The organism is Billgrantia kenyensis (assembly GCF_013697085.1).
Taxonomy (GTDB): domain Bacteria; phylum Pseudomonadota; class Gammaproteobacteria; order Pseudomonadales; family Halomonadaceae; genus Halomonas; species Halomonas kenyensis.
Map to the genome: position 1 here is coordinate 114,092 of NZ_JACEFT010000003.1, position 55,378 is coordinate 169,469.

The window sequence follows — 55,378 nt, forward strand, 5'->3', positions numbered from 1 at the left end:
GCGTCCAGTGCCACGCGACGCTGTGGCGTGAGCTTCTTGGAGTCGGTCAGGCCGGCAATGGGACGCAGCGGGTCGAGGATCACCGCGGCGGCCACCACCGCGCCAATCAGCGGGCCACGGCCCACCTCGTCGACACCGGCCAACAGGTGCCCCTGGTAGTCGATGACCAGCGGTGGAAAGGGGGAGTCACTCATGCTTCGCTCCTCTTCTCATGCTTGCTGCTATCCTGCGCCAGGCTGTCGCTGGCCACCGACTCGGGCAGTGGCCGACCGGCAACCACCGCCTCGATCGCCTCGACCGCCCTGGCGCTGGCATTGCGCTGCAGCCCGGCATGCATGGCGGCGAAGCGCTGCTCGAGCTCGGCTCGTGCCTGGGCGTCATCGAGCATGGGCGCGAGATGCTCGACGATCGCCTCAGGGGTGACGGCATCCTGAACCAGCTCCGGCACCATCGATTCCTGGGCGATCAGGTTGGGCAGCGAAATCCACGAGGTCTTGACCAGGCGGCTCAGCAGCCAGTGGGACAGAGGCGCCAGGCGGTAGCCTACCAGCATCGCCCGGTGGCAAAGCATCGTCTCCAGAGCGGCGGTGCCCGAGACGAGCAACACGGCGTCGCTGGCCACCATCGCCTGGCGCGCCTGCCCATCGAGCAGCGTCAACCGTTCGGCAAGCAGCGGCCGGCGCTCGAGCAGCGCTTCGAGTTCCTCGCGGCGCAGCGGGGTGGCCGCTGGAATCACCACCCTGAGGGTAGGGCGCTGGCGACACAGCGCCTCGGCGGCCTCGAGGAAGGGCTCGCCAAGAAAGCGGATCTCGTTGGCCCGGGAACCGGGCAGCACGGCCAGTACCTGCCCCTCTGCCGGAAGGCCCAGCGCCTTGCGGGCAGCAGCTCGGTCGTTGACCAGCGGCAGTTCATCGGCCAGTGGGTGACCGACGAAGGCCACCGGCAGGCGATGCTTCTCGTAGAAGGCAGCCTCGAAGGGCAGAAAGGTGAGCATGGCATCGACCGACTTGGCAATGCCCTTCACCCGCCCCTGACGCCATGCCCATACGGTCGGGCTGACATAGTGCACCGTGGTGAGGCCCGCCTCACGCAGCTGTCGCTCGAGGCCGAGGTTGAAATCCGGTGCGTCGATGCCGATCACGACGTCGGGTTTCCAGGCCAGGGCATCGGCACGCAATGCACGGCGCACCCGAATGAGCTCTGGCAGGTGCTTGAGCACTTCCACCAGGCCCATGACCGAGAGCGTTTCCAGCGGAAAACGCGTGTCGATCCCCTCGGCGATCATCCCCGGACCACCGATACCGCGAAACTCCACCTGCGGATGTCGCGCCTTGAGGGCACGCATCAGGCTGGCGCCGAGCAGGTCACCCGACATTTCGCCGGCGACGATGTAGACGCGAGCAAGCTGGCTCATATCAGTCCCGTTCCGCGGCGCCTCAGCGAACGATTCCGCGGGTCGACAGTTCGATGGAAGCGGCAAAGGCTTCTGTTTCGGCAAGCGCGTAGCGACTGCGGATTTCCGCCAGTGCCTGGGCCACGGTGAGCCCCTGGCGATAAACCAGGCGGTAGGAGTCGTTCAGGGCCCTGATCGCCTCGGCCGAAAAGCCGCGCCGCTTCAAACCCACCAGATTGAGACCATGCGGCTTGGCCGGGTTGCCGTTGATCATCAGGAAGGAGGGGGTGTCCTTGGTGATGATCGAGCCGCCTCCCGCCATGGCGTAGTCGCCGAAATGGCAGAACTGGTGGATCGCCGACAGCCCGCCGAGAATGACGAAGTTGCCCAGGGTCACATGGCCGGCGAGCGTCGCCTGGTTGGCCAGCACGCAGTCGCTACCGATAATGCAGTCATGCCCAACGTGGACATAGGCCATGAACAGGTTGCGCGAACCGATGGTGGTCTCGCCGCGATCCTGGGCGGTGCCGCGATGCAGCGTCACGCCCTCGCGAATGACGTTGTCGTCGCCCATGACCAGGCGCGTCGGCTCGCCGGCGTACTTCTTGTCCTGACAGTCTTCGCCTACAGAGGCGAACTGGAAAATGCGGGTCCTGGCCCCGAGCACGGTCGGCCCCTTGATGACCACATGCGGGCCGATGCGGCTGCCGGACCCGATCTCAACGTCTGGTCCGATAACGCTGAAGGGTCCAACTTCCACATCCTCGGCCAGACGTGCCCGAGGGTCGACGATGGCAGTGGTATGAATCAAGCAACCTTCCTCTCGGCACAGATGATATCGGCCTCACAGGCCAGCTCGCCGTCTACGGTAGCACGGCAGGCGAATTTCCAGATGCCGCGCTTTTCACGCTCTACCTTCGCTTCCAGTTTCAGGCGATCTCCCGGCACCACCGGGCGCTTGAAGCGCACGTTGTCGCTACCCACCAGATAATAGACATAGCCATCAGCCGGTAGCTTGTTGACGGTCTTGAAACCCAGGATGCCGCACACCTGGGCCAACGCTTCCAGCACCAGCACGCCGGGCATGATCGGGTGATGGGGGAAGTGGCCATTGAAGAACGGCTCGTTGATGCTGACGTTCTTGTAGGCAACGATGGATTCGCCAAGGCTCAGCTCCGTTACCCGGTCGACCAGCAAGAAGGGGTAGCGGTGCGGCAGATAATCACGAATCTCGTTGATGTCCATTACCATCGTAGCGACCTCTGAAATGAAGTAGGGAAGCCATTGCGAGCGTCCAGCAACGTCGCCCCGGCTTCCCGAAAAAACCGCCTGCATCGGGCAGGCGGGCATTATAGCGCCGCCCGAACCTGTCTCAACCCTGCTGGCTACGCTTCTCGAGGCGCGCAAGGCGACGCGCCATGTCATCGAGCTGCTTGAAGCGCACGGCGTTCTTGCGCCATTGGCCATTGCTCATGGCGCCGGTTCCCGAGGAGTAGACACCCGGCTCATGGATCGAGTTGGTCACCAGGCTCATGCCGGTGACGTGTACGCCATCGCAGATCGTCAGGTGACCCGAGAGCCCTACGCCCCCGCCCAGCATGCAGTTCTTGCCGACATGGGTCGAGCCGGCGATACCGACACAGCCGGCGAGCGCCGAATGGTCGCCAATATGCACGTTGTGGGCGATCTGTACCTGACTGTCGATCTTGACGTCATTGCCGATCACCGTGTCCTCGAGTGCGCCACGGTCGATGCTGGAACAACTACCCACCTCGACATCATCACCCAGCACTACCCCGCCGAGCTGCGCGATCTTGTGCCAGCGGCTGCCGTCATGGGCGAAGCCAAAGCCGTCCCCGCCTATCACGCAGCCGCTATGCAGGATGGCCCGCGCACCGATGATCACGCCGTGACAAACGGTAGCGTTGGGATGCAGCCGCGAGCCGCTGCCGATGCGCGCTCCCGCACCGATGACACAGCCGGCGCCGACCACGACATCGTCGCCCAGCACCACCCCGGCTTCAATCACGGCATTGGGCCCGACCTCGACCCGCTCGCCCAAGGCCACATCCTCGGCTACCACTGCCGAGGAGTGGATGCCTCCCGGCGACGCCGCCAGCATCGGATCGAACAGCTGTGACAAGTGCGCGTAACCCAGGTAGGGATTATCGAGCTCCAGGCGGGGCACCGAACAGTCGGCCGCATGCTCGGGGTGCAGCAGTACGGCACCGGCCCTCGTCTTGGCCAGGTCCTTCACATAGGAGCGGTTGGCAACGAAGGCCACCTGGTCAGGTTGGGCCTCCTTGAGAGTGGCAAGACCCCTGACTTGGCGACTGCCATCACCAACCAGGCGGGCACCGAGCCGTTCAGCCAGTTCGTCGAGGGTGAATGTCGGGGTAGCAGGGTGCGTCATGGAAACCCGTTTCAGTGACGAGCGGCAGCTTCCTGCCGCCATGGTTCAATTGAGTGAATTGAGAATCTCGAGGACTTCACCCGTCACGTTGGGCAGGTCCCGCTCGGAGTGCAGCACACCCTGGGGCTCCACCAGCACCTGGATGCCATGCCGGGAGATGACCTGCTCCACTGCCTGTTCGAGCTTGGGCTCGGCCTGCTGCAGGAATTCCTGCTCGGCGCGCATCTGCGCCTCCATGATCTGGCCGCGCAGCTGCTCGAAGCGACTGCCCTTCTGCTGGAACTCCTGAATCAGAGCCTGACGCTCGGCATCAGGCAGGTTGCCCCCCTCCTGCTGCAGCCGCTGCTGCAGCCGCGACAGCTCCTGCCCCAGCGATTCCGCCTCCTGCTGCTGTCCGGAAAGGCGGTTCTCGAGCTCTTGCATCGAGCGCTGCGCCGAATCCGAGGAAAGCAGCGCCCCGCGCCAGTCGAGGACGGCAACCTCGGCCGAGTAGGCCGGAGTGGCCAGAGCGGCGAACAGACCCAGACACAGTAAGACAGTCAACTTGCGCATGCAAAATTCCTCTTGGCGGGCCGACTCAGAATGTCTGGCCCAGCGAGAACTGGAAGAACTGGGTATCGTCGCCGCTCTTGTCGTTGAGTGGCTCGGCAATGCTGAAGGTCAGCGGTCCCACCGGGGTCAGCCAGGAGAGCCCCACACCGATGCTGTAGCGCAGTTCGCCGAGATCGACGCCTGACGAGCAGCGCGACGGACCGTCCCCTTCCATGACCGGGTAACAGTTGGTCAGGAAGGTGTTGCCGGCGTCGAGGAAGAAACCGGTCTGCAGGGTGCGCTGGTCTTCGACGAAGGGCAGCGGGAAGAGCAGCTCGGCACTGCCTTCGATCAGTACGTTGCCGCCCAGGGTACGATCTCGACCGGCCTCACGGGGCGTGGTGCGCTCACCCAGGGTATTGGCGGTGAAACCCCGCACCGAGCCGAGGCCGCCGGCGAAGAAGTTCTCGTAGAACGGATAGGGGTCGCTGCCGATGCTGTCGGCGTAGCCCAGGGTGGTGCCGAACTTGAGCGCCCAAGTCTCCTCCTCGTTGAGGGCGAAGAGCTGCTGGGCGCGAGCACGCAGCTTGTAGTAGTCGGCGTCGCTGCCCGGGGCCGCGGTCTCCAGTGCAAGGCGCTGGTAGTTGCCCGAGGTGGGCATGATGCCGCGGTTGAGATTGTTGCGCGTCCAGCTCGCCGTGAGTTTGAGACTCTGGGCATTGCTGCCCTGCTCATCGACGTAGCGCACGATCTCGGAAGCGGTATCGCGGTAGGTCTTGACAGTCAGGTCCTCGATGCTGGCGCCGAAATTGAGTCGCGACAGCTCGCTGACCGGGTAGCCGAAGTTGATCCCCGCGCCGTAGGCATCGGTGGAGTAGGTCGAGATGTCGGAATCTTCGTAGTCGGTTTCGCGATAGAAGAGATTATAGCCGCGCGAGATACCGTCCAGCGTCCAGTAGGGGTCGGTGAAGCCGAAGTTCACGCTGGTGAAGGTGTCGCTGCGCTGGGCTCCGACGTTGACGCGATTGCCGGTTCCCAGGAAGTTGTTCTGGGCCAGCGACGCGCCGTAGATCACCCCGGCACTCTGGGAGAAGCCGACACTCGCCGAGATCGAGCCGGATGGCTGCTCCTCGACGGTATAGGTCACATCCAGCTTGTCCGGCTCGCCGGCCACGGGCTGGGTCTCCACGTCCACCTGGCGGAAGAAGCCCAGGCGCTCCAGGCGCCGGCGCGACTGGCTGATCGAATCCGTCGAGGCCGGCGCGCCCTCCATCTGGATCATCTCGCGACGCAGCACCTCGTCCTGGGTGCTGGTGTTGCCGATGAAGCTGATGCGCCGCACGTAGGCCCTGCGACCGGCGTCGACATTGAAGGTGAGGTCCACCGTGCCATCGGCACGCGGCTCGGGGATGCCCTCGACCCGGGCGAAGGCGAAGCCTTCGGCACCCAGGCGTGAGCGAATCGCCTCGCTGGAAGCGGTGACGTCGCGGCGCGAGAAGATCTCGCCACTATCCAGCTGCAGCAGGTTTCTTGCCTCACGCTCGCTGATTTGCAAGTCGCCGACGAAGCCGACGTCACCCAGGCGGTACTGGCTTCCCTCATCGACGTTGATGGTGACGAAGATCTGGGACTTGTCCGGGCTGATCGAAACCTGGGTGGAGGTAATGTTGAAATTGACGTAGCCGCGGTCGAGATAGAAGGAGCGCAGGCGCTCCAGGTCGCCGGCCAGCGCCTCACGGGAGTACTCGTCGCGGGAAAACCAGCCGAAGATACGCCCGGGGCGGTCATTGAGCTCGAACACATCGCGCAGCTCGTCGTCGTCGAACTGGCGGTTTCCGACGATGTTGATCTGGCGGATCTTGGCCACCGCGCCTTCGTTGATCTCGATGTCGACCTGGACACGGCCCTCATCGATCTCGCGCACGTTGGTCTCGATACGGGCGCTGTAGCGCCCCTGGGCCTGGTAAACGCCCTCGAGCTCGCGCTGGATGTCCTCCAGAGTGGAGAGCTGCAGCACCTGGCCCTCGGCCAGACCACCTTCGCGCAAGCCTGTGCGCAGGTCCTCCTCCGAGAGCCGCCGGTTGCCGCTGATGTTCAAGCGCGAGATGGTCGGACGCTCGACCACCTGGATGACCAGCACGTCGCCATCGCGGGCAAGTTGGATGTCGTCGAACAGGCCGGTGGCGAACAGGCTCTGCGCCGCCTCGGCAAGCTCACGATCATCCACCTGATCTCGTGCGCTGATGGGGAAGGCGTTGAAGACCGAGGCGGCGGATACCCGCTGCAGCCCTTCCACGCGAATGTCCGATACTTCGAAAGATTGGGCCAGCACTGTACTGGAACTGGCCAGCAGCAGTGCCGCCAATCCAAGGTGTTTGATTTTCATGCAGTCGCTTCGCTCGCGTTGATCCGCCTGCCTGTCCAGACAGGCACCATATACATATGTGCGGGTGACTGACAAGGCGAAGCCCAGCTTCGCCGCCTTCGCCCCTTCCGGGACGCTCGCTACCAGAGCCGCATCAGGTCGAAAAATAGCGCCATCAACATCAGCATGCCGACCAATGCCAGGCCGATACGCAGCCCTATTGCCTGGGTTCGCTCGGACACCGGTCGCCCGCGAACCGCTTCGACAAAATAATAAAGCAGATGCCCGCCATCGAGCACCGGGATCGGCAGCAGATTCAACACTGCCAGACTGATCGAGAGATAGGCCAGGAAACTGACGAAACTCTCGAGCCCCGTGCGGGCCGTATCCCCCGCCAGCTGGGCGATGGTGATGGGCCCGGACAGGTTGGTCGGCGAAATCAGCCCCACCAGCATCTTGCGGATGGCGTCGACGGTGAGCAGCGTCATTTCACCGGTACGACTCATGGCCTGGCCGACGGCCGCCACGGGCCCATAGCGAATCTCGCGGCGATACTCCTCGGGCCACTCCACCGGCTCGACACCGGCCCCCACGTAGCCGATGGCGCCGCCCGTCTCGAGCTCGCGGGAGCCCGGCGCGAGCGTCAGTTGACGGCGCTCGCCGTCGCGCTCTACCTCGAGCTCCAGCGTCTCGCCGGGGCTGGCGCGCACCACGCTGACGAAGTCCATCCACTCATCGATGGGCGTGCCGTTCACCGCCAGCACCCGGTCGCCGGCCTCGAGTCCCGCCTCGGCCGCCGCCTCGCCGGGCAGGATCTGCCCCAGCACCGCCGGGAAGCGCGGCTGCCAGGGCGTGATGCCAAGCGTGGGCAGCGGCTGGGGCGGATCCTGGCGCACCAGGTAGTCCTGTACCGGCAAGCGGTACGTGCTCGGGTCGCTGGCAGCATCGTCGCGCGCCAGGAGCTCCAGTTCGCCGCTATGGCCTATATGTGCGATCAGGCGCAGGTTGATCTCGTCCCAGGAACGCACGGGGTTGCCCTGTACCGCGACGATCTCCTGACCGCCCTGCAGGCCGCTGCGGGCTGCCGGCGAGTCGGGTGCCACCTCGCCTACCACCGGGGCCACTGTCGTGGTGCCGGCGACGAACAGCGCCCAGTAGGCGACGATGGCGAGCAGGAAGTTGGCCAGCGGGCCGGCCGCGACGATGGCGATACGCTGCCACACTGTCTTGCGATTGAACGTCTCGTGGAGCTGCTCGTCGGGCACCGGTGCCTCGCGCTCGTCGAGCATCTTGACGTAGCCGCCGAGAGGAATCGCCGCCACGGCGAACTCCGTCCCGTGACGATCGACGCGGGACCAGATCGGCTTGCCGAAGCCCACCGAGAAGCGCAGCACCTTCACGCCGCAACGGCGCGCTACCCAGTAATGACCATACTCGTGGAAGGTGATCAGCACCCCCAGCACCACGATGACGGCCAGCACGTTCTGGATCAGGCCCAAGTCAGTCTCCTTGAAATGCAACCATGTCGGCTCACGAGAGCCGACTCAACGTCTATCCAACCGCGAGCGTGCTGCCTCACGTGCACGGGCATCGGCAGCGAGAAGCGTCTCCAGGTCGTCACCGACCTCGACGGGCAGGCTCTCGAGCACCTCTCCTACCAGCTCACCAATGCCGGGAAAGCTCAGCCGGCCCGCCAGGAAAGCCTCGACGGCCACCTCGTTGGCGCCATTGAGTATCGCCGGAGCCGTCCCCCCTGCCTGCATCGCCTCCCGCGCCAGGCGCAGGCAGGGAAAAGCCGACTCGTCGGGTGCTTCGAAGTCGAGCCGGGCGATCTGGAACAGGTCCAACGCCTCGACGCCGGCATCGATGCGCTCCGGCCAGGCCAACCCGTAGGCGATGGGGGTGCGCATATCGGGGTTCCCCAGCTGCGCCAGCACCGACCCGTCACTGTAGGCCGCCATGGAGTGAATCACGCTCTGCGGGTGCACCACCACCTGCACCTGCTCGGGCCTGGCGTCGAACAGCCAGCACGCCTCGATCAGCTCGAGCCCCTTGTTCATCAAGGTCGCGCTATCCACCGAAATCTTGCGCCCCATCGACCAGTTGGGGTGGGCGCAGGCCTGCTCCGGCGTCACCGTAGCCAGGCGCTCGGGCGTCCAGCCGCGGAAGGGGCCGCCGGATGCGGTCAGCAGCAGCTGGGTCACGCCATGACGGGACAAACCGCCTCGGTGCTCGGGTGGTAGACACTGGTAGATGGCATTATGTTCGGAATCGATCGGCAACAAGGTGGCACCGTGACGCGCAACGGCATCCATGAACAGCGCGCCGGACATTACCAGCGCCTCCTTGTTGGCCAGCAGCACGCGCTTGCCGGCACGCACCGCGGCCAGCGTCGGCAGCAAGCCCGCGGCGCCGACGATAGCTGCCATCACCACGTCGACCTCGGCGGCGCTGGCTGCCTCGACCAGCGCGGCTTCGCCGGCGCGCACCTCGGTGGCCAGCCCCGCATGAGAGAGGCAATCACGCAGCCACGCCGCATCACGCTCTTCGGCAAGCACCGCCACGCTGGGGTGGTGCACGAGGCACTGTGTCAGCAGTCCCTCTCGAGAGCAATGCGCGGTCAGGGCGTGCACCTGATAGCGGTCGGGATGGCGAGCGATCACGTCCAGGGTACTGGTGCCGATGGAGCCGGTCGCACCCAGCACCGTGACGCGCTGCCGCCGCAGAGGCTCGCTCATCCTAGAGGACCCCGAGGGAGAGCAGCGCGAACAGCGGCACCGCTGCGGTCAGGCTGTCGATACGGTCGAGCACGCCGCCGTGGCCCGGAAGCAGGTTGCTGGAGTCCTTGATGCCGCGAAAGCGCTTGAGCATGCTCTCGAACAGGTCGCCGAGCACCGAGACCAGGGTCACGATGGCCGTCACAACCACCAGGCCCAGGCCAGCCGCCATGCCCAGGCCCTGCCAAATGGCGAACAGCAGTGCCAGCACCAGCGTCACGCCCACACCGCCGGCCACCCCTTCCCAGGATTTCCCGGGACTGACAGCCGGCGCCAGCTTGCGCCGGCCCCAGGCACGGCCGCAGAAGTAGGCGCCGATGTCCGCCCCCCACACCAGCAGCAGCACATAGAGCAGCCAGACACCGCCGGTATCCCGCAGCACGTTGAACCCGACCCAGGCCGGCAGCAGTACCCACAGCCCCATTGCCAGACGCACGGCCGTGGATTGCCACTGTTCGCGCTGCGCCGGATAGCGGGTGACCCAGTAGCCATTGAGCGCCCAGCCGCCCACTGCCAACCACAGCGGCCAGGCCGCCACCGCGGCCCCGAGCGCCCAGAAAGCGCCCATCAGCAGCCCCAGCCCGGCCACCAGCATCAGGCGCCGGCGGCTTTCGGCAACGCCGGACAGGTTGGTCCACTCCCAGGCAGCCAATAGCACGATGATCCCGGTAAAGGCGGCGAAGGCGCCGCCCGAAAGGCCGAACAGGCCGGCCAGCATCAGCGGCGCAAGCCACGCCGCCGTTATGATCCGCTGTCTAAGCACCTTGCGTCTCGATCTGTTCGTCTGTCATTCCGAAGCGGCGCTGCCGCCGACGGAAGTCGTCCACCGCCAGGTCGAAGGCTTCACCATCGAAATCGGGCCACAGCAGCGGGGTGAAATAGAGTTCGGCATAGGCCATCTGCCACAGCAGGAAATTTGAGATGCGCTGCTCGCCGCTGGTGCGAATGCACAGGTCCACGGGAGGCTCATCGTCAAGGCAGAGCTCGGACTGAAGCCTGTACTCGTCGATCGCGCCAGGGTCGATCTCGCCGGCCACGGCCCGTTCGGCCAGGCGCCGCGCCGCCTCCGCGATGTCCCAGCGACCGCCGTAGTTGGCTGCGATCACCAGGTGCATGCGCCGGTTGTCCCGGGTCAGTGCCTCGGCCTTGTCGATGTATTTCTGGATCGAGGAGGAGAAGGCGCTGCGATCGCCGATCACCGAAAGACGGATGCCGTTGTCATGCAGCTTTCTCACCTCACGCTTCAGGGCGATCAGGAACAGCTCCATCAGGGCGCTGACCTCGGCTTCGGGGCGGCGCCAGTTTTCGCTGGAAAAGGCGAACAGGGTGAGGGTCTCGATGCCACGCTCGGCGGCGCGTCGGATGACGGCACGTACGGCCTCGACGCCGGCCCGATGCCCCCGAATGCCGGAGAGTCCACGTGCACGCGCCCAGCGATTGTTGCCATCCATGATGACCGCCACGTGGCGTGGCAGGTCGTCGCCCGGTGGCTTCGGCGGCATGTTCGATGCAGAGGTCTGCGCTGACGTCATGATGTCTCGCAATGGCGGTGGGATGACCGGGCGGGCCTTCAGGCAGGTACCGCCCGGCGCTGCTCAGACCTGCATCAGGTCGTGTTCCTTCGCTTCGAGCTGCTTGTCGATCTCGGCGATGTACTTGTCGGTCAGCTTCTGAATCGCATCCTCGGCGCGGTGCTGCTCGTCTTCGGAGATCTCCTTCTCCTTGAGCAGGGCCTTGATGTCGTTGTTGGCATCACGGCGCACGTTGCGTACCGCCACCCGGCCATTCTCGGCCTCGGCACGAGCCTGCTTGATATAGCCCTTGCGCGTCTCCTCGGTGAGCATCGGCATGGGCACGCGAATCACGTTGCCGGCGCTGGCAGGATTCAGGCCCAGGTCCGAAGTCATGATCGCCTTTTCGATCTTGGGCACCATGTTCTGCTCCCACGGCACTACCGAAAGCGTGCGGGCATCTTCGACGTTGACCGAAGCGACCTGGTTGAGGGGCACCTGGCTGCCGTAGTACTCCACGGTGACCGAATCGAGAATGCTGGAGTGAGCACGCCCGGTACGGATCTTGTTGAAGTTGGCATGAAGGGCATCAAGGCTCTTCTTCATGCGGCTCTCGGCATCTTTCTGGATGTCATTGATCACGGTATCAACCTCTGTCTATCAGCGTGCCTTCCTTGCCGCCCACTACCAGGTTCAGCAGGGCGCCCGGCTTGTTCATGTTGAAGACGCGAACCGGCATGTCATGGTCCCGCACCAGGCAAATCGCGGTCAAATCCATGATGCCGAGCTTCTGGTCCAGCGCATCATCGTAGCTGAGATGATCGTACTTGACCGCATCGGCGTGCTTCACCGGATCCTTGTCATAGACACCGTCAACCTTGGTGGCCTTGACCACCACGTCGACGTCGATCTCGATGCCGCGCAGGCAGGCCGCCGAGTCGGTGGTGAAGAAGGGATTGCCGGTGCCAGCGGAAAACAATACCACGTCACCCGAGGTGAGGTAGCGGATCGCCGTGCGGCGATCGTAGTGCTCCACCACGCCGCTCATGGGGATGGCGGACATCACCCGCGAGCGGATATTCGACCGCTCCAGGGCATCGCGCATGGCCAGGGCATTCATCACCGTGGCCAGCATACCCATGTGGTCACCGGTGACCCGGTCCATGCCCGCCTCGTTGAGCGCCGCCCCGCGGAACAGGTTGCCGCCGCCGATCACGATACCCACCTGCACGCCAATGCCTACCAGCTGGCCGATCTCGAGCGCCATGCGATCCAGCACCTGCGGGTCGATGCCGAAGTCGTGCTCGCCCATCAGGGCCTCACCGGAGAGCTTCAGCAGGATGCGCTTGTACTTGGATTTTTCGCTGCGGGACTTGTCGGAGCGGGGCTGGGCGGAGCTATCGACGTGATCGGTCGGGGGCATGGCAACTCTCCTGGACGTCAAGGGGATGAAGCAACTCTACTACGTCCGACGCGGCGGCCGGATACGAGAAGGCGTGCGCTCACGCGCACGCCACTCATCGAACTGGAACCTCTGACCTTAGCGGCGGCCAGCCTGTTCCATCACTTCCTTGGCGAAGTCGACCTCTTCCTTCTCGATGCCCTCGCCCACTTCGAAGCGGGTGAAGCCGATGACTTCACCGCCCGCAGCCTTGACGAACTCGGCGACGGACTGATTCGGGTCCTTGACGAAGGGCTGCTCGGTCAGGCTGTTTTCGGCCAGGTACTTCTTGAGACGGCCTTCGACCATCTTCTCGGCGATCTGCTCGGGCTTGCCGGCCATGTCGGGCTGGGCCAGGATGATCGCCTTTTCCTTGTCGAGCTGCTCCTGCGGCATGTCCTCGGGACGCGCCACGGCCGGGTTGATCGCGGCCACGTGCATGGCGACATCCTTGGCCACTTCGGCGTTGCCGTCCTTGAGCACGGTGAGCACGCCGATACGGCCGCCGTGAACGTACTCGCCCACCAGCGCACCTTCCGACGCCTCGACCACGGCGCAGCGGCGCACGCCGATGTTCTCGCCGATCTTCTGCACCAGCTGCTCGCGAGCGGTCTCGAGGGCACCCTCCATCACCGCGGCGACGTCTTCGCTCTTGGCGGCGAAGAAGGCGTCGGCGACCTGATCGGCGAAGGCCTTGAAGTTGTCGTCACGCGCGACGAAGTCGGTCTCGGAGTTGATCTCGACCACCACGCCATAGCTGCCGTCCCCGGCGACACGGGTCGCCACGGCGCCTTCGGCGGCGGTACGGCCAGCCTTCTTGGCGGCCTTCAGCCCGGAGCTCTTGCGCAGGTTCTCGATGGCGACATCGATATCACCACCCGCTTCGGTGAGCGCCTTCTTGCACTCCATCATGCCGAGCCCGGTACGCTCGCGCAGTTCCTTGACCTGGGAAGCGCTGATCGCTGCCATGGTATTCACCTCTTGATAGTGGAACCCGTTCAGGTTCGACCTGGGAATAAGGGCGCCGGGCCCGAAGGCCCGGAACGCTCGCCCCGCCGCGGCGGAACGGTAGCGGGCGGCCGCTGATATCGGCCACCCTCCCGGACCGGCAGCGCCGGCCCGGGCGATTCGCCGTTACTCGGCAGCGGCAGTCGCGTCGCCGCCTTCACCTTCGGTGACCTCGACGAACTCGTCGGGGCGGCCTTCTTTCGCGCGCGCGCAGGCGTCGGCGATCGCCTTGACGTAGATCTGGATGGCACGGATGGAGTCATCGTTGCCGGGAATCACGTAGTCGACGCCGTCCGGGTCGGAGTTGGTATCCACCACGCCGATGACCGGGATGCCGAGCTTGTTCGCCTCATTGATGGCGATGCGCTCGTGGTCCACGTCGATCACGAACAGGGCGTCGGGCAGGCCACCCATCTCCTTGATGCCGCCGATGGAGCGCTCGAGCTTGTCCTGCTCGCGCGTGGCCATCAGGACTTCCTTCTTGGTCAGCTTCTCGAAGGTGCCATCCTCGCGCATGGCCTCGAGGTCGCGCAGGCGCTTGATCGACTGACGAATGGTCTTGTAGTTGGTCAGCATGCCACCGAGCCAGCGATGGTTGACGAAGGGCATGCGAACGCGGTTGGCCTCTTCCTTGATGATCTTGCTCGCACTGCGCTTGGTGCCGACGAACAGGATCTTGTTGTTGGCCGCCGCCATCTTCTCGACCACGTCGATCACCTCGTTGAGGGCCGGCAGGGTGTGCTCGAGATTGATGATGTGGATCTTGTTACGCGCGCCGAAGATGAACTTGCTCATCTTCGGGTTCCAGTAACGGGTCTGGTGACCGAAGTGTGCGCCTGCCTTGAGCAGGTCACGCATATTGACATGTGCCATGGATGACTCCTGAAAATCGGGTTAGGCCTCCACGCACCCCATGGATCCGACCGCCGGGACGAGCCGCGGCAGCACCCGGGACCATGTGCCGGTACGTGTGTGTTTTCAAGGCTGTTTTGTTACGGCGAAGCCGTGAGGCACTTGGTTGCCCCATCGAGTTCGCTGCCTGCGCCAGCGCTGCCTCGCCAGCCCGCCAAGCGGCGACGATTGCAGGAAAGCGCGCGGCTTTATACCATAGTTCGCCAATGAGATGAAGTCGCCTGCTGCCATTGGCCCACGCTGCCGGCGCTGCAACCCCTCTGAACCGAGACTCCATGAACATACCCATCAAGACGCCCGACGAGATCGAGAAGATGCGTGAGGCCGGCCGCCAGGCCGCCAGCGTGTTGGAAATGATAGCACCCCATGTCAAGGCAGGAGTGTCCACCGGCGAGCTGGATCGCCTGTGCCATGACTATATCGTCAACGAACTGGGCTCCACTCCGGCACCGCTCGACTATCACGGCTTTCCCAAGTCGATCTGCACCTCGCTCAATCACGTGGTCTGTCACGGCATCCCCGACCCGGCCAAGAAGCTGAAGAAGGGCGATATCATGAACATCGACATCACCGTGAAGACCGCCGACGGCTACCACGGCGACACCAGCGTGATGTTCGTGGTGGGCGAGAACATCCAGGGCGAACGGCTGTGCCGCGTGACCCAGGAGTGCCTCTACAAGAGCATCGCCCTGGTGCGTCCGGGCGCGCGCCTTTCCGAGCTTGCCCGCGCCATCCAAGGCCACGCCGAGACCAACGGCTACTCGGTGGTGCGCGACTTCTGCGGCCACGGCATCGGCGCCACCTTCCACGAAGACCCCCAGGTGCTGCATTATGACGGCTACGCGCCCGAGGCCGACGCCATTCTGGCTGCCGGCATGTGCTTCACCATCGAGCCGATGATCAACGTGGGCGGGCACCAGACCAAGGTGCTGCGCGACGGCTGGACCGCGGTGACCCGCGACAAGAGCCTTTCGGCGCAGTGGGAACACACGCTGCTGGTCACCGACACCGGCGTCGAGGTACTCACGGCGCGCCACGAGGAAGACCTCTCCTTCCTCGACCACTGAGTCGAGACGCCATGCTGCTGCATCACTATCGCTTCGCGCCCGATGAGACGCTGTTCGACGCCGACACCTTCCGGCGCGAAATGGCCGGCACCCGCTCGCCCATCGCCCCCTTCAAGGCAGCGCTGCGCGAGATTCAGCAGCGGCTCGACGAGCGCTTCCACGCCGGGGCCGACATTCGCGACCTCATCCACGGCAGGGCCTGGTGCCTCGACCAGCTGCTGAGCGTGGCGTGGGCGCTGCATGACTGGCCCGACGACGGCGTGGCGCTGCTGGCGGTGGGCGGTTATGGCCGCGGCGAGCTGCACCCGCACTCCGACGTCGACCTGATGCTGCTGCTGGAGCAGGACGATGACACGCCCTACCGCGAGGCGCTGACCGCTTTCATCACCCTGCTGTGGGACATCGGCCTGGAGATCGGCCACAGCGTTCGCTCGCTGGCCGACTGCGAGCGCGAGGCCGCAGGCGACATCACCATCATCACCAACCTGATGGAGTCGCGTATCCTGGCCGGCCCCGAGTCGCTGCGCGAGGCGATGAAGGCCCGCATCGCCCCTGCAAGCATGTGGCCCGCCGACCGCTTCTTCGAGGCCAAGTGGCAGGAGCAGATCGCCAGGCACCATCGCTTCAACAACTCCGAGTATCATCTCGAGCCCAACATCAAGAGTTCGCCGGGCGGGCTGCGCGACATCCAGATGATCGGCTGGGTGGCCAAGCGCCACTTCGGCAGCCAGCGCTACGAGGACCTGGTGGCGAACGGTTTCATGAACGACGCCGAGCTGCGCATCCTGAGCCAGGGCCAGGCCTTCCTGTGGCAGGTGCGCTATGCGCTGCACATGCTCACCGGCCGCGCCGAGGATCGCCTGCTGTTCGACCACCAGCGCACCATCGCCGAACTGTTCGGCTTTCGCGACACCCCCGAGCGCCTGGCCGTCGAGCAGTTCATGAAGCGCTACTACCGGCATGTCACCGCCCTGGCCGGACTCAACGACATGCTGCTGCAGCACTTCGACGAGGCCATCCTGCGCGGCGGCGAGCGACTGGAGACGACCGACCTCAACGAGCGCTTCGTGATCGAGGGGGGCTATATCAAGGCCCGCACCCGGTCGGTGTTCCGCGATCACCCCTATGCACTGCTCGAGCTGTTCCTGCTGATGGCGGAACACCCCGAGATCGAGGGGGTGCGTGCCGACACCATTCGACTGATCCGTGACAACCGTCACCTGATCGACGACCTGTATCGCGACGACGTACAGCACCAGCACCTGTTCATGTCGCTGCTGCGCTCGGGTGGCAACGTGGCACGCCAGCTTCGGCGCATGAATCGCTACGGCGTTCTTGGCAAATACCTGCCGGAGTTCGGCCAGGCCGTCGGCCTGATGCAGCACGATCTGTTCCACATCTACACCGTGGATGCCCACACCCTGCGCCTGCTCAAGTTCATCCACCAGTTCCGCAAGCCCGAGGCGCGCGAGGAGTTCCCGGTAGCGGCGGCGCTGATGCCCCAACTGCCCAAGCTGGAGCTGCTGTGGATTGCCGGGCTTTACCACGACATCGGCAAGGGTCGCGGCGGCGATCACTCGGTCCTCGGTGCCCGCGACGTGGAGCGCTTCGCCGAGCGCCACGGTCTCTCCAGCCGCGACACCCGCCTGGTCAGCTGGCTGGTGGAAAATCACCTGGTGATGTCGATGGTGGCCCAGAAGCGCGACATCACCGACCCCGACGTAATCCGCGAATTTGCCGCCCAGGTGGGTGACGAAATCCGACTGGACTACCTCTACGTGCTGACCGTGGCCGACATCAACGCCACCAACCCGACGCTGTGGAACGGCTGGCGCGCCTCGCTGCTGCGCCAGCTGCACGCCGAGACCAAGCGCGCCCTGCGCCGCGGCCTGGACAACCCGCTGGATCGTGAAACCTGGGTCAGCGAGACCCGCAACGAGGCGCGTTCACTGCTCGCTACGGTAGGCGCCGATCTGGAGCGGGTCGAGCGCCTGTGGGAGCAGCTCGGCGAGGAGTACTTCCTGCAGTACGCACCCAGCGAGATCGTCTGGCAGACCCTGGGGATTCTCGACCACGGCGGCTCGCAGCTGCCGCTGATCCTGATCAGCGCCCCTACCGACGACATGTCCGACGGCGGCACCAAGGTGTTCATCCATACCCGTTCGGTGGACGATCTGTTCGCCGCCACCGCCGCCGCCATGGAGCAGCTCGGCCTGTCGATCCACGACGCCCGCATCGCCACCTCGAGCAACGACTGGACGCTCAATACCTTCATCGTGCTCGACGACCTGGGGCGGCCGATTCGCGACGCTGCGCGCATCGAGGAGATTCGCTCCCACCTGGTGGAGGAGCTCGACGACCCCGACGACTACCCGCAGATCGTCACCCGGCATACGCCGCGCCAGCTGCGCCACTTCAAGGTGCCGACCGAAGTGCTGATCGAACAGGACCCGGCCAACGAGCGCACCCTGCTGGAGCTGACCGCCCCCGACCGCCCCGGCCTGCTGGCCCGGGTTGGCCGCATCTTCATGGAGCAGGACATCTCGCTCTCGGCCGCCAAGATCGCCACCCTGGGCGAGCGGGTGGAGGACGTCTTCTTCATCACCGACAAGGCCGGCGCACCGCTGACCGACCCCGAGCGCCAGCAGCGCCTGCGCGAGCGACTGATCGAAGTCCTCGACGTGGCCGGCTGATACCTTGCCGCACTGGAGTTTGAGGCCGGCCGGGGCCTTCCCTATAATCGTCGGTCTGCCCGCAGTCACGACAACGACGCCGACCCACGGCGCCTGGACACCATGAACCCCGATCTCGACGCCCTCAAGCCCTATCCCTTCGAGCGGCTGGCCAAGCTCAAGGCCGGCGTGACGCCCCCGACAGGCCTCACTCACATTCCGCTGACCATCGGCGAGCCGCAGCACGCGCCCTTCGCCGCCGCCCTGGAAACGCTCCAGGCACACCAGCTCGAATTCGCCCGCTACCCGGCCACCGCCGGCACGCCCGAGCTGCGTGAAGCCATCGCCGGATGGGCGACTCGCCGTTTCGGCCTCGAGGGGCTCGACCCGGAGCGCCAGGTGCTGCCGGTCAACGGCACCCGCGAGGCGATCTTCGCCTTCGTCCAGGCGGCGCTGGATCGCGGTCGCCCGGCCCGGGTGGCGGTGCCCAACCCCTTTTATCAGATCTACGAAGGCGCCGCCCTGCTGGCCGGTGGTCAGCCGCTCTACCTCGACTGCCGGGTCGAGAACGGCTTTCGCCCCGACTTCGACGCCGTGCCGGCAGAGACCTGGCGCGAGGTGCAAGCCGTCTTCCTGTGTTCGCCGGGCAACCCTACCGGCGCGGTGACGCCGATTGCCGAGTTCGAGAAGCTCATCGCGCTGGCCGACGAGTTCGACTTCCTGATCGCCTCCGACGAATGCTACTCGGAGCTCTACCTTGACGAGGCAGCGCCGCCGCCAGGGCTGCTCGAGGCCTGTGCGAAGCTCGGCCGCCACGACTATCGCCGCTGCCTGGTGTTTCATTCGCTCTCCAAGCGCTCCAACCTACCCGGGCTGCGTTCGGGCTTCGTCGCCGGCGACGCCGAGGTGATCAGCGCCTTCAAGCGCTATCGCACTTACCACGGCTGTGCCATGTCGCTTCCCGTTCAGCACGCCTCGATCACCGCCTGGAACGACGAGGCCCACGTGCGCGCCAACCGCGACTCCTACCGTGAGAAGTTCGCCGCCGTGACGGAGATCCTCGGCCCGGTGCTTGATTTCCCCATGCCCGAGGCCAGCTTCTACCTGTGGCCGGCGGTGCCGGGTGGCGACGACGAAGCCTTTACCCGGGAGCTTTTCGCCGTCGAGCACGTCAGCGTTCTGCCAGGCTCCTACATGGGCCGAGTCAACGCCTCGCACGGAAACCCCGGTGCGGGGCGCCTACGCCTGGCCCTGGTGGCCGAGCTCGAATCGACCAAGGAAGCGGCACACCGAATTCGCCGTTTCATCGAAAGGAGGGCATGATGGCGACCCTGTTCGTGATAAAGAACTGCGATACCTGCCGCAAGGCACGCAAGGCCCTGGAAGCGAGGGGGCTCCCCTTTCAGGTTCACGATCTGCGCGAAGATGGCCTTTCCGCCGCCCTGCTCGAGCACATTCTCGCCCGGGTCCCGGTGCTTGAGGTGCTCAACCGCCGCAGCACCACCTGGCGCAACCTCCCCGAGGAGGACAAGCAGGAGCTCGACGCCAACAAGGCCCGCGAATTGATCATGGCCAACCCCACCCTGCTCAAGCGGCCGCTGCTCGATACGGGCGACGAGATGCGCGTCGGCTATCGCGAGGGTGACTATGACGACCTCAAAGGTTGACCCCATTACCATCTAGAGCGAGGACACTTCATGCTGAGTTTTGCCTTCGGAATCGGTACCCAGAACACCCAGGGCGACTGGCTGGAAATCTACTACCCGGCGCCGCTGCTCAAGCCGGAAGCCAGCCTGGTGGAGGCCGTTGGCAAGGTGCTCGACGTCCCCGCCGGCAACAGTGCCGTGAGCTTCCTGCCGGAGCACTGCGGCAAACTGGCCGAGGCACTGCAGTCGGCAGGCCATGTGGCCCAGGCCGAGCTGGTCGAGGCGCTGGCCGCAAGCCAGCGTCCGCTGGTCGCCACCTTCCTGGAGAGCGATGCGGCTCCGCAGAGCGCACCCGAGGTCTACCTCAAGCTGCACCTGCTGTCGCACCGCCTGGTCAAGCCCCACGGCCTCGACCTTACTGGCATGTTCGGCCTGCTGCGCAACGTGGCCTGGACCAGTGAAGGCCCGATCGACATCGAGGAGCTGCCCGCCCGCCGCCTCAAGGCGCGCCTGGAGGGCCGCACCCTGTCGGTGGACTGCGTCGACAAGTTCCCCAAGATGACCGACTACGTGGTGCCCGGCGGCGTGCGCATCGGCGATACCGCGCGGGTGCGCCTGGGCGCCTACCTGGGCGAAGGCACCACCGTGATGCACGAGGGCTTCGTCAACTTCAATGCCGGCACCGAGGGGCCGGGCATGATCGAGGGGCGCATCTCGGCGGGCGTCATGGTGGGCAAGGGCTCCGACCTGGGTGGCGGCTGCTCGACCATGGGCACCCTCTCCGGCGGCGGCAATATCGTCATCAAGGTGGGCGAGGGCTGCCTGATCGGCGCCAATGCCGGTATCGGCATTCCGCTGGGCGATCGCTGCACCGTGGAGGCCGGCCTCTATCTCACCGCCGGTGCCAAGGTCACCCTGATCGACGACCAGGGCCAGGAAGTCAGGAGCGTGGCCGCCCGCGAACTGGCTGGCCAGAGCGACCTGCTGCTGCGTCGCAACTCGCAGAACGGCCGCATCGAGTGCCTGACCAACAAGAGCGCCATCGCGCTCAACGAGGCCCTGCATGCCAACGACTGACCCCCAGGGGCTCTCGCCGACGCTACAGCTCGCCTTCGAGCTGATTCGCCGGCCCTCGGTCACCCCCGATGACCTGGGCTGCCAGGCGCTCATGATCGAGCGCCTGGAGCGGCTCGGCTTTCATGTCGAGCGCCTGCCCTTCGGCGACGTGGAGAACTTCTGGGCCACCCACGGCCACCATGGCCCGGTGCTGGCCTTCGCCGGCCACACCGACGTGGTGCCCAGCGGGCCCCATGTGCACTGGGACTACCCTCCCTTCGAGCCCTGCATCGACGACGACGGCATGCTGCGCGGGCGGGGCGCCGCCGACATGAAGGGCAGCCTGGCCGCCATGCTCACCGCGGTGGAGCGCTTCGTCAGCGCCCACCCCGACCACCATGGACGCATCGCATTTCTGATCACCTCCGACGAGGAGGGTCCGGCGGTGGACGGCACCCGGGCCGTGGTCGAGCACCTGCGCGAATGCCACGAGCGACTCGACTACTGCGTCGTCGGCGAGCCCTCCTCCACCGACGTGCTGGGTGACGTGATCAAGAACGGCCGCCGTGGATCGCTGGGCGCCGTGCTGCACGTCAAGGGCAAGCAGGGACATGTGGCCTATCCGCACCTGGCACGCAACCCGATCCACCAGGCAATGCCTGCCCTGGACGCCCTGGTCCGCGAGCACTGGGACAGCGGCAACGACTTCTTCCCCGCCACCAGCTTCCAGGTCTCCAACATCCGCGCCGGTACCGGAGCCACCAACGTGATTCCCGGCGACGTGGAGGTGGTCTTCAACTTCCGCTTCTCCACCGAGGTCACTCACGAGCAGTTGCGTGAACGTACCGAGGCCATCCTCGACGCCCACGGGCTCGAGTATCAGCTGGATTGGACCCTGTTCGGCGAGCCCTTCCTGACGTCCGAGGGAGAGCTGGTGGAAGCTGCACTCCACGGCGTGGAGGCGGTACTCGGACGCCGCCCCAGCCTCTCCACCAGCGGCGGCACCTCCGACGGGCGCTTCATTGCCACCCTGGGCAGCCAGGTAGTGGAACTGGGCCCACGCAACGCCACCATCCATCAGGCCAACGAGTGCATACGGGCCGCCGATCTCGACGACCTTAGCCGGATCTACGAAGCCATCCTGGCCAAGCTCTTCGTCAACGGTACCGCTCAGCCTTGACCGCGCCGAGAGAAAACGCCATGCCAGATCCGCACGACAGCCATATGCGCTATCCGGACATCGAGGTCTACCTGCGCCAGACCCCGTTCGAGGCCATCAACGCCTGGCTCGGGGACATGCTGGATGCCGCTCCGCTGCGGGCAGCCGGACGCAACAAGTGGCAGACCCGCGGCAGCCGAGACGGCCATGCCGTCCCGGTGCTGCTGGTGGAGAAGGCGGCGGACGGATTCGCCAGCCTGTGGTTCGACAGTGCCCACACCCCCTGGCCGCGGGACACCGACTGCGCCCGGGACGCCGCCACCCGACTCGGCTGCGAGGTACGCTGCTCGCTGGGCGGCTGGCAGCCCGGCGACGATCCCGACCGCTTCTGGCAGGTGCTGCCCGACGGCCGCGAAGGCGCCATCGACTGGCCCGACTCCGGCCAGTGAGCCGAAACGACATCGCCCCGCCGAAGCGGGGCGATGGTAACCAAGCGGTGTCCACGAGAAAGAAGCTGCCGAGCGATGGCCAGGCTAGGCGGAAGGACAGCGAGAGAGCGGAGTTTACTTTAGTAAATGAGCATCTCGCGCTGTGCTTCCAACAACGCCTGGTCGAGCGCAGGCGCTTCGTTCAAGTTATTACCGTGACGTCGTCGGCCTGCAACCCCCGCTCATTCTCGATCACGTGATAGCGCACCTTCTGCCCCTCGGCCAGGGTGCGATGCCCGCGGCCGCGAATGGCGCGAAAGTGCACGAACACGTCCTCCCCACTCTCGCGCTTGATGAAGCCGTAGCCCTTGTTGACGTTGAACCACTTGACCTCGCCGATCTCGCGGTCGTCATCCTCGACCTCGGCCAGCACGGCCAGCCGGGGGCTGAAGGCATGCAGCGTCAGGGTGGCGATGAGCAGAAGCACGAAGACAGCAGCAGCGGCGGCGAGATAGACCTCCGCCACCCCGCCGACCTCGAGCGCGGTGAACAGTTGGCGTGCGGTTTCGCCTCCGACCAGCGAGACGAACAGGGCGATCAGCAGCGGTGCCGGCAGCGCCAGCAACAGGCTGATCAGCGAACAGCGAATGATAACCTTGCGATTCATGGATCCGTATTGCTCACTTGTTATGTGGAATTGATAAAGCGAGATGTCACATGACGACGCGACCCAAGGCCCCGTCGACCAATGAAGGTGTCACGATGAACAGCGACACGCAGCGCGACGATTCTAGCATGAGCCCCGAGAACGCGCTCGCCGCCCGTCTCGAGGCGCTGGAGAGCCGGATTGCCTATCAGGAGCACTGGCTGGATACACTGGACGAGGCCGTTGCCACCCAGGAGCGGCGCCTGGCCCAGCTGGAGCGAATCAATACACTGATGCAGGAGAAGCTGAGCGACCAGCAGCGGGCGCTGCAGGAAGCGGAGATGGGGGCACCGTCAGCGCAGGATGAGGTGCCACCGCACTATTGACCCGCCTAGCCAGAGATCGACGCCACCAACACAAGCGGCGCTGGGGGCAGGCCTGAGAGGGGGTCCGATGCCATGGATGGCATCGGTAGCGCCCAGGGATGGGTTCACAGCGCCCCCGAACGGGTCTGACGCCAGGAAGCCGCTGGCTCATAGCCAAGCAGCTTCCAGGTTTGTTTACAGATCGTCTAGGTAACGCTCCGCATCCAATGCCGCCATGCAACCGGTGCCGGCGGAGGTCACCGCCTGGCGGTAGACGTGATCCATCACATCGCCGGCGGCAAACACGCCGGGAATGCTGGTGGCGGTGGCATTGCCCTCGAGGCCGGACTTCACCTTGATGTAGCCGTCGTGCATCTCCAGCTGGCCCTCGAAGATGCCGGTGTTGGGGCTGTGGCCGATGGCGATGAACACGCCGGGGGCCTCGAGCTCCTTGACGCTGTCGTCGAGGGTGGAGCGGATACGCACGCCGGTCACGCCGCTGGCGTCGCCCAGCACCTCTTCCAGCACGTGGTTCCACTCGAGCACCACGTTGCCGCTCTCGGCCTTCTCGCGCAGCTTGTCCTGCAGGATCTTCTCCGCGCGCAGGCTGTCGCGGCGGTGCACCAGGGTCACCTTGGAGGCGATGTTGGAGAGGTACAGCGCCTCTTCCACGGCGGTATTGCCGCCACCCACCACCACGACCTCCTTGTTGCGATAGAAGAAACCATCGCAGGTGGCGCAGGCCGATACCCCCTGACCCATGAACTGCTGCTCCGAGGGCAACCCCAGGTAGCGGGCGCTGGCGCCGGTGGCAATGATCAGCGCATCGCAGGTGTAGCTGCCGCTGTCGCCCTTGAGGGTAAAGGGGCGGTTGCGCAGGTCCACTTCGTGGATGTGGTCGAACAGCACCTCGGTATCGAAGCGTTCGGCGTGTCGCTTCATGCGCTCCATGAGCTCGGGGCCCTGCACGCCGGCATCGTCACCCGGCCAGTTGTCGACATCGGTGGTGGTGGTCAGCTGGCCGCCGGCCTGGATACCGGTGATCAACACCGGCTTGAGATTGGCTCGCGCCGCATAGACGGCGGCAGTATAGCCGGCCGGACCGGAGCCCAGGATGATCAAGCGTTCGTGACGCGCTTCGCTCATGAAGAGACCCTCGCTACTCGAAACGGATAATTGGACATTGCGCCTCGCTGCTTGTCGTGCAAGAAACGCCGGCACATGGATGGCCGCCATTGTATCAGCACGCGTTGGCCCCGGGGTGTGTCATGTTGCCTACAAGGACGCGCACCGACACTGCCCTTCCGGTTCGAGCTACAGCACTTCGTCGTCGCGTCCCAGCGTCAGCGCCGTCAGCTCGTCATCGAGCGGCGAAACCTCGACTCTCAGCTGAATCGGCGCACAGCAGTAGGGGCAGTCTTCCCAGGTCTGGTGGCTGCCCTGGGAGGTATCCACCAGTAGATCGAAGGGCATGCTGCAGTAGGGACAGTGAACAGAATGACTGTCGAGGCGCTCTTCATGCATCCCAGAAACTCCCCGGCGCGCATCCGTCTGGACAATGCGCCATGCAAACGACTTCCATTCAGCATAGAAACCTCGGGCAGTGCTTGAAAGGGCGACCTATCATGACCATGTGAAAAAGACGAGAGTTTGAAAAGGACCGTTCTCAACCGTGACAGGAGGCCTTCAATGAGCCGTGACGAGATGCCGGATACCCTGCAGAGCCTGGAGGCGGGCGGCACCACCTATCACTACTACAGCCTGCCGAAGGCGGCCGACGCGCTGGGCAGCATCGACCGGCTGCCCAAGACGCTGAAGATCCTGCTGGAGAACCAGCTGCGCTTCGCGTCGGAGCCCAGCGTGGCGCGCGAAGACATGCAGGCACTGGTCGACTGGCAGCAGGGCGGACGCTCCAGTCGCGAGATCGGCTATCGCCCGGCGCGGGTCTTGATGCAGGACTTTACCGGCGTACCCGGCGTGGTGGACCTGGCCTCGATGCGCGCCGCGGTCGAGAAGCTCGGCGAGGAGCCGTCGCGCATCAACCCGCTCTCCCCGGTGGACCTGGTCATCGACCACTCGGTGATGGTCGACAAGTTCGGCAACCCCACCGCCTTCAAGGACAACGTCGCCATCGAGATGGAGCGCAACCGCGAGCGCTACGAATTCCTGCGCTGGGGCCAGGACGCCTTCGACAACTTCCGCGTGGTGCCGCCCGGCACCGGCATCTGCCACCAGGTCAACCTGGAGTACCTGGGCCGTACGGTGTGGACCAAGCAGGAGGACGGCAAGACCTTCGCCTACCCTGACACCCTGGTGGGCACCGACTCTCACACCACCATGATCAACGGCCTCGGCGTGCTGGGCTGGGGCGTGGGTGGCATCGAGGCCGAGGCCGCCATGCTCGGCCAGCCGGTATCGATGCTGATTCCCGAAGTGGTCGGCTTCAAGCTCACCGGCAGGCTCAAGGAAGGTATCACCGCCACCGACCTGGTGCTGACGGTGACCCAGATGCTCCGCAGCCGCGGCGTGGTGGGCAAGTTCGTCGAATTCTACGGCGACGGCCTGGCCGACCTGCCCTTGGCCGACCGCGCCACCATCGCCAACATGGCACCGGAATACGGGGCCACCTGCGGCTTCTTCCCGGTCGACGACGAGACCCTGGCCTACCTGCGCCTGACCGGCCGCGAGGATGGCCAGATCGCCCTGGTGGAAGCGTACAGCAAGGCCCAGGGGCTGTGGCGCGAGCCGGGCGACGAGCCAATCTTCAGCGACACCCTGCACCTCGACATGGGCGACGTCGAGGCCAGCCTGGCCGGCCCCAAGCGCCCCCAGGATCGCGTAGCACTGAAGGACATGAAGGCCACCTTCGAGAAGTTGATGCAGGGCGAGGAGAACGACAAGGCCCCGCCCAGCGAAGAGAAGGGCCGGCTCTTCTCCGAAGGGGGACAGACCGCCGTCGGCGTCCATGACAGCTACGAGCACCACGACAGCCAGAGCGTCGAACTGGATGGCGAGCAGTTCAGGCTCGATCCAGGTGCCGTGGTCATCGCCGCCATCACCTCCTGTACCAATACCTCCAACCCCAGCGTCATGCTGGCCGCCGGCCTGCTGGCGCGCAATGCCCATGCCAAGGGCCTTACCACCAAGCCGTGGGTCAAGACCTCACTGGCACCCGGTTCCAAGGTGGTCACCGAGTATCTCGCAGCCGGCGGCGTGCAGGGTGACCTGGACGCCCTGGGCTTTAACCTGGTGGGCTACGGCTGCACTACCTGTATCGGCAACTCCGGCCCGCTGCCACCGCCCATCGAGAAGGCGATCGAGGATGGCGACCTCACCGTGGCCTCGGTGCTCTCCGGCAACCGCAACTTCGAGGGCCGCATTCATCCGCTGGTGAAGACCAACTGGCTTGCCTCGCCGCCGCTGGTGGTGGCCTACGCCTTGGCCGGCAACGTGCGCCTGGATCTGACCCAGGACCCGCTGGGCGAGGACCGGGACGGCAACCCGGTCTACCTGCAGGATATCTGGCCCTCCCAGGCGGATATCGCCAACGCCGTGGAGAAGGTCAAGACCGAGATGTTCCGCAAGGAGTACGCCGAGGTCTTCGAGGGCGACGAGACCTGGAAGGCACTGCAGGTGCCGCAGAGCCAGGTCTACGAGTGGTCGCCCTCTTCCACCTATATCCAGCACCCGCCCTTCTTCGAGGGCATGGGCCGCGACCCGGAGCCGATCGAGGACGTCAGGGACGCCCATATCCTCGCCCTGCTGGGCGATTCGGTGACCACCGACCACATCTCGCCGGCCGGCTCGATCAAGCCCGACAGCCCTGCCGGACGCTACCTGCAGGAGCGCGGGATCAAGCCGGTGGACTTCAACTCCTACGGCTCGCGGCGCGGCAACCACGAGGTGATGATGCGCGGCACCTTCGCCAACGTGCGTATCCGCAACGAGATGCTTGATGGCGTGGTAGGCGGCGAGACCCGCCACGTGCCCTCCGGCGAGCAGATGGCGATCTACGACGCCGCCATGAAGTATCAGGAGAAAGGCACGCCGCTGGTCGTGATAGCCGGCAAGGAGTACGGCACCGGCTCGTCGCGGGACTGGGCGGCCAAGGGTACGCGGCTGCTCGGCGTGCGTGCGGTGATCGCCGAATCCTACGAGCGCATCCACCGCTCCAACCTGATCGGCATGGGCGTGGTCCCGCTGCAGTTCCCCGAGGGCGAGAGCCGCCAGACGCTCGGCATGAGCGGCGACGAGACGATCTCCATCGAGGGCCTGGCCGACCTCACCCCGGGCGGCAAGGTGACGGTCACGGTGAAGAGTGCCAAGGGCGAGAAGAAGCTCGAGGCCCTGTGTCGCATCGATACCGCCAACGAGCTGGAGTACTACCGCCACGGCGGCATCCTCCACTACGTGCTGCGGCGCATGATCGGCGCGGCGTAGGCCAGCCTCCTGCGCTCAAACGAAAGGCCCTGCCGGAATATATCCGGCAGGGCCTTTGCCATTGCAGGGGCTAGTGCTTCTGCGCTATCAGAACGAGCGGCGCCGATAGCTGCGATACTCCGGCGTCCAGCTGCTGCGCTCGATGGCCCGGCGCAGCTTGATGCCGTCGGTGCGCAGCGCCACGCCTTCCTGCTGGGCCTGGGCGGCGACATCGAAGGCGATGGACTTGGAGAGTTCGCGGATCTGCGACAGGGCCGGCAGCAATGAACCCTCGCCCTCCTTCACCAGCGGCGCCTCGCGGGCCAACGCGCGGGAGGCGGTCATCAGCATGGTATCGGTGACCCGCCGGGCGCCGCTGGCCACCACGCCCAGGCCGATACCGGGGAAGATGTAGGCGTTGTTGCACTGGGCGATGGGATAGGTCTTGCCGTCATGCTCCACCGGCGGGAACGGGCTGCCGGTTGCGACCAGCGCCTGGCCATCGGTCCACTCGATCACGTCCGCAGGCGTGGCCTCGGCGCGGGAGGTGGGGTTGGAGAGCGGCATGATCACCGGACGCTCACAGCCGGCGTGCATGGCACGGACCACGTCCTCGGAGAACAGTCCTGGCTGGCCCGAAACGCCGATCAGCACCGTGGGCTTCACGTGGCGCGCCACTTCCAGCAGCGACTGGTTCTGCCAGTCCTCGACGAGTTCCGGATCATGGGCCAGGCGGCGCTGGAAGTCGCGCAGCCATGCCTGGTCACTGGTCACCAGGCCTTCGCGGTCGACCATGTAGACCCGGCGGCGCGCCTCCTTCTCGGAGAGCCCCTCGGCCTGCATGGCTACCACCACCTGCTCGGCGATACCGCAGCCGGCAGAGCCGGCGCCGACAAAGACCACGCGCTGGTCGGCGATGGTCTCGTCGCGGGCCTGGCAGGCGGCCATCAAAGTGCCCACCGCGACCGCGGCGGTGCCCTGCACATCATCGTTGAAGCAGCACAGCTCGTCGCGATAGCGCTCCAGCAGCGGCACGGCGTTGGCCTGGGCGAAGTCCTCGAACTGCAGCAGCACGTTGGGCCAGCGCCGCTTCACAGCGGCGATGAAGTCCTCGAGGAAGGCATCGTACTCCTCCTGGGAGATACGCGGATGACGCCAGCCCATGTACATGGGGTCGTCGAGCAGGGTCTGGTTGTTGGTGCCCACGTCGAGCATGATCGGCAGCGTGTAGGCGGGGCTGATGCCGCCACAGGCGGTATACAGCGCCAGCTTGCCGATGGGGATGCCCATGCCGCCGATGCCCTGGTCGCCAAGGCCGAGGATACGCTCACCGTCAGTAACCACGATCACCTTGACCCTGTCCTTGGTGGCGCTGCGCAGGATGTCATCGATACGCTCGCGGTCCGTGTAGCTGACGAACAATCCACGGTGGCTGCGATAGATGTTGGAGAACTCCTCGCAGGCCTGCCCCACCGTGGGGGTGTAGATGATCGGCAGCATCTCCTCGAGATGCTCCATCACCATGTGATAGTAGAGCGTCTCATTGTCGTCCTGGATGGCCCGCAGGTGGATATGCCGATCAAGGTCGCTGTGGCACTGCCGGTACTGGCGGTAGGCGCGCTCCGCCTGCTCCTCGATCGACTCCACGTTCTGCGGCAGCAGGCCGATCAGGTTGAATTCGAGACGCTCCTCGCGAGTGAAGGCGCTGCCCTTGTTGAGCAGCGGCATCTCGAGCAGCGAAGGACCAGCGTAGGGAATATAAAGTGGACGTTTGCTTTCGGGCATCTCTGATCTCGATACGGTGACTGGAACCGGGCCGTAGGGAAACGCTCGACGGGCGGGTTTCCCAAAGCGCTCTGCCGGCGCTTTCCCGGCAACTCTACCACGGCTTCGCCGTCCTGGCTCACAGGCTCAGCTCGACCTGGCCCGCGCCGAGCCCCCCGGCGGGGGGCCGAAGAACAGTGGGCGCAGGCGAACCCCGGCCATGTTGCCGGCAAAGCCGGCCACCAACCATACCCAGCCGTGCAGGCTGCCCGAGGCAATGCCGCTGAAGTAGGCGCCGATGTTGCAGCCAAACGCCAGCCTCGCCCCATAGCCCAGCATCAGCCCGCCGATCACCGCTGCCATGATCGAGCCTAGCGGAATGCGCAGGGTGGGGGCGAACCGCCCAGCCAGGGTAGCGGCCATCATGGCACCGAGGATGATACCCACGTTCATCACCGAGGTGATGTCGCTCCAGATGCTGGCGCGAAGCGCCTCCGCGTTGGCCGGGCTCTGCCAATAGCTCCACTGGGTGACGTCGCCGCCGACGAACTCATAGATCTTCGCGCCCCACAGGGCGAAAGCCGAGGTGATGCCCCAGGGTCGGCCGGCCAGCGCCAGGGTAGCGAAGTTGAGCAGCGCCAGCGCCACGGCGCCCAGCAGCAGGGGCCAGGGACCGGTGAGCCAGCGGCTGTCGCGCAGGTTGAAGCGCGGTGCTTCCTCTAGCCCGCCATGGCGGCGCCTTTCCATTACCAGGGTCAGCGCTGCAATCAGCCCGAACAGCGCCAGGCTCACGCCGATGCCACCACCGGCACCGAAAACCTGCACCAGCGACACCGGCTCGAACGCCGGCAGGCTCTGCCACCAGGCGAAGTGGGCGCTGCCAATCACCGAGCCGACAATGAAGAAGATCAGGGTGATGACCATGCGGGCATTGCCACCGCCGGCGGTGAACAGGGTGCCCGAGGCGCAGCCTCCGCCGAGCTGCATGCCGATGCCGAACAGGAAGGCGCCGAACACTACCGACACGCCGATGGGCGAGACGAAGCCAGTCACGCTCTGGCCCCACAAGGTGCCCGCCCCCAGTGCGGGAAAGAACAGCAGCACGGCGATGGCCAGCATCACCATCTGAGCGCGCAGCCCGCGTCCGCGACGTTCGCTGATGAAGACCCGCCAGGCGGCGGTGAAGCCGAAGGCGGCGTGGTAGAGCGAAACCCCGAGCAAGGCGCCGACGATCATCAGCAGACCCAGGCGGGGCCCATAAGCCAGACCGATCAGCAGAGCGCCTGCCAGCAGCAGCGCCACCAGTGCCAGGGAGAACTGCCGGGGCCGTTTTGCTTCCAGTGCAGTGGCCATGTGACTCCTCCATCTTGATTCGCCCCTGCAGCTTGGCAAGTTCGGCCGCAGTCCGCCAGCGTGCACACAACACAACGGGGCGCCCTCAGGCGCCCCGTTCAGTTCCCTTCCAGGTCAAGTTTCGAAGGCTAGACGAAACGTCCCAGGCCCACGGCCTGGCGCAGTCTATCCATGAATGGCGCGGCCTCGGCGCGGGCCCGCTCGGCGCCCTTGAGCAACACGCTCTCGATGTGGCCGGGGTCCTCCATCAGCGCCTGGTAGCGCTCTCGCGGTTCGCGCAGCTGAGTGTCGAGCTGCTCGAACAGGCGGTTCTTGACCTCGCCCCAGCCGATGCCGTTGGCGTACTCGGCACGCATCGCTTCGCGCTCTTCGCGGCTGGCGAAGGCGGAGTAGATCTGGAACAGGGTGCAGCCTTGCGGATCCTTGGGCTCGCCGGGCTCCAGCGAGTTGGTCTTGATCTTGCGCACCAGCTTGAGCAGCTTCTTTTCCGAAACGAACAGCGGAATGGTGTTGTTGTAGCTCTTGGACATCTTGCGCCCGTCGAGACCGTTGAGCACCGCCACCTCGTCGTCGACCACCGCCTCGGGCAGGGTAAAGTATTCGCCCTTGAACAGGTGGTTGTAGCGTCCGCCGATGTCGCGGGCCATCTCGATGTGCTGGATCTGGTCGCGACCCACCGGCACCTTGTGGGCGTTGAACATGAGGATGTCGGCGGCCATCAGCACCGGGTAGCCGAACAGGCCCATGGTGATGCCCTTGTCGGGGTCCTGGTTGCCGGCGGCTTCGTTCTCGGCCACCGCTGCCTTGTAGGCGTGGGCGCGATTCATCAGGCCCTTGGCGCACACGCAGGAGAGCATCCAGGTGAGCTCGGGGATCTCGGGAATGTCCGACTGGCGGTAGAAGATGGCGTTATCGGTATCGAGCCCGAGCGCCAGCCAGGTGGCGGCGATCTCCAGGCGCGACTCCTGAACCCGCTTCGGATCCTGGCACTTGATCAGTGCGTGCAGGTCGGCGAGAAAGTAGTAGGACTGCACGCTCGGGTCCTGGCTCGCGGCGATGGCGGGCTTGATGGCGCCGACGTAGTTGCCGAGGTGCGGGGTACCGGTGGTAGTGATACCGGTGAGAACGCGTGTCTTCTGGGAAGCTGCACTCATGGGAAAGCGGACTCTGCTTGTCGGAAATGCCCGCTATGGTAACGCGAGGGGGCGGTCAAGGCGACCTGGCCGAGACCACCCCCGAAAAGAGATTCCTCATGGCCGTGAGACGTTGCGACGAGCGGAAGGGTCCCGGCGACAGGCGCTACGCGGAGACACTGTAAACCCATCCCTGGGCGCTACATTCTTCATCCATGAAGAATGATCTCCGCTTCGACCTGTCCCCGGACCCTAACTCGACGCCCTAGGATACCTCAGTCTTCATCGCACCAGAGTGGCGGGATCGACGCTTTCCAGGCCAAAGGCCTCGGCCACGGCGCGGTAGGCGATCTGCCCGTCGTGGACGTTGAGCCCGGGCAGGAAGTGGGCATCGTCGGCCAGCGCCCGCTTCCAGCCCTTGTCGGCCAGGGCGATGACGAACGGCAGGGTGGCGTTGGTCAGCGCCTGGGTCGAGGTACGCGCCACCGCGCCCGGCATATTGGCCACGCAGTAGTGGACGATACCGTCGACGATATAGGTCGGCTCGGCATGGGTGGTGGGCTTGCTGGTCTCGAAGCAGCCGCCCTGGTCGATGGCGACGTCCACCAGCACGCTGCCGGGTTTCATGTCGGCGAGCATGGCCCGGGTAATCAGCTTGGGCGCGGCGGCGCCGGGAATCAGCACGGCACCCACGATCAGGTCGCTCTCGCGCACCGCCTCGTCGATGGCGTCGGCAGTGGAGAATACGGTCTTCATGCGACCCTGGTAGCGTTCGTCGAGCACTTCGAGACGTGGAATCGACTTGTCCAGCACGGAGACTTCGGCACCCAGCCCCAGCGCCATGCGCGCGGCGTTCTCGCCCACCACGCCGCCGCCGATGACTGTCACCTTGCCCGGTGCCACGCCAGGCACGCCGGGCAGCAGCACGCCGGAACCGCCCTGGGCCTTCTCCAGGCTGTGAGCGCCGGCCTGAATGGCCATGCGACCCGCCACGGTGCTCATCGGCGCCAGCAGCGGCAGGCCGCCCTGCCGGTCCGTCACGGTCTCGTAGGCAATGCAGGTGACACCGCTTTTCATCAGTTCGCGGGTCAATTTCTCCTCGGCCGCCAGATGAAGATAAGTAAACAAGACCTGGCCCTTGCTCAGGTGAGGCAGCTCTTCCGGCTGCGGCTCCTTGACCTTGAGGATCAGCTCGGCCTCGCCCCATAGGGTATCGACGTTCGCTTCGAGCCGGGCGCCAGCCGCTTCGTAATCGGCATCGGAGAAACCCGCTCCCTCTCCGGCACCCACTTGAACGGTCACCGAATGGCCGCGCGTCGCCAGCTCCCGCGCCCCGGCGGGAGTCAGGGCGACGCGATACTCATGGTTCTTGATTTCCTTCGGCACGGCGATCTGCATGGGTTACCTCCTGCGGCACTCTTGTTAGGTATCGTTCTTGTCAGGGGATCGTCACGCCCATTACAGCACAGTCAGTCCATACACGAAGTACCAACGACAAAGAACGGCAAAAATTTATTCGCAAGGCAAGATCAGCAGAAAATCGTTGTTTTTTAAGAGTGTGATGACCAAAAAATCACGGCCTCACTCGGCCACGAGCGCTCCCCCGTAGATCGCCACGTACTCCTCGGGCAGGCGGCGTGGCCGCCCGCTGGAGAGCTCGATACAGGCGAAGCGGGTGCGAGCACGCAGCAGAGTGCGACCGTCGGCGGGCCGTACGAGCTGGAAGCGGCGGGTCAGGGTCAGGCGGCCGTCGCAGCCGACGATCCAGGTGGCGAGCGCCAGGCGATCGCCCTCGAAAGCAGGCGCCAGGTAGTCGAGTTCGTGGCGGTGCACGGCCATGGCCCGATCCAGCTCACGATAGCGAGCCAGATCGAGGCCGAGATGCTCCGAATGCGCCCAGCTCACCTGCTCGACCCAGCGCAGGTAGGCAGCATTGTTGGCGTGACCGTACTCGTCGATGGCCGAGGCCTGCACCTCGAGGTCGATCACGAACGGTTCGGGAAGGTCCCACTCCTGGGTCATGGTGCGCTCCCTTGCAGGTTCAGGTTTTGGTCGTGCCGCAGCGCCAGCAGGTATCGAAGACGCCCTCCAGCGCTTCGCCGCAGTTGGGACAGGTCCAGCCAGGCTCATTGCCGGAATCGGCCATGGCCTGGTGAATCAGCGCCTCGGCGCGCTCACGGTTGTGCGCCGCCACCCACACCTCGGGTTCGCACTCGCCCAGGGGCAGCTCACCCGCACCGCCGCCCAGCACCATGTTGCGCAGCTCCACGGGAATGCCCGCCGCGTCCAGCACGTTGCGCACGTGGCTGACCAGCAGCGCATTGGAGTGGGCGAAGACGCGGACATAGCCTGACATATCAGTCCCTGAAGACCCTGACGCCAAGCGCTTTCAGATAAGCAGTCTCAGGAATCGCCGGATGCACCGGATGGTCCGCCGCCTGGTGTCCCTGATAGACGATCTGACCGTGGCGGTCCTGATGGCGCACTGCACCGCGCACCACTTCCACCAGACGCTCGGGGGCCAGATGCATCGAACAGGAAGCCGAGAGCAACAGGCCGTCGCGTCCCAGCAGCCGCATCGCTTCGCGGTTGAGCCTGGCGTAGGCGCGCTCGCCGTTGGAGATGTCCTTGCGCTTCTTGATGAAGGCCGGCGGATCGAGGATCACCACGTCGAACTGCTCGCCGTCGGCCTTGAGGGCGGCCAAGGCCTCGAAGGCATCGGCCTCGCCCACCGCCACCTGTTCGTGCAGGCCGTTGAGCGCCGCGTTCTCGGCCACTCGCTCCAGGGCCTGGGCGCTGGCGTCCACGCACAGCACCTCGCGGGCACCGTGAGCCGCCGCCTGCACGCCCCAGCCGCCGATGTAGCTGAACAGGTCCAGCACCCGCTTGCCAGCCACCAGGCCATTGAGCCAGGCGCGGTTGGTGCGATGGTCGAAGAACCAGCCGGTCTTTTGGCCGTCGAGTACCGGTGCATGAAAACGCACGCCGTTCTCTTCCATCGGCACCGGGCCGTCGAGCTCACCCTTGGCAATGGTGACCTGACGCTCCAGCTGCTCCTGGCGACGCCCGGAGGAATCGTTCTTGAACACGATGACCCGCGGCGACAGCACCTTGTCCAACGCGGCCACGACCTCCTCGGCCAGGCGCTCCATGCCCAGGGTGTTGAGCTGCACCACCACCACATCGTCGAAGCGGTCCACCACCAGCCCCGGCAGCAGGTCACCCTCGCCGTGCACCAGCCGGTAGAACGGCTTGGCGTAGAGGCGTTGGCGCAGCGACAGCGCCTGGTTGAAGCGATGCACCAGCAGCGAACGGTCGAGGCGCATGCCGGGGTCGCGAGACACCACCCGGGCACAGATCAACGAGTTGGGGTTGACGTAGGCCACACCCATGGCCTTGCCGTTGGCGGCCTCGACGACCACCTGGGCCCCCGGCTCGAGCCCCTTGAGCGGCGTCGCCTCGATGTCGACCTCGTTGGAGTAGAGCCACAGGTGACCGGCCTTGAGGCGGCGGTCGGCGTTCTTCTTGAGGCGCAGGGTCTGGGTCATGGTCGGTCTCGTGGAATGGGGGTCATTTTTGACAGATAGGGCAGAACACACTGGCCCGCTGGCCCAGCGTCACCAGCCGCAGCTCGCCGTTGCAGCGACGGCAGCCCTGGCCGTGACGACCGTATACATTGAGACGCTGCTTGAAGTAGCCCGGTTCGCCGGTGCCGCTGACGAAGTCGCGCAGCGTCGTCCCGCCTTGAGTGATGGCTGCGGCCAGCACCTCGCGAACGGCTGCCGCCAGGCGCGCGTAGCGCTCGAGCGAGATGCGCCCCGCTGCCCGGCGCGGATCGATGCCGGCCAGGAACAGCGCCTCGCTGGCGTAGATGTTACCCACGCCCACCACCACGGCATTGTCCATCAGGAACGGCTTGACTGCCATGCGCCGGCCCCGGGAGAGCCGGTAGAGGCGTTCGCCGTCGAAGGCATCCGACAGTGGCTCGGGCCCCAGGTTCGCCAGCCGTGGGTCGCGCTCGGCGCTGCCCGCCAGCCAGTCGACGAAGCCGAAGCGGCGCGGATCGTGGTAACGCAGGATGGCGCCGTCGTCGAACACCAGGTCGACGTGGTCGTGCTTCTTCGGCAGCTCACCCAGGCGAGCGATGCGCAGGCTGCCCGACATGCCCAGGTGCCAGATCAGCGTGCCGGCACCCTCCTCCTCGCAGCCGCCTTCGATCGACAGCAGCAGGTACTTGGCCCGGCGCGCGATGGAGCCGATGCGCGAGCCCACCAGGCGGTCGATGAAGTCCTCGGGCACCGGTACGCGCAGGCGTGGCTGGCGCACGATCGCCTCGACGATCTCGCGCCCCTCCACGTGGGGGGCAATGCCGCGCCGGGTGGTCTCGACTTCGGGAAGCTCGGGCATGGTGAAAAATCCCGGAAATAGATACGCCTGAACCCGGTAAAAACCGGGTTCAGGAGGACAGGTCTTGCTACCTGCGGCTGGAAGCCGTCAAGTCGCCAGGGTCGCCCGCCAGCGGCGGACGCCGGGTCGGCTTACTTGATCTTGGCTTCCTTGTACATCACGTGCTTGCGGACGACCGGATCGTACTTCTTGAATTCGAGCTTGTCCGGGGTGTTCCGCTTGTTCTTGTCAGTGGTGTAGAAGTGGCCGGTACCGGCACTGGACACCAGCTTGATCTTGTCACGCATGACTGCTTACTCCCTGATTGGTCGCTTAGACGGCTTCGCCGCGCTTGCGAATGTCGCTGAGCACCGCGTCGATGCCCTTCTTGTCGATGATGCGCATGCCCTTGGAGGAGACCCGCAGCTTGACGAAGCGGTTCTCGGACTCCACCCAGAAACGGTGGCTGTGCAGGTTCGGCAAGAAACGACGACGGGTCTTGCGCTGGGAGTGTGAAACGTTGTTACCAGTTACCGGACGCTTGCCGGTAACCTGACATACTTTGGACATGGGAGCCTCCAACCGCTTGGCCAGGTGGTCAAACCTGTGTGTTCAAAACCTGTCGGGCAAACCGGGAACGACCCCGTTGTCATTTGACCCAAGGGAATTCAAAGGCTGCACTTTATAGCAGAGTGCACCCCTACAGGCAACAAGTAGCCGCATATTCTACACTGCTTGCCCCCTATCCCCGCAAGCTTTCATGAGCAGTCGCACTTCCACCACAAACAATGGGCCTTCTCCACCCAGCCAGAGAACCGAGCGAGCGAAGGCCAGGCTAGGCGAACCTTGCTGAGCAAGCGGAGTTTAGTGGGCTAAATGAGCATTGCGAAGCAAGGTTCAACGCCGCATGGCCGAGCACAGCCGGTTCCCCACCTAAATCCACCCTCTTTCGGCAAATGAGACAACCTCTCCGTCACCCACGACGAAGTGATCCAGCACGCGGATCTCGAACAGCGAGAGCGCCTCGCGCAGCCGCTCGGTGATGCGCCGGTCGGCGTCACTGGGCTCGGCCACGCCGGAGGGGTGGTTGTGGGCGAAGATGATCGCCCCGGCGCCCAGCTCCAGCGCGCGTCGCGCCACCTCACGGGGATAGACCGAGGCGCTGTCCAGGGTGCCGCGGAACAGCGACTCGAAGCGGATCACCCGGTGCTGAGTGTCAAGGAACAGCGCGGCGAACTCCTCGTGGCCCAGGTGACGCAATTGGGTGGCCAGATAGGCACGCACCAGGGTCGGGGAGGTCAGCGCATTGCCGCGAGCGAGCTGGGCCGCCAGGTGGCGCTTCGACAATTCAAGGGTGGCCTGCAACTGCACGAACTTGGCCGTGCCCAGGCCGCGCTCGGCACAGAAGCGCGCCTGATCGGCCTCGAGCAGCTGGCGCAGCCCGCCGAACGAACCCAGCAGGTCGCGGGCCAGGTCCACGGCCGAACGCCCTGACACCCCAACGCGCAGGAAGATCGCCAACAGCTCGGCGTCAGACAGCGCCTCGGCGCCCAGCGCCAGCAATTTTTCCCGCGGGCGCTCGCCCTCCGGCCAGTTGCGAATCGACATCCTGTGTCTCCTTGCCAAGCTTCCCTGGTTGGTAAAGCCCCTCATTCTAAACGAACTGCCCGGCAGGCGGCGGCTGCGCAACTTCAACGGCAGTGGTAAGGTAGGCGGTCGAGTTCCAGTTCAGGAAATGACCATGACGAGGCTGTCCGCCAGTCGGCTCGCCGGCCGACGCATCCTGCTCGGCATCAGTGCCGGCATCGCCGCCTACAAGAGCGCCCAGCTCGCCCGGCTGCTCAAGCAGGCGGGGTGCGAGGTCCGCGTGGTCATGACCGAGGGCGCCCAGGCCTTCATTACACCACTGACGCTGCAGGCACTTACCGGCGAGCCGGTGCGCACCTCACTGCTCGACCCCGAGGCCGAGGCCGGCATGGGCCACATCGAGCTGGCCCGCTGGGCCGACGTCATCCTGATCGCCCCGGCCACCGCCGACCTGATGGCGCGGCTGGCCCAAGGCATGGCCGATGACCTGCTCACCACCCTGTGCCTGGCCAGCGAAGCCGAGAAAGTCATGGCGCCGGCCATGAACCAGGCCATGTGGCGGCATGTCGCCACCCAGCGCAACGCCGCCCGCCTGGCGCAGGACGGCTGGCAACTGCTGGGGCCGGACAGCGGCGACCAGGCCTGCGGCGACGTGGGCCCGGGACGCATGCTCGAGCCCGAGACCATCATGACCCGGCTCATCCAGCCACTCGGCGAGGCGCCCCGGGACCTGCCCCCCTCGTCGGCGGATGCGCCGGCACGAGGCCTGCATGTGGTGATCACCGCCGGTCCCACCCGTGAGCCCCTCGATCCGGTGCGCTACCTCTCCAATCACAGCTCGGGAAAGATGGGCTTTGCCCTGGCGACTGCCGCCGCCGAACTCGGCGCCAAGGTCACCCTGATCAGCGGGCCGGTCAGCCTGCCGACACCCGAAGGCGCGACACGCATCGACGTCGAGACGGCACTGGAGATGCACGAGGCGAGCCGCCGGCTTGCCGAAGCGTGCGACCTTTTCATCGGCTGCGCCGCCGTGGCGGACTATCGTGCCGAGGCGCCGGCGGAGCACAAGATCAAGAAGACCGAGGGTGAGGACGACCTGACCCTGAGGCTGGTCAAGAACCCCGATATCATCGCCGATATTGCTGCCGAGCGGGACACGAGGAACGGTCGCCCCTTCGTGGTGGGCTTTGCCGCCGAAACTCGCGATCTCGAGGCCTACGCCCGCGACAAGCTCGAGCGCAAGCGCCTCGACATGATCGTCGCCAACGACGTCTCTGCCGCCGGCCTGGGCTTTGGCTCCGATGACAACGCCGCCCTGCTGATGTGGCGCGACGGCGATGGTGAAGGCGGGGAAAGCCTGCCGCCACAGCCCAAGGCCCAGCTGGCCAGGGCGATCCTCGAGCGGGCGCTCGGCTGCCTGCCGACCCGCCCGGTCCATTGACGAAACGACCCACGCAACCCGACGGAACGACCATGTCCCAGCCAGACAAGCCATCCGCACGCCCCCGCCTCGAGGTCAAGGTGCTCGACGCGCGGCTGCACGACTACATGCCCAATTACGCCACCCTGGGCTCCGCCGGCATGGACCTGCGCGCCCTGCTCGAGGCACCGCTGACTCTCGAGCCCGGCCAATGCGAGCTGATCCGCACCGGGCTTGCCATCCATATCGGCGACCCGGGGCTGGCCGGGCTGATCCTGCCGCGCTCAGGCCTCGGCCACAAGCACGGTATCGTGCTGGGCAACCTGGTAGGACTGATCGACTCCGACTACCAGGGCGAGCTGATGATCTCCACCTGGAACCGCGGCAACGCCCCTTTCGTGCTGGAGCCCTTCGAGCGACTGGCCCAGTATGTATTGGTACCGGTGGTTCAGGCCGAGCTGCAGATCGTCGATGACTTCGAGGCCAGCCTGCGCGGCGCGGGCGGCTTCGGCAGCTCGGGACGCCAATGATGAGCACCTCGACGCTGCCGCAAGACCCACGGAACGGGCCCTGCGGCAGGGTTTTCGCAACCAGGCACATGAATTCACACCTGTCTGACAAGGAACCGTTATGAGCCAAGCCACGAACAGTACCGTACCGGCCTCTATCTTCCGCGCCTACGACATTCGCGGCATCGTCGACGACACCCTCAGCGAGGAAACCGTCGAAAAGATCGGCCGCGCCATCGGCTCGGAAGCCGCGGCGCGCAACGAGTCCACCGTGGTGGTGGCCCGCGACGGCCGGCTCTCCGGCCCGCGGCTGAGCGAGGCGCTCATGCGCGGCCTGACCGCCGCCGGACGCGACGTCATCGACATCGGCATGGTGCCCACCCCCGTGCTCTACTTCGCCACTCACCTGCTCGAGGGCACCGCCTCGGGCGTGATGGTCACCGGCAGCCACAACCCGCCCGACTACAACGGCTTCAAGATCGTGCTGGGCGGCGAGACCCTCTCCGGCGAGGCGATCACGGCGCTCTACCGCCGCATCGAATCCGGCGACCTGGAGCAAGGCCAGGGCAGCGTGCGCCAGGAGGATGTACGCGATGCCTACCTCGAACGTATTGTCGGCGACGTCACGCTTGACCGCCCGATCAAGGCCGTGGTGGATTGCGGCAACGGCGTGGCCGGCGAACTGGGACCCAAGCTGATCGAGAAGCTCGGTGCCGAGACGATTCCGCTGTTTGCCGAGATCGACGGCAACTTCCCGAACCATCATCCCGATCCCGGCAAACTCGAGAACCTGCAGGACGTGATCCGCACGGTGAAGGAAACCGGCGCCGACATCGGCCTGGCCTTCGACGGTGACGGCGACCGCCTCGGCGTGGTCACGCCTAGCGGCGAGCTGATCTATCCGGACCACCTGATGATGGCGTTCGCCGAGGACATGCTGTCGCGCAACCCGGGCGCCCGGGTGATCTTCGACGTCAAGTGCACCGGCAACCTGGCCCAGGTGGTCGAGCAGGCCGGCGGCACCCCGGAGATGTGGCGTACCGGCCACTCGCTGATCAAGGCGCGCATGAAGGAAACCGGCGCCCAGCTCGCCGGCGAGATGAGCGGCCACATCTTCTTCCAGGAGCGCTGGTACGGCTTCGACGACGGCATCTATGGCGCCGCCCGGCTGCTGGAGATTCTCTCCAAGCAGGACCAGGACGCCGACACCTTCTTCGCCCGCTACCCGCAGGATATCGGCACGCCCGAGATCAACGTCCACGTCACCGACGAGAACAAGTTCGAGCTGGTCGACAAGCTGGCCCGGCAGGGCGACTTCGGCGACGATGGCGTCAAGACCACCCTCGACGGCATCCGCGTCGACTACCCGGACGGCTGGGGCCTGTGCCGCGCCTCCAACACCACGCCGGTGCTGGTCCTGCGCTTCGAGGGCAAGAGCGACGCGGCGCTCGAACGTATCCGCCACTGCTTCGCCGACGCCCTCAAGCAGGTCGACCCGGCGCTGACGCTGCCAAGCTGACGGCAGCGCCTCGTTCATTGAAGGAAGGACCATGACCGAAACGACTCGTGACCCGCGGCTGGTAGTGGAAGTGCTCTCCGAAGCACTTCCCTATATCCAGCGCTTCACCGGCAAGACCGTCGTCGTCAAGTACGGCGGCAATGCCATGACGGAAGACACCCTGATCGACTCCTTCGCGCGCAACATGGTGTTGATGAAGGAGGTGGGCATCAACCCCGTGGTGGTGCACGGCGGCGGGCCGCAGATCGGCGATCTGCTCAAGAAGCTCAGCATCGAGTCGCGTTTCGTCAACGGCATGCGGGTCACCGACTCGCAGACCATGGACGTGGTCGAGATGGTTCTCGGCGGGCTGGTCAACAAGGGGATCGTCAACCTGATCAATCAGTGCGGCGGCAAGGCGATCGGCCTTACCGGCAAGGACGGCGCCCAGATCCGTGCTCGCCAGCTCAAGGTGGAGCACCAGACCCCCGAGATGACCGCCCCCGAGATCATCGACATCGGCCACGTGGGCGAGGTGGAGCATGTCTCCACCGATCTCATCGAGATGCTCGCCGAGCGTGACTTCATTCCGGTCATAGCGCCGATCGGGGTCGACGCCGAGGGCCACAGCTACAACATCAACGCCGACCTGGTAGCAGGCAAGGTGGCCGAAGCGCTGGGGGCGGAGAAGCTGATGTTGCTGACCAACGTGGCCGGCCTGATGAACGCCGAGGGCGAGGTGCTGACCGGGCTGACCACCACCCAGGTGGACGAACTGATCAGCGACGGTACCATTCATGGTGGTATGCTACCCAAGATTCGCTGTGCCCTCGAGGCCGTCAAGGGGGGCGTGCGCAGCGCTCACATCATCGACGGGCGCGTGCCACACGCCACGCTGCTGGAGATATTCACCAACGCCGGGGTGGGCACCCTGATTACCGATGCCGCCCAACAAGGGAACGATAACGCCTGAGGGGTCTTTTCACCCGCGACATGCCGGGCGGAGGCCAAAGGCCATCCAATAACCAGAAGACATACTTCAACATGACGCAGGCAACACCGATATCAAGCCGGCGCGAGCAGATCTTGCAGGCGCTTGCCCTGATGCTGGAAGAAGACAGCGGCAAGCGCATCACCATCGCCGCACTGGCGCGCCAGGTGGGCGTTTCCGAAGCCGCGCTCTACCGCCACTTTCCGAGCAAGGCACGCATGTTCGAGGGGCTGATCTCGTTCATCGAGGAAACCCTGTTCGAACGCATCAACCGGATCCTCGAAGAGGCCCGGGAAGCCGTGCCGCGCTGCGGACAGATCCTCGTATTGCTGCTGGCCTTCGCCGAGAAGAACCCAGGCCTTTCACGCTTGCTGGAGGGGGACGTGCTGACCGGCGAGACTGCCCGTCTGCGACTGCGCATCCACCAGCTGTTCGAGCGCGTGGAAACCCAGCTCAAGCAGATCCTGCGCGAGGCGGAGCTCCATGAACGGCGTCGTACCGTGCTGCCGGTGTCGGCCACCGCCAACTTGCTGATGGCCGTAGCAGAGGGGCGCATCTCGCAGTACGTGCGCAGCGACTTCCAGCGCCGCCCCACCGAGCACTGGGACGACCAGTGGGCCTTGCTCTCGGCCCAGCTGATGCGCGCGCCGATCACCCAGAGCGCCTAGTTCCCGAGCAATACGCAAAAGCCCCGGTTCACGGAACCGGGGCTTCCTGATTGACACGCCAACAGGATCAGGCGGCCAGGGCGTCGCCCAGCTGCTGGCGAATCTTCTTCATGGCGTTCTTCTCGAGCTGGCGAATACGCTCGGCGGAGACGCCGTAGACGTCGGCCAGCTCGTGCAGGGTGGCCTTGTCTTCGGCCAGCCAGCGGCGCTGCAGAATATCGCGGGAGCGCTCGTCAAGCGCCTCCAGCGCCACCTTCAGGCGGCGGTTGGCGTCGTCCTCCCAGTCACTGTCCTCGAGCTGGGTGGCGGGATCGGCCCCGGCGTCATCCAGGTAGTGGACCGGCGCCTGGTAGACCGCATCCTCGTCATCGCTAGGCGAGGCGTCGAAACCGGCATCGTGAGCCGAGAGCCGGCCTTCCATCTCGCGCACCACCTCGGGCTTGACGTCGAGATCGCGGGCGATGGCATCGACCTCGTCGTTGTTGAGCCAGGCCAGGCGCTTCTTGGCGCTACGCAGATTGAAGAACAGCTTGCGCTGGGCCTTGGTGGTGGCGATCTTGACAATGCGCCAGTTGCGCAGCACGAACTCGTGGATCTCGGCCTTGATCCAGTGTACGGCGAAGGAGACCAGCCGAACCCCCTGGTTGGGATCGAAGCGCTTGACGGCCTTCATCAGACCGACGTTGCCTTCCTGGATCAGGTCGGCCTGGGGGAGGCCGTAGCCGGAGTAGCTGCGCGCGATGTGAACGACGAAGCGCAGATGCGACAGCACCAGGCGACGCGCCGCCTCCAGGTCGCCCTCGTCATGAAGGCGGAAGGCGAGCTCGCGCTCTTCCTCAGCGGTGAGCATGGGGATGCCGTTGACCGCCTGGATGTACCCGTTGAGGTCATGCCCCGGGGAGAGCTGACCCACCGGTAGAAGACTGGTGCTCATTGCAGGTTGTCTCCTTGAAAACCTAATATAAGTTCCAACCGCCTGGTTAGACGAACAATAGCCAAAAATGTTCCGTGGCTGGCGATAGCGTGGCAGACGCCTTGCCGGCATGCCAGCGCAGCGGCCGAACCTCCGCGCCTTATCGTGGCCGAACCTCCGCGAGGTGGCGGCTCACCGCGATCCAGGCACCCAGCCAGCCCAATAGTGTACTGCACAGAAGCAGCGTTGCCGAGCCCTCCGGGCCCAGGCTGGGCAGCGTATAGGTGGCGCCGTAGCTGGCCGCCAGCGCACTGACCGGCATTGCCAGCCACTGGTTGCCGAGCCCCAGCAGCCCCCAGGCAAGCAGGCCACCGCCGAGGCCGTACCAAGCGCCGCTATAAAGGAAGGGACGGCGTACGAAGCCGTGGGTCGCCCCAATCAGCATCACCACCTCGATCTCCTGGCGGCGGCTTTCCACCGCCAGGCGGATGGTATTGCCCACCACCAGCAGCACACCCAGCCCGAACAGCACCCCCAGCGCCAGCGCCAGGCGGCTGCCGAGCTCGGCCAGGTTCCTCAACCGCTCGAGCCAGGCCAGGTCGAGGCGCACCTCGTCGACGCCGCTCAACGCCTCGAGCTCGCTCGCCAACTCCCGCACCGCCTCGGGCGCCGGGTCGATCGGCACCACCACGATGCTGGCCGGCAGGGGATTGTCCTCGAGCCGGCCCAGGGCGTCAGCCAGGCCCAGGGCCTGCTGGAACTCGGCCATGCCCTCGGCGGCAGTGATCAGCCGGGTACGAACGATACCTTCGTGGGCAGCCACCGCCTCATCGATGCGCTCGGCCTGGGCGTCGTCGACGTGATGCTCCAGGTAGACGGTGAGCGTGGCGCTCTCCTCGAGCTCGGCATCCAGCAGGCGGGCGCTGTCCAGGGCCAGCCACAGCGCCGCCGGAAGCACCAGGGCGATGGCAATGGCCAGCATGGTGAGCAGGCTGCCGACAGGCGCGCGCAGCAGCCTTCGGGCGCTGTCGAGGCACATCGCACGATGATGCCTCAGCCAGCCGCGAACGCGGCTCGATGAGCGAGTGCGCTGGCTGCGGGCGCCACGCGGCGACGCGGAAGGCTGGCGGCTCATGCGGCGTCCTCGTCGCCCACCAGGCGCCCATCGCGCAGGCGCAGCACGCGATGACGCAGGCGCGCGATCAGCGCCAGGTCGTGGCTGGCGATCATCACCGTGGTGCCGATGCGATTGAAGTCCTCGAACAGCGCCATGATGTCGGCCGAGAGCTGCGGGTCGAGGTTGCCGGTGGGCTCGTCGGCCAGCAGCAGCGACGGCTTGTTGACCACCGCCCGGGCGATGCCCACGCGCTGCTGCTCACCGCCGGAAAGCTCGATCGGCAGCGCCTTCTCGCGATGCAGCAGGCCGACCTTGTCCAGCGCCGCCCGCACCCGGCGTGCCGCCTCGCGGGGATCGAAGCCGCGTATCTCCAGCGGCAGCGCCACGTTGTGAAAGATCGAGCGGTCGTGCAGCAGCTGATGATCCTGGAACACCACGCCGATCTGGCGCCGGTAGAACGGCACCTGGCTGGGGTGCAGGCGACCGATATCGTGCCCGGCGACCAGCACTCGCCCACGGGTCGGCCGCTCGAGCAGCATGATCAGGCGCAGCAGCGAACTCTTCCCCGCGCCGGAATGACCGGTCAGGAAGACCATTTCGCCGCGCTGAACGCGGAAGTCGATGTTGGCCAACGCTTCGAAGCGCCCGCCATAGCGCTTGCCCACATGCTCGAAGAGGATCATGACGTGGCGTCGCTACCCTCCTCGCCCTGATCGAACAGCGCGTCGACGAAGTCGCGGGCCTCGAACGGGCGCAGGTCGTCCAGCCCCTCGCCTACGCCGATGAAGCGAATCGGCGTGCCGAGCTGCTTGGCCAGGGCGAAGATGATGCCGCCCTTGGCGGTACCGTCGAGCTTGGTCAGGGTAATGCCGGTGACCGGCACCGCCTCGTTGAAAGTGCTGGCCTGGGACAGCGCGTTCTGTCCGGTGCCGGCATCGAGCACCAGCATCACCTCGTGGGGTGCCGTGTCGTCGAGCTTGCCCATCACCCGGTGCACCTTCTTGAGCTCCTCCATCAGGTGCGCCTTGTTGTGCAGGCGCCCGGCGGTGTCTGCGATCAGCACGTCGACCTTGCGCGCCTTGGCCGCCGCCACGGCGTCGTAGACCACCGAGGCGCTGTCGGCGCCGGTATGCTGGGCGATGACCGGCACGTCGTTGCGCTCGCCCCATACCTTGAGCTGCTCGACCGCAGCGGCACGGAAGGTATCGCCGGCGGCGAGCATCACGCTGCGCCCTTCACGCTGGAAGCGCTGGGCCAGCTTGCCGATGGTGGTGGTCTTGCCCACGCCGTTGACGCCCACCACCAGGATCACGAAGGGACCTGCACCCTTGGCCGGCAGGGCCAGCGGCTTGGACACGGCATCGAGCATCACTGCCAGCTCATCCTGCAGCGCGCGGTAGAGTGCCTGAGGCTCCTTGAGCTCCTTGCGCGAGACGCGCTCGGTGAGGCGGTCGATGATCTCGGTGGTGGCCTCGATGCCCACGTCGGCCATCAGCAGCTGGGTCTCGAGATCCTCGATCAGCTCGTCGTCGATCTGCTTCTTGCCCAGGAAAAGCCCGGCGACACCCTCGGCCAGGTTGGCGCGGGTCTTGCCCAGGCCCGAACGGATGCGCGCAAACCAGCCCTTCTTCTCGGCGACGGGTTTCTCCTGTAGCGGCGCACGCTCGGGTTCGGGCGCGGGTTCCGGATCGGGCGCCGGAGGCTCAGCCTCGGCTGGCCCAGACGCGGTCTCGGGCGCAAGCGCCTCCTCGCGGAGCGCGGCGTTCTCCTCTTCCTGGCCTAACGTCTCCACCGCCTCGGTCTGTTCGCGCGTCTCGTCGGCAGCGGGGCCGGCCATGGCCCGCTCCTCGGGGGCAGGGGCGTCGACGACATCCGGTTCGGCGGGGGCCGCTTCGGGGCCGGTTCGCTCCTCGTCGACAGGTCCCTCCTCAAACGGCGCAGGCGACTCGTCCCGCTCCTCGCTCGCCCGCTCTTCTTCGGACGGCGCTTCGGACTGCTCTTCGGGCTGGGTCGGCTGCTGATCTTTCAGCTCGTCCTGCTGCTGTTCCTGCTGCTTCTTGCGCTTGAAAAAACCGAACATGGGGGAATTCAGCCTCACGGGTGAATGATCGCTACATCCTAACACCGCGCATCATGACTGTGGACAAGACGGCGGGTACAATTCGCGCCCATGACACGTCGCCGCTCCTCTCCCCGTTCCCGCCCCCGTCCCGGTGCTCGCTCGCCCAAGGGCAGCGGCCGCCTGCGCATCATCGGCGGCGAGTATCGCCGCCGGCTGCTGCCGGTACTCGACAGCCCCGGCCTTCGTCCCACGCCCGACCGGGTGCGTGAGACCCTGTTCAACTGGCTGGCCGCCGCCACCCCCGGCGCCCGCGTGCTGGACCTGTTCGCCGGCACCGGTGCGCTGGGCCTGGAGGCGCTCTCGAGAGGCGCTGCCAGGGCGCTGTTCGTCGAGCGCGATCCCAAGGTCGCCGGGGCGCTGGAGGACAACCTGCACACCCTCGGTGCCGCCGACCGGGGCCAGGTCCTGACCGGCGACGTCCTCGCCCACCTCGCCGCCGGCCCGACCGGAGATTCCGCCTTCACGCTCGTCTTTCTCGACCCGCCCTTTCGCCAGGGCCTGGCGACACCCTGCTGCAAGCGCCTGGAACAGGGCTGGCTGGCGCCGGAGGCCTGGATCTATGTAGAAACCGAGACGGAGCTCGAGGTGAGCGTCCCAGACCGCTGGTCGCTGCACCGGGAAGTGCGTGCCGGCGACAGCACCGGCAGGCTCTACCGCCGCCTGCCACCGGGCATCGATTAAACCGGCGTCGCCGTTCGGCTACGCTTGCCGAGCCGAGGTTCTCGGCGGTACGCTGCGCAACGGAGTCATCGCGGGCAGGGCCCGCTATCGCAGCATGTCATCTCAGGAGAATACGATGAGCACCGATCTCTTCAACCGGCTCGAGCAGAAAGTGGCCAGTGCCGTCGAGGCCCTGGAGTTGCTGAAAATGGAGGCGGAGGAGCTGCGCGAGGAAAACAGCCGGCTGAAGCAGGAGCGCGAAGAGTGGGAGCGCCGCCTCACCGCCCTGCTGGGCAAGTTCGACGAAGTCGAGACAGAAAAAGCCGAGCCCTGACCGAGCTGCCCTCGAGGCTCTGTCACAGAGGGCGCGACATCAGGATGGCATCCTCTCTTGTCGCGTCGGTCGCCCCGGGATGCGGCGGGTAGTAGCCTCGCCGCCGTCCGTCCTCGCCGAACCCCGCCTTGCGGTAAAGGCCGATGGCCACAGCATTGCCCGCCCTCACTTCGAGCAGCAGCCGTTCGCTGCCCCAGCGCCGGCCCTGCTCGATGACCTCCTGAAGCAAGCGACCTCCCAGGCCATGCCGACGCATGCCAGGCGTCACCAGCATGGCCTGCAGCTCGGCCTCGAAGGGCAGCCTGGCAACCACCGCATGACCGATCAGTTCGCCCTCGATCGCTGCGCCCAGCACGCAGGCGGCTTCGTCTTCGAGTGCCGCGGCGAGCTGATCACGCGACCAGGGCTTCGCCTGTTGCCGCTCGAGTGCCTCCAGTCGCTGCAGATCCACGCGTTCCAGGACACGCAGGACGGGTTCAATCATCGGCCTCGGTGGCCTCCGACCAGACCCGCTGCCATTCGAGCAGGCTCGGCCACAGCTCACGCTTGGCCTGCGCGCTGCGCGCCAGCTCGGCCAGGCCTGGCCCCTGCCACCCGACTAGCCCCTGGAGCTCGAAATGTCCCTGCTGCAAATCGAGCAGGCGCTCGAGGTCGGCATCCCGGCCGAAAATCAGGATTCTCTCGGGTGCCCAGCCGCGGCGACGCGTGCCTTCGATGAAGGCGTGCAGGCCCTGGCGCGCCTCGTCCAGCGGTGCCTCGACGGGCAGGTTCTCCATGGGTGGCCAACGAAACGTTTCGAAGACCAGGGGGGACGGAATCGGGATACCGCCTGCCTGCAGCAGGTTGGACAGCAACTGTCCCTGGCTGGCGTCCGGCGCCGCTTCCCCCGGCACGATGACCAGCCAACGCCCTGCCAGACTGCCGACCTGAAGGGTAAAGCGCAGCGGCTCCTGGACCTGGCGCGGCAGTTCCTCCACCACCTCGCTGTCGGCTACCGGAGCTGCCTCGTCGTTGGCGGGCTCGATACCCAGCAGCTGCCTAGCCCTCCTGGCCGGCACCGCACGCGGCGGCTCCGCTGCCGGTTTTGGGGGCTGCTGGGCTGCCTCTTCGGCCTCGTCGAGCAGCGCATGCAGGCGCTCGGCCGGCGGCGCGGGCGCCTCCCGCTCGGGCAGCTGCCACTCGCACGCCTCGCTCGGTCGCGCATGAGGCAGCTGGTAGCGCGCCACCCAGGCGGTCAATCCCATTGCCTCCAGGTACTGCAGGCGCTGCGGCTCGGTCGTCACGCGCCGGCGCCACGACAGTCGGGAGAATCGGGACGAGCCTCGCCGCGGCTCTGCCATTCACTGGGGGTGTAGAGGTGCAGCGCCAGAGCGTGCACCGGCCCAGCCAGCTCATCGGCCAGCAGCGCATAGAGGCGCTGGTGGCGCTTTACCGGCATCAGTCCCTGGAAGTGCTCGGAGACTACCGTGACCTTGAAGTGGGTCTCGGAATTGGCAGGCACCGCGTGCCGATGGCTCTCGTTCTCCACCGCCAGGTAGGAGGGCTCGAGGGCCTGCAGTTTCTCTTCGATGGCGGCCTGAATGCTCATGAGGGCTCCTCGGTCATGCGTGGAGAGTTCATTGTACTCGCTTGGGCGGCGACTGCACCCGGGATGGCGCCTCGCCGACACTCGCCTTGCGCGCGGCGCCGGACACACGGATTCGCGCCAGGCTGAAGCCAAGCGCCAGCAGGCAGGCCAGACAGCCGACCCACAGGGTGATCTGCACCGGGGCATTGGCGGCCATGAAGGCTCCTACCAGCGCCACGCCCAGCGACTGGCCCACGGTGCGCGTGGTACTCAGCACGCCCGAGGCGCTGGTGCTGAGCTCACGCGGCGCGCTGGTCATCATCTCGCGGTTGTTGGGCGGCTGGAACAGTCCGAAGCCGATACCGCAGAGGGCCGTTCGCCACAGGCTGTCGAGGATGCCGGCATCTTCAGGCAGCAGCGCCAGCGAGGCGAGCCCCAGCATCAGCAATACCAGCCCCAAGCTGGCCATGATGCTGGGGTTGGTGCGATCGGCTAGGCGCCCGGCGATGGGCCCCACCAGCATGATGGCAAGCGGCCAGGGGGTGAACAGCCAGGCCGTGTGCAGCGGCGAGAAGCCCATCTCCTGCTGGTAGAGAAACGACAGCGCGACGAAGGCGAGCCCTTGGCCGACGAAGGCCAGGCCCGAGGCGGACACTGCCAGGCGAAAGCGGCTGACCTGGAACAGCCGAGGCGGCAACAGCGGGTGGCTGGCCCGGCGCTGGCGGCGCAGGAACAAGTAGCCGGTCACGAGGCTCAGCGCTAACCAGGCCAGGGCCTGCCACAGCGGCGCCCCGTGTGCCACGGTGTCCATGGCCAGGAAGAAACTGCCCAGCATGATCACCGAGCCCAGCGCACCGCGGCCGTCGAAGCCCCCGCGTCGCCCCTTCTCGCGCGGCATGGCGCGCCAGGCCAGCCACAGCGAGACCAGGCCCAGCGGCAGATGCAGGGCGAACAGCCAGGGCCAGCTCGCCACCGACAGCACCAGCCCGCCCACCGCCGGCCCGGCGGCATAGCCGCCCGCCACCACCAGCGCCGAGAGGCCCAGGGCACTGCCCAACAGCCGGGTGGGGAAGATCGAGCGGTAGAGCGACGGACCGATGGAGAGCGTGGCCGCCGCTCCCAGCCCCTGCAGGGCGCGAAACACCAGCAGCCACTCCAGGCTGCGCGACAGCGCCGCGCCCAGCGAGGCGAACACGAACAGCGCCAGGCCCGCCACGTAGAGACGCCGGCGGCTGATCATCTCGCTGAAGGAGGCGCACACCAGCAGGAAGGCGGCGCAGACGATCTGGTAGAGATTGGTGACCCATACCGCCCGGGCGGCAGACACATCGAGGTCGCGCGCAATGGAGGGCAGCGCGATATTGACCATGGTGACGTCCACCACGGCCATCAGGGTACCGAGAATCAGCGCCAGTACCGCCAGGCGCCGCTCGGGTCCCGGCAAGCCGTCGTCGCCGGGCCGAGTCGAAAAGAGTCGGCTCATTCTATTCCATCATCAGGTGTCGTAACGAGAAAACCGGCCGCAGCCGGTTTTCTCGTGATGCTTCAGAAAAGGCGGTTAATCCTGGTCGGTTTCCAGCAGTAGGGTATCGTCGACCTCGGAGATCTCCAGCGCGGTCTCGTCGTCCAGGTCGATGGCCAGATAGCTGTGCTCGACCTGCAGGAAGCGCTGGAACAGGACCCAGTCCAGAGCCTCGGGCCACTGCCGCTCATCCTCTTCCCAGGCGCGCAGCTCGGTCTCGAGGATCTCGAGATAGCGCTCGCGCACGAAGGCCTCCAGGGCCTCCGGGGTGTCCATCTCGGGAATCAGATAGACCGTGCTTTCACGTTCGACGTCGGCCAGGGTGAGGTCGTCCTCCCCCATGGTGGGCTCCAGCGCATTGATCCATTCCACGAAGTGCCGGGTCGGCCTGACGCTCAGGGCGGAGCGGTTGAGCAGTTTCATCACGGTCTCCTCGACGTCGAAACGGTGATCATTATGGGCGCTAGCGCCGCCGCTTACCAATACTTCCGCCTTTTCACTCAGTCGGCTACAAGGCGCCGAGCGAGTGATTGCAGGTCGTGCGTGAGCGAACCTCATTTTTCATGGGTGAGGAGTTCGCTCCGAACGGGCTGGCCATGGATGGCCAGCCCTGGCCCTGCACGCGAAGCAGGATGCGAAAGCGTAGCAGGAAAATTGGAGCGCCCAGGGAAGGGTTTACAGCGTAGTTCGCGATGCACGACGTGCAATCGCCCCGCCAAGGCCGGAAAAGCGAGTCAAGCCTCGGCCAGGCAAGCAGACGCCTGGCCGAAGCGCAGCCCCTTCACTCCACCTCGGGGCGCATGGCCGGGAACAGCAACACATCTCGAATTGAAGCGCTGTCGGTGAACAGCATCACCAGGCGGTCGATGCCGATGCCTTCGCCGGCGGTGGGCGGCATGCCGTACTCCAGCGCGCGCACGTAGTCGGCGTCGTAGTACATCGCCTCGAGGTCGCCGGCCTCCTTCTCCGCCGCCTGGGCGCGGAAGCGTTCGGCCTGGTCCTCGGCGTCGTTGAGCTCCGAGAAGCCGTTGGCGATCTCGCGCCCGCCGACGAAGAACTCGAAGCGCTCGGTGACGAACGGGTTGCTGTCGTTACGCCGCGCCAGCGGACTCACCTCGGTGGGGTAGTCGGTGATGAAGGTCGGATCCTTCAGGCGGTGCTCGACGGTCTTCTCGAAGATCTCGATCTGGATCTTGCCCAGGCCCCAGCCATCCTTGACATCGATGTCCAGCCGCTCGGCGATCTGCCGCGCGGCGGCCTCGTCGGACAGCGCCTCGGCGTGGATGTCGGGGTTGTACTCGAGAATCGAGTCGAACACGCTGATACGCTTGAGCGGCTTGCCGAAGTCGTACTCGTAGGTCTCGAGTACCTCGCCCTCGGCGTTGCGCACGGTATTGACCACGGTGGTGGTGCCCAGCACCTGCCGGCAGATGCCGCGCAGCATCTCCTCGGTGAGATCCATCAGGTCATGATGGTTGGCGTGGGCCTGGTAGAACTCGACCATGGTGAACTCGGGGTTGTGCCGGGTCGACAGCCCCTCGTTGCGGAAGTTGCGGTTGATCTCGAAGACCTTCTCGAAACCGCCCACCACCAGGCGCTTGAGGTAGAGTTCGGGCGCGATGCGCAGGTACATGTCGATGTCCAGCGCATTGTGGTGGGTGATGAAGGGGCGCGCGGTGGCACCGCCGGGAATCGGCTGCAGCATGGGGGTTTCCACCTCCATGAAGCCGCGCTCCTCGAAGAAGCGGCGCATGGCGCTGATCACTCCGGCACGGGTCTCGAACACCTTGCGCGAGTCGGGGTTCATGATCAGGTCGACGTAGCGCTGGCGGTAGCGCGCTTCCAGGTCGGTCAGGCCGTGGAACTTGTCCGGCAGCGGGCGCAGGCTCTTGGTCAGCAGCCTGGCCTCCTGCATCATCACGTAGAGATCGCCCTTGCCCGACTTGTGCACCGGCCCCCGCGCCGCCACGATGTCGCCGATGTCCCAGCTCTTGATGTCCTCGAGCACCGCTTCCGGCAGCCCCTTCTTGTCGACATAGAGCTGGATCGTGCCGGAGGGGTCCTGGATCACCAGGAACGGCCCGCGCTTGCGCATGATGCGCCCGGCCACCGCCGCCGGGCGATCAAGCGCTTCCAGCTCGCCCTTGTCCTTCTCGCCCAGCTCGGCAATCAGGTCGGCTGCCAGGCTGTCGCGGCGAAAGTCATTGGGAAAGGCGCTGCCGCCGGTGGCGGCGGCAAGCTCGCGGCGCGCGGCCAGCTTGGCCCGGCGCTCGGCGATCAGGCGATTATCGTCGGTCTGGGGGCTGTCCGGTGAAGAGCTCTCGTTGGCCATGTCGCTACCTGTTAGCAGTCACAATATGCGGTGGTGTAAGCGCGACCAGAGCCGCGCGAGCGAAGCTGAGACAAGGCGCCCCTCAACACTCTGCCCGGGTTCGCAGGCCGAGCAGTGGAGGGGCTTCGCAGCAGCGGCGTGTGCAATGGGCGCCGGTTACAAGCCCTGCTTCAAGCTGGCTTCGATGAAGGCGTCAAGATCGCCGTCCAGCACACGGTCGCAGTTGCTGGTCTGCACGCCGGTGCGCAGGTCCTTGATGCGCTGATCGTCGAGCACGTAGGAGCGGATCTGGCTGCCCCAGCCGATGTCGGCCTTGGAGTCTTCCGCCTCCTGCTTGGCGGCATTGCGCTTCTCCATCTCGTGCTCCCACAGCTTCGCCTTGAGCTGCTTCATGGCGAAGTCGCGGTTGGCGTGCTGGCTGCGCTGGCTCTGACAGGCCACCACGATGCCGGTGGGCTCGTGGGTGATGCGCACCGCCGAGTCGGTGGTGTTGACGTGCTGGCCGCCGGCGCCGCTGGAGCGGTAGGTGTCGACGCGCAGGTCCGCCGGGTTGATCTCGACCTCGAAGCTGTCGTCGATCTCCGGCGACAGGAACACCGAGGCGAACGAAGTGTGGCGGCGGCCGCCGGAGTCGAACGGGCTCTTGCGCACCAGGCGGTGCACCCCGGTCTCGGTGCGCAGCCAGCCGAAGGCGTGGTCGCCCTGCACGTGAATCGTAGCCGACTTGATACCCGCCACCTCACCGGCGGAGAGTTCGGTAATCTCGGCCTTGAAGCCGTGATGCTCGGCCCAGCGCAGGTACATGCGCAGCAGCATGTTGGCCCAGTCCTGGGCCTCGGTGCCACCGGAGCCGGCCTGGATGTCGAGGTAGGCGTTGTTGGCGTCCATCTCGCCGGAGAACATGCGCCGGAACTCGAGCTTCGCCAGGCTCTCCTGGAGCCCGTCCAGCTCCTTCTTGACCTCCTCGACGGTCTCCTCGTCCTCCTCCATCTCGGCCAACTCGAGCAGGTCGCGACTATCCGCCAGGCCCTGGTCGAGCTCGTCGATGGTCTCGACCACCAGCTCGAGGGAGGCGCGCTCCTTGCCGAGCTTCTGGGCGTAGTCGGGGTCGTTCCAGACGTTGGGGTCTTCCAGTTCGCGGGAGACTTCTTCTAGCCGATCCTTGCGTTCGGCATAGTCAAAGATACCCCCTCAGGACGTCTGTCCGTTCGGCCAGGTCCTTGATGAGGTTGTGAATGGGGTTGGTTTCCAGCATGGGCTCGCTCGCCTGAATCGCTTGGGAATAACGACGCCGCCCGAAGGATACGAACCATGTGCGGACGGCGCGGAAAAGGCGATTATTGTAGCGAACTTGCCGCTGGGGCGCATCCTTGTCGGCTGACACTGTCATAGATCTCCTACAAACCATCGGGAGGATATCGCACAGATTCGCTATGGTTTTTTCTACTATCTTTCATGGGATCTGGCAGTGGATATGCCGCCCAATAACAAGATCCAAGGAGAAACATTCTAATGATTTCGTTCGTTCGCCTACGCCCCGCCCTGTGCACGGCAGTTATGGCAGCAGGCCTCGCCGCGCTGCCTCTCCAGGCCGACACCCTGCGTATCGCCACCATGGGCGAGCCCTCCTCCCTCGATCCACACAAGATCAGCGGGACCTGGGAGAACGATGTGGCCGGCGATCTCTTCGAGG

Annotated in this window: 58 protein-coding genes (2 of these 58 cut by a window edge); 17 read left to right on the forward strand and 41 right to left on the reverse strand. The window is 65.8% G+C overall.

The features are described 5' to 3' along the window. From rnhB to rpsB, 15 genes are all read right to left on the reverse strand, one after another. Window positions 1–194: the 5' portion of a ribonuclease HII gene (gene rnhB, locus H1D44_RS04350; protein ID WP_181513632.1), read on the reverse strand. It extends 418 nt beyond the left edge of the window; the window shows 194 of its 612 coding nt (coding positions 1–194); its start codon is at window positions 192–194; the stop codon falls past the left edge of the window. After that, complete coding sequence (gene lpxB / locus H1D44_RS04355) at window positions 191–1,414, reverse strand: lipid-A-disaccharide synthase (protein ID WP_181513633.1); 1,224 nt, start codon at window positions 1,412–1,414, stop codon at window positions 191–193. Before lpxB ends, rnhB begins: the two co-directional genes overlap by 4 nt. A gap of 22 nt (window positions 1,415–1,436) precedes the next feature. After that, entirely contained in the window at window positions 1,437–2,204 is a 768-nt protein-coding gene (gene lpxA / locus H1D44_RS04360) for an acyl-ACP--UDP-N-acetylglucosamine O-acyltransferase (protein ID WP_181513634.1), read from the reverse strand. Next, window positions 2,201–2,644, reverse strand: coding sequence for a 3-hydroxyacyl-ACP dehydratase FabZ (gene fabZ, locus H1D44_RS04365; protein WP_181513635.1), 444 nt, complete (start codon window positions 2,642–2,644; stop codon window positions 2,201–2,203). Before fabZ ends, lpxA begins: the two co-directional genes overlap by 4 nt. A gap of 121 nt (window positions 2,645–2,765) precedes the next feature. After that, window positions 2,766–3,806 (reverse strand): UDP-3-O-(3-hydroxymyristoyl)glucosamine N-acyltransferase, encoded by a 1,041-nt coding sequence (gene lpxD / locus H1D44_RS04370; RefSeq protein WP_181513636.1) that lies wholly within the window; start codon window positions 3,804–3,806, stop codon window positions 2,766–2,768. Window positions 3,807–3,851: 45 nt separating this feature from the next. Continuing rightward, window positions 3,852–4,358: an OmpH/Skp family outer membrane protein gene (locus H1D44_RS04375; RefSeq protein WP_181513637.1), complete on the reverse strand. Its 507-nt coding sequence runs from the start codon at window positions 4,356–4,358 to the stop codon at window positions 3,852–3,854. Window positions 4,359–4,383: 25 nt separating this feature from the next. After that, complete coding sequence (gene bamA / locus H1D44_RS04380) at window positions 4,384–6,723, reverse strand: outer membrane protein assembly factor BamA (RefSeq protein ID WP_181513638.1); 2,340 nt, start codon at window positions 6,721–6,723, stop codon at window positions 4,384–4,386. A gap of 119 nt (window positions 6,724–6,842) precedes the next feature. Continuing rightward, entirely contained in the window at window positions 6,843–8,201 is a 1,359-nt protein-coding gene (gene rseP, locus H1D44_RS04385; RefSeq protein WP_181513639.1) for a sigma E protease regulator RseP, read from the reverse strand. 45 nt (window positions 8,202–8,246) lie between these two features. Continuing rightward, entirely contained in the window at window positions 8,247–9,440 is a 1,194-nt protein-coding gene (gene ispC / locus H1D44_RS04390; RefSeq protein ID WP_181513640.1) for a 1-deoxy-D-xylulose-5-phosphate reductoisomerase, read from the reverse strand. A 1-nt stretch (window position 9,441) separates the two neighbouring features. Further along, on the reverse strand, window positions 9,442–10,242 hold the full coding sequence (locus tag H1D44_RS04395) for a phosphatidate cytidylyltransferase (RefSeq protein ID WP_181513641.1): 801 nt from the start codon (window positions 10,240–10,242) through the stop codon (window positions 9,442–9,444). Beyond that, on the reverse strand, window positions 10,235–11,011 hold the full coding sequence (gene uppS / locus H1D44_RS04400) for a polyprenyl diphosphate synthase (RefSeq protein WP_422671649.1): 777 nt from the start codon (window positions 11,009–11,011) through the stop codon (window positions 10,235–10,237). The genes H1D44_RS04395 and uppS overlap by 8 nt, the downstream gene beginning before the upstream one ends. A 63-nt stretch (window positions 11,012–11,074) precedes the next feature. Further along, on the reverse strand, window positions 11,075–11,632 hold the full coding sequence (gene frr, locus H1D44_RS04405; protein WP_181513642.1) for a ribosome recycling factor: 558 nt from the start codon (window positions 11,630–11,632) through the stop codon (window positions 11,075–11,077). A 4-nt stretch (window positions 11,633–11,636) separates the two neighbouring features. Next, window positions 11,637–12,413 (reverse strand): UMP kinase, encoded by a 777-nt coding sequence (gene pyrH / locus H1D44_RS04410; RefSeq protein ID WP_181513643.1) that lies wholly within the window; start codon window positions 12,411–12,413, stop codon window positions 11,637–11,639. Window positions 12,414–12,530: 117 nt separating this feature from the next. Then, window positions 12,531–13,400, reverse strand: a complete 870-nt coding sequence (gene tsf, locus H1D44_RS04415; protein ID WP_181513644.1) for a translation elongation factor Ts — start codon at window positions 13,398–13,400, stop codon at window positions 12,531–12,533. Window positions 13,401–13,565: 165 nt separating this feature from the next. Then, on the reverse strand, window positions 13,566–14,312 hold the full coding sequence (rpsB, locus tag H1D44_RS04420) for a 30S ribosomal protein S2 (RefSeq protein ID WP_181513645.1): 747 nt from the start codon (window positions 14,310–14,312) through the stop codon (window positions 13,566–13,568). 314 nt (window positions 14,313–14,626) lie between these two features. Between rpsB and map the strand changes: the two genes are divergently transcribed. The 7 genes from map to H1D44_RS04455 all read left to right on the forward strand — a co-directional run bounded on the left by map (window position 14,627) and on the right by H1D44_RS04455 (window position 22,400). Beyond that, the gene (gene map, locus H1D44_RS04425) at window positions 14,627–15,418 is read left to right on the forward strand and encodes a type I methionyl aminopeptidase (protein ID WP_181513646.1); all 792 of its coding nucleotides are present in this window, start codon (window positions 14,627–14,629) and stop codon (window positions 15,416–15,418) included. A gap of 11 nt (window positions 15,419–15,429) precedes the next feature. Continuing rightward, window positions 15,430–18,111: a [protein-PII] uridylyltransferase gene (locus H1D44_RS04430; RefSeq protein ID WP_181513647.1), complete on the forward strand. Its 2,682-nt coding sequence runs from the start codon at window positions 15,430–15,432 to the stop codon at window positions 18,109–18,111. A gap of 102 nt (window positions 18,112–18,213) precedes the next feature. Further along, window positions 18,214–19,413 carry a succinyldiaminopimelate transaminase gene (gene dapC / locus H1D44_RS04435; RefSeq protein WP_181513648.1) on the forward strand — a complete coding sequence of 400 codons (1,200 nt, stop codon included), beginning with the start codon at window positions 18,214–18,216 and terminating at the stop codon, window positions 19,411–19,413. Further along, on the forward strand, window positions 19,413–19,757 hold the full coding sequence (locus tag H1D44_RS04440; protein ID WP_181513649.1) for a Spx/MgsR family RNA polymerase-binding regulatory protein: 345 nt from the start codon (window positions 19,413–19,415) through the stop codon (window positions 19,755–19,757). The genes dapC and H1D44_RS04440 overlap by 1 nt, the downstream gene beginning before the upstream one ends. A 30-nt stretch (window positions 19,758–19,787) precedes the next feature. Beyond that, complete coding sequence (gene dapD, locus H1D44_RS04445; RefSeq protein WP_181513650.1) at window positions 19,788–20,813, forward strand: 2,3,4,5-tetrahydropyridine-2,6-dicarboxylate N-succinyltransferase; 1,026 nt, start codon at window positions 19,788–19,790, stop codon at window positions 20,811–20,813. Beyond that, complete coding sequence (dapE, locus tag H1D44_RS04450) at window positions 20,800–21,972, forward strand: succinyl-diaminopimelate desuccinylase (RefSeq protein WP_181513651.1); 1,173 nt, start codon at window positions 20,800–20,802, stop codon at window positions 21,970–21,972. The genes dapD and dapE overlap by 14 nt, the downstream gene beginning before the upstream one ends. A 20-nt stretch (window positions 21,973–21,992) precedes the next feature. After that, the gene (locus H1D44_RS04455) at window positions 21,993–22,400 is read left to right on the forward strand and encodes a hypothetical protein (RefSeq protein WP_181513652.1); all 408 of its coding nucleotides are present in this window, start codon (window positions 21,993–21,995) and stop codon (window positions 22,398–22,400) included. Window positions 22,401–22,581: 181 nt separating this feature from the next. Here H1D44_RS04455 and H1D44_RS21155 read toward each other — a convergent pair whose 3' ends face one another. After that, window positions 22,582–23,046, reverse strand: coding sequence for a cold-shock protein (locus H1D44_RS21155; RefSeq protein WP_181513653.1), 465 nt, complete (start codon window positions 23,044–23,046; stop codon window positions 22,582–22,584). A 50-nt stretch (window positions 23,047–23,096) separates the two neighbouring features. Here H1D44_RS21155 and H1D44_RS04465 point away from each other — a divergent pair, with 50 nt between their 5' ends. Then, on the forward strand, window positions 23,097–23,411 hold the full coding sequence (locus H1D44_RS04465) for a SlyX family protein (protein WP_338073459.1): 315 nt from the start codon (window positions 23,097–23,099) through the stop codon (window positions 23,409–23,411). A gap of 174 nt (window positions 23,412–23,585) precedes the next feature. Here H1D44_RS04465 and trxB read toward each other — a convergent pair whose 3' ends face one another. Both trxB and H1D44_RS04475 read right to left on the reverse strand, forming a co-directional pair. Beyond that, a complete protein-coding gene (trxB, locus tag H1D44_RS04470) occupies window positions 23,586–24,536 on the reverse strand; it encodes a thioredoxin-disulfide reductase (protein WP_181513654.1) in 951 nt (316 codons plus the stop codon). Between the two features lie 168 nt (window positions 24,537–24,704). Next, the gene (locus H1D44_RS04475; RefSeq protein ID WP_181513655.1) at window positions 24,705–24,914 is read right to left on the reverse strand and encodes a zinc ribbon domain-containing protein; all 210 of its coding nucleotides are present in this window, start codon (window positions 24,912–24,914) and stop codon (window positions 24,705–24,707) included. Between the two features lie 165 nt (window positions 24,915–25,079). On the opposite strand from H1D44_RS04475, the gene acnA reads away from it, so the two are divergent. Continuing rightward, window positions 25,080–27,830, forward strand: a complete 2,751-nt coding sequence (gene acnA / locus H1D44_RS04480; protein ID WP_181513656.1) for an aconitate hydratase AcnA — start codon at window positions 25,080–25,082, stop codon at window positions 27,828–27,830. Window positions 27,831–27,917: 87 nt separating this feature from the next. Here the strand turns inward: acnA and H1D44_RS04485 are convergent, their stop codons facing one another. The 11 genes from H1D44_RS04485 to radC all read right to left on the reverse strand — a co-directional run bounded on the left by H1D44_RS04485 (window position 27,918) and on the right by radC (window position 38,053). Continuing rightward, window positions 27,918–29,594, reverse strand: a complete 1,677-nt coding sequence (locus H1D44_RS04485; protein WP_181513657.1) for an NAD-dependent malic enzyme — start codon at window positions 29,592–29,594, stop codon at window positions 27,918–27,920. Between the two features lie 126 nt (window positions 29,595–29,720). Next, window positions 29,721–30,926 carry a YeeE/YedE family protein gene (locus H1D44_RS04490; RefSeq protein ID WP_181513658.1) on the reverse strand — a complete coding sequence of 402 codons (1,206 nt, stop codon included), beginning with the start codon at window positions 30,924–30,926 and terminating at the stop codon, window positions 29,721–29,723. A 128-nt stretch (window positions 30,927–31,054) separates the two neighbouring features. Next, entirely contained in the window at window positions 31,055–32,080 is a 1,026-nt protein-coding gene (locus H1D44_RS04495) for a tryptophan--tRNA ligase (protein WP_181513659.1), read from the reverse strand. A gap of 261 nt (window positions 32,081–32,341) precedes the next feature. After that, the gene (gene ald / locus H1D44_RS04500) at window positions 32,342–33,457 is read right to left on the reverse strand and encodes an alanine dehydrogenase (protein WP_181513660.1); all 1,116 of its coding nucleotides are present in this window, start codon (window positions 33,455–33,457) and stop codon (window positions 32,342–32,344) included. A 183-nt stretch (window positions 33,458–33,640) separates the two neighbouring features. Next, complete coding sequence (locus H1D44_RS04505; protein WP_181513661.1) at window positions 33,641–34,081, reverse strand: acyl-CoA thioesterase; 441 nt, start codon at window positions 34,079–34,081, stop codon at window positions 33,641–33,643. Between the two features lie 19 nt (window positions 34,082–34,100). Beyond that, window positions 34,101–34,415, reverse strand: coding sequence for a putative signal transducing protein (locus H1D44_RS04510; RefSeq protein ID WP_181513662.1), 315 nt, complete (start codon window positions 34,413–34,415; stop codon window positions 34,101–34,103). Window position 34,416: 1 nt separating this feature from the next. After that, a complete protein-coding gene (locus tag H1D44_RS04515; protein WP_181513663.1) occupies window positions 34,417–35,607 on the reverse strand; it encodes a class I SAM-dependent rRNA methyltransferase in 1,191 nt (396 codons plus the stop codon). Between the two features lie 22 nt (window positions 35,608–35,629). Continuing rightward, complete coding sequence (mutM, locus tag H1D44_RS04520) at window positions 35,630–36,466, reverse strand: bifunctional DNA-formamidopyrimidine glycosylase/DNA-(apurinic or apyrimidinic site) lyase (RefSeq protein ID WP_181513664.1); 837 nt, start codon at window positions 36,464–36,466, stop codon at window positions 35,630–35,632. Between the two features lie 131 nt (window positions 36,467–36,597). After that, on the reverse strand, window positions 36,598–36,753 hold the full coding sequence (rpmG, locus tag H1D44_RS04525; protein ID WP_016417370.1) for a 50S ribosomal protein L33: 156 nt from the start codon (window positions 36,751–36,753) through the stop codon (window positions 36,598–36,600). A 25-nt stretch (window positions 36,754–36,778) separates the two neighbouring features. After that, window positions 36,779–37,015 (reverse strand): 50S ribosomal protein L28, encoded by a 237-nt coding sequence (rpmB, locus tag H1D44_RS04530; protein WP_181513665.1) that lies wholly within the window; start codon window positions 37,013–37,015, stop codon window positions 36,779–36,781. 363 nt (window positions 37,016–37,378) lie between these two features. Beyond that, window positions 37,379–38,053 (reverse strand): RadC family protein, encoded by a 675-nt coding sequence (gene radC, locus H1D44_RS04535; protein ID WP_181513666.1) that lies wholly within the window; start codon window positions 38,051–38,053, stop codon window positions 37,379–37,381. Window positions 38,054–38,186: 133 nt separating this feature from the next. Between radC and coaBC the strand changes: the two genes are divergently transcribed. From coaBC to slmA, 5 genes are all read left to right on the forward strand, one after another. Continuing rightward, window positions 38,187–39,473 (forward strand): bifunctional phosphopantothenoylcysteine decarboxylase/phosphopantothenate--cysteine ligase CoaBC, encoded by a 1,287-nt coding sequence (gene coaBC, locus H1D44_RS04540; protein WP_181513667.1) that lies wholly within the window; start codon window positions 38,187–38,189, stop codon window positions 39,471–39,473. A gap of 32 nt (window positions 39,474–39,505) precedes the next feature. Beyond that, window positions 39,506–39,982: a dUTP diphosphatase gene (gene dut, locus H1D44_RS04545; protein ID WP_181513668.1), complete on the forward strand. Its 477-nt coding sequence runs from the start codon at window positions 39,506–39,508 to the stop codon at window positions 39,980–39,982. Between the two features lie 100 nt (window positions 39,983–40,082). Then, window positions 40,083–41,480 (forward strand): phosphomannomutase/phosphoglucomutase, encoded by a 1,398-nt coding sequence (locus tag H1D44_RS04550; protein WP_181513669.1) that lies wholly within the window; start codon window positions 40,083–40,085, stop codon window positions 41,478–41,480. 31 nt (window positions 41,481–41,511) lie between these two features. Further along, complete coding sequence (argB, locus tag H1D44_RS04555; protein ID WP_181513670.1) at window positions 41,512–42,432, forward strand: acetylglutamate kinase; 921 nt, start codon at window positions 41,512–41,514, stop codon at window positions 42,430–42,432. 71 nt (window positions 42,433–42,503) lie between these two features. Further along, window positions 42,504–43,118 carry a nucleoid occlusion factor SlmA gene (gene slmA, locus H1D44_RS04560; protein WP_181513671.1) on the forward strand — a complete coding sequence of 205 codons (615 nt, stop codon included), beginning with the start codon at window positions 42,504–42,506 and terminating at the stop codon, window positions 43,116–43,118. Between the two features lie 67 nt (window positions 43,119–43,185). On the opposite strand, the gene rpoH is transcribed toward slmA, so the two are convergent. The 4 genes from rpoH to ftsY form a co-directional block, all read right to left on the reverse strand. Further along, window positions 43,186–44,052: an RNA polymerase sigma factor RpoH gene (rpoH, locus tag H1D44_RS04565; protein ID WP_181513672.1), complete on the reverse strand. Its 867-nt coding sequence runs from the start codon at window positions 44,050–44,052 to the stop codon at window positions 43,186–43,188. Window positions 44,053–44,191: 139 nt separating this feature from the next. After that, the gene (gene ftsX / locus H1D44_RS04570; RefSeq protein ID WP_181513673.1) at window positions 44,192–45,166 is read right to left on the reverse strand and encodes a permease-like cell division protein FtsX; all 975 of its coding nucleotides are present in this window, start codon (window positions 45,164–45,166) and stop codon (window positions 44,192–44,194) included. After that, the gene (ftsE, locus tag H1D44_RS04575; RefSeq protein ID WP_181513674.1) at window positions 45,163–45,831 is read right to left on the reverse strand and encodes a cell division ATP-binding protein FtsE; all 669 of its coding nucleotides are present in this window, start codon (window positions 45,829–45,831) and stop codon (window positions 45,163–45,165) included. Before ftsE ends, ftsX begins: the two co-directional genes overlap by 4 nt. Beyond that, window positions 45,828–47,228 (reverse strand): signal recognition particle-docking protein FtsY, encoded by a 1,401-nt coding sequence (gene ftsY / locus H1D44_RS04580; protein ID WP_181513675.1) that lies wholly within the window; start codon window positions 47,226–47,228, stop codon window positions 45,828–45,830. The genes ftsE and ftsY overlap by 4 nt, the downstream gene beginning before the upstream one ends. 90 nt (window positions 47,229–47,318) lie before the next feature. Between ftsY and rsmD the strand changes: the two genes are divergently transcribed. Continuing rightward, the gene (gene rsmD / locus H1D44_RS04585) at window positions 47,319–47,951 is read left to right on the forward strand and encodes a 16S rRNA (guanine(966)-N(2))-methyltransferase RsmD (protein ID WP_181513676.1); all 633 of its coding nucleotides are present in this window, start codon (window positions 47,319–47,321) and stop codon (window positions 47,949–47,951) included. A gap of 115 nt (window positions 47,952–48,066) precedes the next feature. Beyond that, window positions 48,067–48,264 carry a cell division protein ZapB gene (locus tag H1D44_RS04590; RefSeq protein WP_181513677.1) on the forward strand — a complete coding sequence of 66 codons (198 nt, stop codon included), beginning with the start codon at window positions 48,067–48,069 and terminating at the stop codon, window positions 48,262–48,264. A 22-nt stretch (window positions 48,265–48,286) separates the two neighbouring features. On the opposite strand, the gene rimI is transcribed toward H1D44_RS04590, so the two are convergent. From rimI to H1D44_RS04630, 8 genes are all read right to left on the reverse strand, one after another. Further along, the gene (rimI, locus tag H1D44_RS04595; protein ID WP_181513678.1) at window positions 48,287–48,748 is read right to left on the reverse strand and encodes a ribosomal protein S18-alanine N-acetyltransferase; all 462 of its coding nucleotides are present in this window, start codon (window positions 48,746–48,748) and stop codon (window positions 48,287–48,289) included. Continuing rightward, window positions 48,741–49,547, reverse strand: coding sequence for a hypothetical protein (locus H1D44_RS04600; protein WP_181513679.1), 807 nt, complete (start codon window positions 49,545–49,547; stop codon window positions 48,741–48,743). Before H1D44_RS04600 ends, rimI begins: the two co-directional genes overlap by 8 nt. Then, window positions 49,544–49,852: a BolA family protein gene (locus tag H1D44_RS04605; protein ID WP_181513680.1), complete on the reverse strand. Its 309-nt coding sequence runs from the start codon at window positions 49,850–49,852 to the stop codon at window positions 49,544–49,546. The genes H1D44_RS04600 and H1D44_RS04605 overlap by 4 nt, the downstream gene beginning before the upstream one ends. A 28-nt stretch (window positions 49,853–49,880) precedes the next feature. Then, window positions 49,881–51,314 (reverse strand): MFS transporter, encoded by a 1,434-nt coding sequence (locus tag H1D44_RS04610; RefSeq protein ID WP_181513681.1) that lies wholly within the window; start codon window positions 51,312–51,314, stop codon window positions 49,881–49,883. Window positions 51,315–51,389: 75 nt separating this feature from the next. Further along, window positions 51,390–51,776: a hypothetical protein gene (locus H1D44_RS04615; protein WP_181513682.1), complete on the reverse strand. Its 387-nt coding sequence runs from the start codon at window positions 51,774–51,776 to the stop codon at window positions 51,390–51,392. A 358-nt stretch (window positions 51,777–52,134) separates the two neighbouring features. After that, entirely contained in the window at window positions 52,135–53,685 is a 1,551-nt protein-coding gene (lysS, locus tag H1D44_RS04620; RefSeq protein ID WP_181513683.1) for a lysine--tRNA ligase, read from the reverse strand. Window positions 53,686–53,841: 156 nt separating this feature from the next. Beyond that, a protein-coding gene (gene prfB, locus H1D44_RS04625; protein WP_181513684.1) for a peptide chain release factor 2 occupies window positions 53,842–54,940 on the reverse strand; the annotation gives its coding sequence in 2 pieces (ribosomal slippage) (window positions 53,842–54,864 and window positions 54,866–54,940; 1,098 coding nt in all). Beyond that, window positions 54,863–55,069, reverse strand: coding sequence for a hypothetical protein (locus H1D44_RS04630; RefSeq protein WP_181513766.1), 207 nt, complete (start codon window positions 55,067–55,069; stop codon window positions 54,863–54,865). The genes prfB and H1D44_RS04630 overlap by 78 nt, the downstream gene beginning before the upstream one ends. A 128-nt stretch (window positions 55,070–55,197) precedes the next feature. Between H1D44_RS04630 and H1D44_RS04635 the strand changes: the two genes are divergently transcribed. Continuing rightward, window positions 55,198–55,378, forward strand: the beginning of a protein-coding gene (locus tag H1D44_RS04635) for a peptide ABC transporter substrate-binding protein (protein ID WP_181513685.1). Its footprint extends 1,406 nt past the window's final position; the window shows 181 of its 1,587 coding nt (coding positions 1–181); it begins with the start codon at window positions 55,198–55,200; its stop codon lies off the right edge, out of view.

Excerpts from the sequence above, each read along its gene's own strand:
- H1D44_RS04430 (WP_181513647.1), top strand. The coding sequence starts at position 15,430 with ATGCTGCTGCATCACTATCGCTTCGCGCCCGATGAGACGCTGTTCGAC.
- mutM (WP_181513664.1), bottom strand. The coding sequence starts at position 36,466 with ATGCCCGAGCTTCCCGAAGTCGAGACCACCCGGCGCGGCATTGCCCCC.
- trxB (WP_181513654.1), bottom strand. The coding sequence starts at position 24,536 with ATGAGCGAAGCGCGTCACGAACGCTTGATCATCCTGGGCTCCGGTCCG.
- rpoH (WP_181513672.1), bottom strand. The coding sequence starts at position 44,052 with ATGAGCACCAGTCTTCTACCGGTGGGTCAGCTCTCCCCGGGGCATGAC.
- rpmG (WP_016417370.1), bottom strand. The coding sequence starts at position 36,753 with ATGCGTGACAAGATCAAGCTGGTGTCCAGTGCCGGTACCGGCCACTTC.
- fabZ (WP_181513635.1), bottom strand. The coding sequence starts at position 2,644 with ATGGTAATGGACATCAACGAGATTCGTGATTATCTGCCGCACCGCTAC.
- H1D44_RS04375 (WP_181513637.1), bottom strand. The coding sequence starts at position 4,358 with ATGCGCAAGTTGACTGTCTTACTGTGTCTGGGTCTGTTCGCCGCTCTG.
- dut (WP_181513668.1), top strand. The coding sequence starts at position 39,506 with ATGTCCCAGCCAGACAAGCCATCCGCACGCCCCCGCCTCGAGGTCAAG.
- ftsX (WP_181513673.1), bottom strand. The coding sequence starts at position 45,166 with ATGAGCCGCCAGCCTTCCGCGTCGCCGCGTGGCGCCCGCAGCCAGCGC.
- ftsE (WP_181513674.1), bottom strand. The coding sequence starts at position 45,831 with ATGATCCTCTTCGAGCATGTGGGCAAGCGCTATGGCGGGCGCTTCGAA.
- H1D44_RS04605 (WP_181513680.1), bottom strand. The coding sequence starts at position 49,852 with ATGAGCATTCAGGCCGCCATCGAAGAGAAACTGCAGGCCCTCGAGCCC.
- H1D44_RS04455 (WP_181513652.1), top strand. The coding sequence starts at position 21,993 with ATGCCAGATCCGCACGACAGCCATATGCGCTATCCGGACATCGAGGTC.
- ispC (WP_181513640.1), bottom strand. The coding sequence starts at position 9,440 with ATGAGCGAGCCTCTGCGGCGGCAGCGCGTCACGGTGCTGGGTGCGACC.
- dapE (WP_181513651.1), top strand. The coding sequence starts at position 20,800 with ATGCCAACGACTGACCCCCAGGGGCTCTCGCCGACGCTACAGCTCGCC.
- ftsY (WP_181513675.1), bottom strand. The coding sequence starts at position 47,228 with ATGTTCGGTTTTTTCAAGCGCAAGAAGCAGCAGGAACAGCAGCAGGAC.
- tsf (WP_181513644.1), bottom strand. The coding sequence starts at position 13,400 with ATGGCAGCGATCAGCGCTTCCCAGGTCAAGGAACTGCGCGAGCGTACC.
- radC (WP_181513666.1), bottom strand. The coding sequence starts at position 38,053 with ATGTCGATTCGCAACTGGCCGGAGGGCGAGCGCCCGCGGGAAAAATTG.
- lpxB (WP_181513633.1), bottom strand. The coding sequence starts at position 1,414 with ATGAGCCAGCTTGCTCGCGTCTACATCGTCGCCGGCGAAATGTCGGGT.
- lysS (WP_181513683.1), bottom strand. The coding sequence starts at position 53,685 with ATGGCCAACGAGAGCTCTTCACCGGACAGCCCCCAGACCGACGATAAT.
- H1D44_RS04550 (WP_181513669.1), top strand. The coding sequence starts at position 40,083 with ATGAGCCAAGCCACGAACAGTACCGTACCGGCCTCTATCTTCCGCGCC.
- ald (WP_181513660.1), bottom strand. The coding sequence starts at position 33,457 with ATGCAGATCGCCGTGCCGAAGGAAATCAAGAACCATGAGTATCGCGTC.
- H1D44_RS04505 (WP_181513661.1), bottom strand. The coding sequence starts at position 34,081 with ATGACCCAGGAGTGGGACCTTCCCGAACCGTTCGTGATCGACCTCGAG.
- map (WP_181513646.1), top strand. The coding sequence starts at position 14,627 with ATGAACATACCCATCAAGACGCCCGACGAGATCGAGAAGATGCGTGAG.
- H1D44_RS04510 (WP_181513662.1), bottom strand. The coding sequence starts at position 34,415 with ATGTCAGGCTATGTCCGCGTCTTCGCCCACTCCAATGCGCTGCTGGTC.
- bamA (WP_181513638.1), bottom strand. The coding sequence starts at position 6,723 with ATGAAAATCAAACACCTTGGATTGGCGGCACTGCTGCTGGCCAGTTCC.
- H1D44_RS21155 (WP_181513653.1), bottom strand. The coding sequence starts at position 23,046 with ATGAATCGCAAGGTTATCATTCGCTGTTCGCTGATCAGCCTGTTGCTG.
- H1D44_RS04495 (WP_181513659.1), bottom strand. The coding sequence starts at position 32,080 with ATGAGTGCAGCTTCCCAGAAGACACGCGTTCTCACCGGTATCACTACC.
- H1D44_RS04440 (WP_181513649.1), top strand. The coding sequence starts at position 19,413 with ATGGCGACCCTGTTCGTGATAAAGAACTGCGATACCTGCCGCAAGGCA.
- H1D44_RS04490 (WP_181513658.1), bottom strand. The coding sequence starts at position 30,926 with ATGGCCACTGCACTGGAAGCAAAACGGCCCCGGCAGTTCTCCCTGGCA.
- H1D44_RS04615 (WP_181513682.1), bottom strand. The coding sequence starts at position 51,776 with ATGAAACTGCTCAACCGCTCCGCCCTGAGCGTCAGGCCGACCCGGCAC.
- H1D44_RS04475 (WP_181513655.1), bottom strand. The coding sequence starts at position 24,914 with ATGCATGAAGAGCGCCTCGACAGTCATTCTGTTCACTGTCCCTACTGC.
- H1D44_RS04610 (WP_181513681.1), bottom strand. The coding sequence starts at position 51,314 with ATGAGCCGACTCTTTTCGACTCGGCCCGGCGACGACGGCTTGCCGGGA.
- dapC (WP_181513648.1), top strand. The coding sequence starts at position 18,214 with ATGAACCCCGATCTCGACGCCCTCAAGCCCTATCCCTTCGAGCGGCTG.
- acnA (WP_181513656.1), top strand. The coding sequence starts at position 25,080 with ATGAGCCGTGACGAGATGCCGGATACCCTGCAGAGCCTGGAGGCGGGC.
- H1D44_RS04485 (WP_181513657.1), bottom strand. The coding sequence starts at position 29,594 with ATGCCCGAAAGCAAACGTCCACTTTATATTCCCTACGCTGGTCCTTCG.
- argB (WP_181513670.1), top strand. The coding sequence starts at position 41,512 with ATGACCGAAACGACTCGTGACCCGCGGCTGGTAGTGGAAGTGCTCTCC.
- rsmD (WP_181513676.1), top strand. The coding sequence starts at position 47,319 with ATGACACGTCGCCGCTCCTCTCCCCGTTCCCGCCCCCGTCCCGGTGCT.
- dapD (WP_181513650.1), top strand. The coding sequence starts at position 19,788 with ATGCTGAGTTTTGCCTTCGGAATCGGTACCCAGAACACCCAGGGCGAC.
- lpxD (WP_181513636.1), bottom strand. The coding sequence starts at position 3,806 with ATGACGCACCCTGCTACCCCGACATTCACCCTCGACGAACTGGCTGAA.
- H1D44_RS04590 (WP_181513677.1), top strand. The coding sequence starts at position 48,067 with ATGAGCACCGATCTCTTCAACCGGCTCGAGCAGAAAGTGGCCAGTGCC.
- H1D44_RS04515 (WP_181513663.1), bottom strand. The coding sequence starts at position 35,607 with ATGACCCAGACCCTGCGCCTCAAGAAGAACGCCGACCGCCGCCTCAAG.
- rimI (WP_181513678.1), bottom strand. The coding sequence starts at position 48,748 with ATGATTGAACCCGTCCTGCGTGTCCTGGAACGCGTGGATCTGCAGCGA.
- slmA (WP_181513671.1), top strand. The coding sequence starts at position 42,504 with ATGACGCAGGCAACACCGATATCAAGCCGGCGCGAGCAGATCTTGCAG.
- pyrH (WP_181513643.1), bottom strand. The coding sequence starts at position 12,413 with ATGCCCCCGACCGATCACGTCGATAGCTCCGCCCAGCCCCGCTCCGAC.
- rpsB (WP_181513645.1), bottom strand. The coding sequence starts at position 14,312 with ATGGCACATGTCAATATGCGTGACCTGCTCAAGGCAGGCGCACACTTC.
- uppS (WP_422671649.1), bottom strand. The coding sequence starts at position 11,011 with ATGACGTCAGCGCAGACCTCTGCATCGAACATGCCGCCGAAGCCACCG.
- rpmB (WP_181513665.1), bottom strand. The coding sequence starts at position 37,015 with ATGTCCAAAGTATGTCAGGTTACCGGCAAGCGTCCGGTAACTGGTAAC.
- coaBC (WP_181513667.1), top strand. The coding sequence starts at position 38,187 with ATGACGAGGCTGTCCGCCAGTCGGCTCGCCGGCCGACGCATCCTGCTC.
- H1D44_RS04465 (WP_338073459.1), top strand. The coding sequence starts at position 23,097 with ATGACGACGCGACCCAAGGCCCCGTCGACCAATGAAGGTGTCACGATG.